A 57,671-nucleotide genomic window follows, 5' to 3' on the forward strand; every position below is an offset into this window, starting at 1 on the left:
GGCTCCGGCTGTTTCCATGGTCTTTCCAGTTCCAGTTTCGGGCATAAGCACTTCTAAACGTGCAGAATTGCTAATACCCTGCAAAGTCACAGGAAAGACCATGGAAACAGCCGGAGCCGGCACAGGCGTCGGAAGGCCGAACCGTTATGCTTTACGAGTTGATATCCCCCGTTGCTTTAATAGGAAATAATGATATAATGCTAAGATAACAGCAACATTAAGGAGTATTCTATATGAAAGAGATATTAGAGTTCATGATTTCTGACTGCATGCATCCATTGTTTTATCTTCCAAAAGCGGTTATCATTGCAGTTTTTGCAGCAGTGATGATCAGAATCGGTAAATCAATTTGGCATAAAAACCGTTTTTTTCAATGGCTGTTTGACAGGAGATGGGTATGCTTTTTCCTTTGCATCTATATTTATGTATTGTTAAACGAAGCCTTTTTTTCACGTCCGCCCGGCTCGAGAAATACCGTCAGCCTGACACTCTTTCAGACATGGGGAAAAACAGCACAATCTCATGCCTATGTGCTGGAAAATGTATTGATGTTTATTCCGTTTGGAATTCTTATACCAATGCTGGCTGGATGGAAGAGGGCAAAACAAGGATGGCTCTGTATACTATCCGCATTTTGCGCCAGCACGATGCTGGAATTTGCTCAATGGATAACCATGAGGGGCCATTGCCAATTAGATGATGTGGTGACTAATACAATTGGAGCCGGAATCGGCTGGATTCTTTTTTCTTTAATCAAACTATGAAATCCCCAGTTTAGAAATATACTCCTGGATTAATTCAACCGAACCGTCCATTCCAAGCCGTCCGCGGTCGATGCAGAGATGGTAATTGCCAACGTCCCTCCAATGAGTCCCCGTATAATAATAGAAGAAATTTTCCCTTCGTTTATCTTCTTTAGCGATCATCTTTTTCGCCTGTTCCGGGCGGACTTTATTGTCATGAGCGATTTTTTCAATTCTCTTATCCATCTCGGCATGGATAAAAATGCTTACAAGTTCTGGATCATCTTTTAAAATGTGATTGGCACATCTTCCGATTATGATGCAGGGTTCCCGGTGTGCAATCTCATGGATGTGGTGAAAGGGGATTCGCCCAATGCCGGCGGCGCAGTTGTTCTGAGCGATGGCATAGAGCAGGCTGTTGACCGGCTCCTCTTCATAAAAGAGCTGAACCTCTTCATAAATCCCGGCAAGTTTGGCTTCTTCCTTCAGGCGTTCTTTATCATAGAGTTTGATTCCAAGCTTGTTTGAAAGCATAACACCGATATCATGCCCTCCGCTTCCATATTCCCTTCCGATGGTAATAATCATAAAAATGCCTCCTTTTATATGAAATTGGCAAACACAGATGCCATCACTACAGTACATAATCCGGCCATGGCGATAGCAAGGCTGCTCATAGCTCCTTCGATTTCCCCCATCTCCATGGCCTTAGTGGTTCCGATGGCATGGGAGGCCGAACCGATCGCAATGCCTTTTGCCACCGGCTCAGTAATGTGAAAAAGTTTACAAGTGAGTTCCGCAGTCATATTGCCCAGTATTCCGGTAATGATGATAACCGCAACTGTGATGGTAACAAAACCTCCCATTTCTTCAGAAATCCCCATGCCGATGGCAGTGGTAATGGATTTGGGAAGAAGCGTCACATATTGCCGGTGGTTAAAGCCGAACAGGAGAGCGAGGAAAAATACTCCGCCCATGCTGGTAAGAACACCGGTTATGATACCGGTTATAATGGCTGTTATATGTTCTTTTAACAGGTTTAGCTGCTGATAAAGCGGAACTGCCAGACAGACGGTCGCCGGGGTGAGCAGGTAGCTTAAATACCGGGCGCTGTTGTTATATGTATCATAGTCAATTTTAAATAGTTTTAATACTGCCATAACAAAGATCACAGAGATGAGGAGCGGGTTGAAAACAGCCAGCTTAAAAGAAGCTTTTATCTTCATTCCCAGATAATATCCGAGGATACTGACTGCCATGCCAAAGAACATGAAATCTTTAACGGCTTCATTCATGGGTTTCACCAGCCTTTCTCCTCTTATCATAATGCTGGACAAATTGGGTGGCCCGGCCTGAAACCGCCATCACAAGAATGGTGGTAACTGAGGTGATGACAGCCACCGGGATCACGATAGGAGATAATTGTTCCCAGGATGTAAGAAGGCCGGCCGCGGCAGGAATAAACATGAGCGGCATAATATCAATTAAAAAGAAGCTGGCATCCCTTACTTCCGAAAGTTGTATGATACCGGTTTTCAAGCCGGCCAGCATGAGAATCAGGCCGTATATGCTGGCCGGAACGGGAAGCGGAACCAGAAATTTAATCACTTCTCCCAACAAGGAGATGAAAATGATGATACCAAATTGTCCTAAATATTTCATAAGTCAGATTCTCCTATAAAGATATAAATTGGTTGAACCAATTTGAACATTATGGTACGCTCATTTTTCTTAAATGTCAAATACTTTTTTCCAACAGCTTATCAATCAGGTCATAATGGGTGTGAATTGCGCCAATTCCCTTAAATGTGTTCTTATCCTTCAGGCTTTCAAACATCGTGCGGTGGGATTCGAGAAGAACGGTCCGTTCTTCTTCAGAGGCTGTCAGTAAAACAAAATTAATAAAATCCCTGCAGATATCGGATAAAGCCTGCATGATCTGAGCGATCAGCATATTGCCGGAGGCCTGGATAAAGATATCATGGAATTCTTTATCGGTTTTTGTTTGTTCCGACAAAGAGTAAAGATCCATCCGTTTCACCAAACTGTCCAGAGCATTGATCTGTTCGCCTGTAATCTTTGATACGGAAAGGGTAAATGCCTGAACTTCCAAAGCGCGGCGCAGCTGGCTTAACTGAATATAATCCGCCTGTTTGGTGAGCAGCAGCATGGAAAGAGATTCCGTAAAGCTTTTTCCAATATTTGCACAGAGATAATTTCCGGAACCCTGACGGCTTTCTATCATCCCCATATTTTCCATGATCTTTAACGCCTCACGAATGGAATTGCGGCTGGCAGACAACGCTTCTGCAAGGACGCGTTCCGTGGGAATTCTGTCACCGGATGAAAGTTTATTTTCTATTAAGAGCTGTTTTATATAGGTTAAGACACGGATATAGATCCGCTGGCCCGATGGGTCTTTGTCCGGTTCCTCCTGATTCATAAATACCTCCTTTTTATGCAGTTTCTCACATTATTTTGATCTATTCATAATATATCATATTATCCGCTTTTTGCAAATTTTTGGCCGGATCATCCGCGCTTATACGCTCATATATGATATGGAATATAAGAGACAAGAGAAATACATATGTCAAAATGACAGAAAAAAGGAAAAAATATTTCATGATAAGTAAGCCATTTTACAAGCGAGTTCACAAATGAAACACAAATAGCAAAAATAATATACAAATGAAACACAAAATTACAACATAAATTTATATAAAAACACGTAATTCAGGAAAATCTTAACAACTTTTTTATACAAAATGACGTATAACCCTAAGTATTGACAAGTAAATCCAACAGAAGTAATATATGTTCAATCCAAATGCCACAGAAATGGCTGATGGAAATCGAATAATAGAAGGGAAGTGAGCAATACGGAGAATTTGGCGGAAGAGTTAATGACAGAATTAAATTGCGACACAGCCTTTACTATTCCTTTGTTTGGCGGAATCGCTGTATCGGAATCTGTGGTCGTCACATGGATCATCATGTTGGGACTGACAGCTGCATCTGTTTTACTCGTCAGAAATCTTCAGGAAAAGCCGGTCAGCCGGCGGCAGATTATACTGGAAACAGCAGTGGGAGGATGTTATCATTTCTTCGAAGATCTGGTTGGTAAAGAAGGTAAACGTTACATACCATATTTGATAACCATAGCACTTTACATCGGAATTGCCAATCTTATCGGACTTCTGGGTTTCAAACCCCCTACGAAAGATCTCAATGTGACGGTGGCACTTGCAGTCATGAGCATTGTGCTGATCGAATATGCCGGGTTTCATCAAAAAGGCCTGAAAAAATGGATCAAAAGTTTTGCAGAACCAATCCCCCTTATCACCCCCATCAACATACTTGAATTATTTATTCGTCCTTTGTCCCTGTGCATGCGGCTTTTTGGCAATGTATTGGGTGCATTTGTTGTGATGGAATTGATTAAGATGATTTTGCCGGTGGCTGTGCCCGTGGCATTCAGCTGTTACTTTGACATTTTTGACGGACTGATTCAGGCATATGTATTAGTATTTTTGACATCCCTCTTTATCAAAGAGGCAATTGAGTAAGAAAAAATAAGTGAGAAAAAGGAGAACATTATTATGGCATCATTAATCGCAATCGGAGCAGGAGTAGCAGTATTAACAGGTATAGGAGCAGGAATCGGTATCGGCATCGCAACTTCTAAAGCAGTGGACGCAATCGCAAGACAGCCGGAAGCGGAAGGCAAGATCAGCAAAGCCCTTCTTCTTGGATGCGCGCTGGCAGAGGCAACCGCAATTTACGGTTTCGTCATCGCCCTTTTAATCATCCTTTTCCTGAAATAATCAGGCAGAAATGAGGAAATGTGAAATTGGACAGAAATAGAAACAGAAAAGGCGGGTGGGGAACATGCTACGATTAGATTGGAATCTGGTTCTGACAATCATCAATCTGATTATTTTATATCTGCTGATGAAGAAATTCCTGATCGGTCCGGTAACGGCCATCATGGAGAAAAGGCAGGCCGATATTGAACAGCAGTTTGCCAGTGCAAATAAGGCGCAGTCAGAGGCGATGAGGGCCAGGAATCAGTATGAAGACAAATTAAAATCATCTCAGGAAGAGAGTGTGAAGATGATAGAACAGGCCAAATTGGACGCACAGGCGGAATACGACAGAATTTTGCTAAAAGCCCAGGAAGCGGCTCAAAAAGAATTCGAAAAATCCCGTAAAAACCTTTTAGCGGAACAGGACAGGATGAAACGGGAGGCGCAGTCAGATCTGGCTTCTCTTGTTATGGCGGCAACAGCTAAGATTATTGGAGAACAGAATGAAGCGAATATCGACCGGTCACTCTATAATCAATTCTTGACAAAAGCAGGTGATTCCCATGACGCAACTCTCAATTAATTATGCAAAGGTATTGTATGAACTTCCAGTGCCGAAAGAGGATGTTCTTCAGTCGGAAACCATATTAAAACAGGTTCCCGAGCTGCTTGGTGTCTTTACCAGCCCGGTAATCCCGGAAAAGAAAAAGTTCGTATTGATTGACCGGATCTTTCCGGAATCAATCAAACGTTTCTTAAAGGTGATGTGCAGAAATCAGGCGATGGACGGCATTTTGGACACTTTCGCAGAGTATAAAAAATATTACTGTGAAGAGCATGGAATTTTGCCGGCTGTGATGACTTATACGCGCCGCCCGGACGAGGCGCAATTGGAAGCAGTCAAACAGTTCCTCTGCAGAAAATATAAAAAGAACCAGGTTGATTTAACGCTTTTACAGGATCCGGGACTGATCGGCGGATTCGTGATACGGGCGGGAGACCGGGAAATCGATTGGAGTTTAAGGGGACGCCTTAAACGGTTAGAGAAAAAATTGATGTGGAGGTGAACCGAGTGAGCTCAATTAGTTCAGAAGAAATTATATCAATCTTAAAAAGTGAAATAGAAAACTTCGATGTGAATACCAAAGATGAAGAGGTGGGCACTGTGATCTGGGTTGGCGATGGAATCGCCACAGTTTATGGAATCGACCACGCCATGTATGGCGAAATCGTCATTTTTGACACCGGAGTGAAAGGAATGGTTCAGGATATCAGGCGAAATGAAATCGGCTGTATTCTGTTCGGCCGGGATACCGGTTTGAAAGAGGGCAGCAAGGTGACCCGTACCAGAAAAAAAGCCGGAATTCCTGTTGGAGAAGGTTTTGTGGGACGAATCATCGATGCGCTTGGCGCGCCCATCGACGGCAAAGGTGAGATTAAAGAAGAAGACTACCGGCCGGTTGAAGAAGAAGCGCCCGGCATCATTGAAAGAAAATCCGTTTCAGTCCCAATGGAGACCGGAATCCTGGCAATTGACTCCATGTTCCCCATCGGACGGGGACAACGAGAGCTGATAATCGGCGACAGGCAGACAGGTAAAACGTCGATTGCTCTTGATACAATTATCAATCAAAAAGGAAAAGATGTGATCTGCATCTATGTAGCCATCGGACAGAAAGCATCCACGGTTGCGAAGATCGTCTCCACCCTGACAAAATATGATGCCATGGATTATTCCATCATCCTGTCGGCTACGGCCAGCGATTCTGCGCCGTTACAGTATATTGCCCCATATTCAGGAACTGCAATGGCGGAGTATTTTATGCATAAAGGAAAGGATGTTTTAATTATCTATGATGATCTTTCAAAACATGCGGTTGCCTATCGTGCGATTTCCCTGCTTCTGGAACGGTCACCAGGGCGTGAAGCCTATCCCGGTGATGTATTTTACCTGCATTCCAGACTGCTGGAACGGTCAAGCCGTTTAAATGATGACCTGGGCGGGGGTTCGATTACCGCGCTTCCGATCATTGAAACCCAGGCGGGAGACGTATCCGCATATATTCCAACAAACGTAATTTCCATTACAGACGGACAGATCTTTTTGGAAAGCGGCTTGTTCTTCTCCGGAATCCGGCCGGCCGTCAACGTTGGCCTTTCCGTTTCCCGAGTCGGAGGAGCCGCCCAGACAAAAGCCATGAAAAAGGCGTCCGGAAGCGTCAGAATCGATTTGGCCCAATTCCGTGAAATGGAAGTATTTACCCAGTTCAGCTCTGATCTGGACGATACCACAAAAGAGCAGCTGCAGTATGGAAAAGGCCTGATGGAACTGTTAAAACAGCCGTTATGCCATCCCCTCAGCCTTCATGCCCAGGTGATTTCTCTCTGTGCGGCAACCAATAAAGTGCTTCTGCCTTTAAAGATCGAAAAGATCAAGGAATTCCAGATGGGAATGCTTTCTTACTTCGATGCCAAATATCCGGAAGTGGGAAAAGAGATTGAAGAAAAGAAAGCGCTGTCCGATGAATTGATCGAACGCATTGTAAAAATTGCGGTGGAATACAGGGACAGTTTACAAATCTAAATCAGGAGGTGCTTTATGGCGAATACGCGGGAAATACAGACAAGAATGAAAAGCATACAGGATACCATGAAAATTACCAACGCCATGTACATGATATCCTCCTCTAAGATGAAAAAAGCCAGAAAAAATCTTTCGGATGCGGAACCTTATTTTTACACGCTTCAGATGGCCATTGAGCGGATTCTCCGCCATCTTCCTGATGTGATGAACCAATATTTTGAACCGGATGAGGCAGATTGTAAAAAAGAGGAAAAAAGGATCGGTTATCTGGTTGTTACGGCAGATAAAGGCCTTGCCGGCGCTTATAATCATAATGTGATTAAACTGGCGCAGGAAGCTCTTGACCGTCCGGGAAACCATATGCTGTTTATACTGGGCGACATCGGCCGCCAGTATTTTGTAAAAAGAGGCGTTGAAATTGAGCAGGATTTTCAGTATACGGTTCAAAATCCGACCATGAGCCGCGCCAGAAACATTGCAGAAAGCCTTTTAGAGTACTATAACAGTCATAAACTGGATGAGATACATATCGTCTATACAAAGATGGTAAATGCCATGCAGACAGAGGCGGAAACCCTTCAGCTACTGCCGCTTAAAAAGGCAAACTTCGGAAAGCAGTTTGTGGATGTACATATGGAAGAAATCGCTTTATGGCCGTCTGCGGATGCGGTTCTGCAAAACATAGTGCCCAATTATATTGCCGGTTTTATATATGGAGCTTTGGTCGAGTCCTACTGCAGTGAGCAAAATTCCCGTATGATGGCAATGGAAGCCGCAACAACGAGTGCCAAGGATATGCTGAAAGACTTGTCTGTCGCATATAACAGGGCCAGGCAGGCAGCTATTACTCAGGAACTCACGGAAGTAATCAGCGGAGCCAAGGCCCAAAAAAAGAAAAAGAAACATTAGAGCGGGAGGAATTTCCATGAAAAAAGGAAAGATAGTTCAGGTTCTCGGACCTGTAGTGGATGTGGAATTTGAAGATGATGATCTTCCGTTTATCAAAGATGCCCTGGAAGTGGATAATAACGGCAAAAAATGTGTGATGGAAGTCGCACAGCATGTAGGCAATCATACGGTTCGCTGCATTATGCTGGCATCCAGCGACGGGCTTTGTAAAGATATGGAAGTTACGGCAACCGGATCGGGCATTAAAGTTCCGGTTGGCAATAAAACCCTGGGACGTCTGTTCAATGTATTGGGAGAGACCATTGACGGCGGCGAAGGGCTGGATCAGGAGGAACGCTGGGTAATTCACAGAGAACCCCCGACATTTGAAGAGCAGAGCCCGGTTGTAGAAATCCTGGAAACGGGAATTAAGGTAATCGATCTGCTGGCCCCTTATGCAAAAGGCGGTAAGATCGGACTATTTGGAGGCGCCGGAGTTGGAAAAACCGTACTGATTCAGGAACTGATCCGGAATATTGCCACAGAGCATGGCGGCTATTCCATTTTTACCGGTGTTGGAGAGCGTTCCAGAGAGGGAAACGATCTTTGGTCTGAGATGAAGGAATCCGGCGTTTTGGAAAAAACCGCCCTGGTATTCGGCCAGATGAACGAACCGCCGGGCGCGCGTATGCGTGTTGCGGAAACAGGGCTTACTATGGCAGAGTATTTCAGGGATCAGGAGCATCAGAACGTGCTGTTGTTTATCGATAACATTTTCCGTTTCGTTCAGGCCGGTTCAGAAGTTTCCGCGCTGCTTGGGCGTATGCCTTCAGCCGTAGGCTATCAGCCGACTCTGGCTACCGAGGTAGGCGAACTGCAGGAGAGAATCACATCCACGAAAAACGGTTCCGTAACCTCTGTTCAGGCAGTTTATGTTCCTGCCGACGATTTAACCGATCCGGCCCCGGCTACCACATTTGCCCATCTGGATGCGACGACCGTGCTTTCCAGAAAAATTGTGGAGCAGGGAATTTATCCGGCCGTTGATCCATTGGAATCCAACTCCAGAATCCTGGAAGAGGACACCGTTGGAAAAGAACATTATGAAACGGCCAGACGGGTACAGGAAATGCTTCAAAAATACAAAGAATTACAGGATATCATCGCAATTCTCGGTATGGAAGAGCTGTCGGAAGAAGATAAAACGGTGGTATACCGTGCCAGAAAGATTCAGAAGTTCCTGTCACAGCCATTTCATGTTGCCGAAAACTTTACCGGAATTCCGGGAAAATATGTGCCGTTAAAAGAGACCATCAAAGGATTTAAGGCAATCGTGGACGGAGATATGGACCAGTATCCGGAAGCCGCATTTTTCAATGTGGGAACCATTGACGATGTGATTGAAAAAGCCAAAAGCTGTTAAAAGCAGAAGGATGTGAGGAAATCATGAATACATTTTATCTGAAGGTGCTGGCCAGCAACCGCTCCTTTTTCGAAGGCAGATGCAAAATGATCGTGCTGCCCGTTTTTGACGGCGAGAAAGCGGTTCAGGCCCATCATGAAAATATGGTAATTGCCGTCAGTGTAGGCGAAATAAGGATCACCACGGAAGACGGTTCCGTAGTAAAGGGATTAGTCGGAAACGGCTTTGCCCAGATCATCAATAACCGTGTCACCCTTTTGGTCGACACGGCCGAAAGCCCGGAAGAAATTGATATCCGCCGCGCCCAGGAAGCACTAGAAAGGGCCAAGGAACAACTGCGTCAAAAACAGAGCATACAGGAACATTCCCATTCAGAGGCGTCCTTGGCAAGAGCAATCGCCAGGCTGAGAATGAAGGATCAACATATATAAAGTATTAAAATTGTTATTTAACAGGGGTGACGGAAGGGTACGCCCGGAATGGGGAGGCGGAACCGGAAGCCAAAGGTCGGAGGGGCCGTCCGGGCCGGGGAAGGAAGATGCAGCCAGATCGGATTCGGGATTCGCCCCTAAGAACTACTAAGACCCGGAAGAACAGAACGAGGCAGGCCAGCGCCATTCGCAGTGAACTCTTTATGACTTCGCTGCTCAGCGGCGCTTTAAAAGCTGAGACGGAAATCAGTTTTTACCTGCCTCGTTCTGCCCTTACGGGACTAAGTAGTTCTAAAGGGGTTCCATACGATCCCAACTGGCTGCATCTTCCTTCCCCGGCCCGGACGGCCCCTCCGACCTTTGGCTTCCGGCTCCGCCTCCCCATTCCGGGCTGGTTTTCGCTAGCCTGGTTAAAAGCAATGTTATGCGTTAGTATTTACGTAAAGCCAAATTTATATAGATCATAAAGGAATTTTCAGAAATGCTTTCATGTTTTACTTTAAATGTCAAGGCATTTAGCGTAAAGACCTCACCCTTTACATTAAATCCTCAAGGCATTTCTGAAAATCCCTTCACGGTTGATGTAAAAAACTACTCTATCCACCAAATCTTTTTTTCCTTAGCTAGCCAAGCAACAGCCGGAAAGAAGGGGGAACCTGGGCGGGCGGCGGATATGATAAGAGATAGGGGATCGTTTGCAGACCCTTAGAGGTACTTGGTCGGCAGAAACGGAAAAAGGCAGACGAATACTGAATTCCGAATCAGTATTTGAGGCGCCCTTGAACGACGAAGTCATAAAGAGTTCATCGTGAATGGCGCCGCGCTGCCTTTTTCTGTTTCTGGCGGCCTTAGTACCTCTTAGGGTCGAAACTCGAATCCCCTATCTCTTATCATATCCGCCGCCCGCCCAGGTTCCCCCTTCTTTCCGGCGTTTCTTTCTCAGTTAAATAAAGATTTGCGGCAGCCCTTGGGTATGGTATAATGGAAAGAGAATGATGTTTTAGGAGGCCGGGGATGATAAGAGCAGGGGAAGCAGCAGGGGTAATACATAATTTTTTTAATGCTTATATGGTAGAACGGAATTGGCAAAAGACCGCCTCATATTTAACAGAGGAAGTTCAATGGGTTGGAACAGGGGCCAATGAAACAGCTGATAATATCGGTAAAGTCATTTCTTTGCTTCAGGAAGAGATAAGGCTTGATCCGGATCCATATGAGATCCGGCTGATTATAAATAAAGAACAGCTTCTTTCGGAAACTTGCGCGGCAGTCTTTGGAAGCCTTGAAGTTACCAGGCTTTTGGATGAGGATGCCGTGTCTTTGGAAGTGCGGGTGACCGCTTCCTGCATGGAAGTAAACGGAGAATGCAAAATCGCAGCCATCCATGCTTCTACGGGCATGATCCAGCAGGAGGAAGGCGAATATTTTCCGGTCCGGTTTGCCCATGAGGCCAGGGCGGAGTTTGAAAAAAGGGTAAGCGCACGGTCCTTTGATCTGTTGAATAAAAGCATTCCCGGGGGCATTATAGGAAGATATTTAGAAGAGAATTTTCCTTTGTACTGTGTAAATGACCGTATGCTGAACCATCTGGGCTATACTTATGAAGAATTTGTTCAGGCCATAGAGGGTAATGTAATTAACAGCATTCATCCGGACGACCGGGAATGGGTTGACCGTTTGGTAGGGGATGCGCTGGAACGGGAAAAGGAATACGAAGTCCAATACCGTATGCGGAAAAAGGACGGCAGCTATATATGGGTGAATGATGTAGGAAAAAAGGGGCTCGCAGATGACGGAAGGGCAGTCTGCCTGAGCGTAATCCGCGATGTTTCGGAAGAGCAGGAAGCTAAACGCCGTCTGACGGAAGAGATGGCCAATAAAGAGGATCAGGTTCAGCGGTATAATTCGCTGTTTCAGTCGGCTCTGTGCGGAATCGTCCAATACCGTTTTAGTGAAAATGGGGCGGTAGCCTTTAAAAATGCCAATGTGGAAGCGATTCGTATTTTCGGATACTCACCGGAAGAATTTTGGGATAAGGGCTCCTGGACTCTGGATGAAGTGACTGCCAATGAGGACAGGGACTATATAAGGCGTCTGATCAGCGGACTGGAACAGATCGGAGATATGTGCCAGTTTGAATACCGGATCATGAGAAAAGACGGAACGACCTGCTGGATTATCGGAAATTCCGAGGTTATACAGGATGAGGACGGAACTTTGCTGATACAAAGCGCCTTTTTGGATATAGACAGGAATAAGAGGGCGGAGATACAAAACCAGCTGCTCTCCGAACAGGTAGAAGCGGGCAATGTTCTTTTAAGAATGGCATTGGAACACACTTCGACTTGTGAATTTTATTATTATCCCAAAGAGCATTTGGCCGTCCTTCCGGAACGGACAGGAGAATATTATCATTGTAAAACGAGATATGATAAGATGCCGGGAGACCTGGCAGAGGAACTGGTTGCAGAAGAATGGCGCAAAGAGTATGACAGGATGATACAAAAGATTCTGGGCGGAGAGAAGACTGCCAGCGCCCAGTTCAAGGCTAAAAACGGTGAATTCTGGTGCTGTATTACGATGTCGTCCGTAAATGATGCATGTGATAAAAGTCCTTCCTTTGTGGTCGGTATAATCGAAGACATTACGAGGGAGAAGGAGATGGAATTCGCGCTGCTGGAAGCCCGGTCCAGAGATCCTTTAACAGGTTTATATACGAAGGAGGCCGGAATCCGTATGGTGCGGGATTACATGGAGCACCAGGATCCCAATGAAGTCTGCGCGCTCATGCTGCTTGATATGGATGATTTTAAGTCGTTTAATCAGGAGGAAGGCAGGGTATTTGCAGATGCGATCCTTCAGGATGTGGCCCGCGTATTAAAATCGGAAACCGGAAAAGAGGATATTCAGATCCGCTTGGGAGGAGACGAATTTCTGCTGTTTATAAAGGGATGTAATAAGGCTCAAGCCACAGTGTTGGGCCCCAGAATTGCATCTAAGATCCAGGAATTATTTGTAAAGGAAGGTTATGAGCGGAAGGTCTCCGCCAGTATCGGAATGTGCGTAACAACCGTGGTGGATGAGTACACAGGACTTTACCGCTGTGCGGAGAGCACGCTTCATTATGTAAAAGAGCATGGAAAAGGAAAAGCGGCCTGCTATCTGGATACGTCCAATGAGATCGGCACCGTATTGACCCAGCTGTATACGGATGAGCATTTATTTAATGAAATTACCAGCCAGGGCGAATTTAAAGAGGATGATCTGGTTGCATTTGCTTTGGAGCTTTTGATGAAGGCGAAGAAACTGGACGATGCAATTTTTCTGCTTCTGGCCCGTATTGGAAAATATTATCATTTAGACCGGGTTTCCATTATAGAGGCGAATCCGGAATATCTGAGCCTGCGCTGTACGTATCAGTGGGCGAGGAACCGGACGGATTCTCAGATGAACCAAATCGTCTATATGAATACGGAACAGTTCAAAGAACTTATAAACCTCTATGATGAGGATGGAATATGCGAACATAATCCGTTAATCAGCACGCTGGCATCCGGCATCCAGATATCTATATGGGATCAGGGAAGCTATGCCGGCACCATGAACTATGAGAGCCGCCAAAAAGGCCGGATTTGGAATGAAGCAGAGCGCAGAACGATGAAAGAGCTTGCGAAACTGGTATCTTCCTTTATAATGAAAGCGCGTGCGGATACCGTAAGCCAGGCGAAGACGGACTTTCTGTCCAGAATGTCCCATGAGATCCGCACTCCGATGAATGCGATTACCGGAATGACAGCCATTGCCAAAACCGTATTGGATGACAGGGAAAAGGCCATGAAATGTCTGAATAAGATCGAATATGCCAATGAATATCTGCTGGACCTGATCAATGACATTTTGGATATGTCCCGGATTGAAAGCGGTAAACTGGAACTGAATCAGGAAGCGGCCGACATAGGACATCAGGCGGATAACCTGAAATCGTTACTGATGCCTCAGGCAGTTGAGAAGAATATCCGCTTAACCTTCCATAATAATTATACAAGCAACCGTCCGGTGAAAGCGGATATACTCCGTCTGAATCAAATTCTGATTAATATCATAGGAAATGCCATAAAATTTACAGATCCGGGCGGTTTTGTGGATTTCTTTATCGATCCTCTGTACGAGGATGAAACATCTGTCAGGCTGCGTTTTTCAGTGAAAGATACCGGAATCGGCATCAGCCCCAAATCCATCGGTCAGATTTTTAATGCATTTGAACAGGCGGATCGGAGTACAGCATCCAAATACGGCGGAACCGGTCTGGGATTGTCCATTTCCTCCCGTTTAGTTCAGATGATGGGCGGGGTTTTAGAAGTGGAAAGCGAGTTGGGAAAAGGTTCGGAATTTTATTTCGTCACGGAATTTAAGGTTTGTGAAAAGGAAGAGATTAAGGAAGAGGAGCCGGAGCCGGGAGAAGAAGCGGATTTTAGCGGAGAACGGATTTTGCTGGCGGAGGATAACGAACTGAACCGGGAAATTGCGAAAGCGTTATTGGAGATGAACGGATTTATTGTGGAGACAGCTTCAAACGGTCAGGAAGCGCTTGACTTATTTACAGGCCATGATCCCGGGTATTATGATGCAGTCTTAATGGATATCCGAATGCCTGTAATGGATGGTCTGGAGGCCACGAAAAACATCCGTCTGTCAGGAAAAGAAGATTCCAGAACCATACCCATTATTGCGATGACAGCCAATGCATTTGACGAAGACAGTAAAAAGTCCATGGAAAGCGGCATGAACGGGCATCTGACCAAGCCGGTCGTAATCGGGCAGTTATTGGATATGCTGAGAAAATGTATGAAGAAAAAAAGCTGAACCGGCACTTAAAAAGAGGAATAATTTTAAATCATCAGCAAGATGACATACAGCCGTAAAGAATGGAAGTTTCCTTTCTTTACGGCGTATCTTTTGCCGGCCGGATAGAAATTTACAGTAACTTCATTTTTCTTAAAATTTGATAAAAAGTGGTCAGCAGGCAGCCGCCTTTTCTTTTTTGGTGTTTGCAATCATTTTGATTTATGCTATAATATTTTGAAACTAAAATTTAAATGGAATTATGAGGGAAAGATAGATGAATCATATAGAGACGCTACAGGATGAAAACCAGGGGAGCATACCGGTAAATGAACCGGAGAGACAACAGTATTTCATGAATAAAGTCCGCTCCCAAGTGGAGGAAATGAGTAAACAGGCGGGCCGGCCTTTGACCTGCTGTATCAACACCTTCGGCTGTCAGATGAACGCCAGGGATTCGGAAAAGCTTCTGGGGATTCTCGAACAGATCGGTTTTGTTGAAACGGATACGGATGAAGCCGATTTTGTCCTGTACAACACCTGTACGGTGCGTGAAAACGCCAACCAGAGAGTGTACGGCCGCCTTGGATATCTGAACAGCTTGAAAAAGAAAAACCCCAATATGCTGATCGCCCTCTGCGGATGTATGATGCAGGAACCGGAAGTTGTTGCGAAGATTAAGAAAAGCTACCGGTTCGTTGACGTAATATTTGGAACCCATAATATCTTTAAGCTGGCAGAATTGCTGTCTGAACGCTTAGACCGGAAAAAGATGGTGGTGGATATATGGGAAAAGACGGATAAAATCGTTGAAGATCTGCCGGTTGAGAGAAAGTATTCATTCAAATCAGGCGTGAATATTATGTTTGGCTGCAATAATTTCTGCAGCTATTGCATCGTTCCCTACGTGCGTGGAAGAGAGAGAAGCCGAAATCCGGAGGATATTATAGCGGAGATCAAGTCGCTTGTGGCCGACGGAGTCATTGAAGTGATGCTTCTGGGACAGAATGTTAATTCATATGGAAAGAACCTGGAACATCCGATTACATTTGCCGAACTGCTGAGAAGGGTCGATGAGATCGAAGGGCTGGAAAGAATCCGTTTTATGACATCCCATCCAAAAGATCTGTCGGATGAACTGATTGAGGTGATGAAGAACTCCAAAAAGGTATGCCGTCATCTCCACCTTCCCCTTCAATCCGGCAGCAGCCGGGTTTTAAAGGTGATGAACCGGAAGTATACAAAAGAACAGTATCTGGAACTGGCAAAGAAGATTAAGGACGCGGTTCCGGACATCTCGCTGACCACAGATATCATCGTCGGATTCCCGGGTGAGACAGAAGAGGATTTTGAGGAAACCCTGGATGTGGTGCGCCAGGTCCGTTATGACAGCGCATTTACCTTTATCTATTCCAAGCGGACCGGAACGCCTGCAGCCGCCATGGAGGACCAGGTTCCGGAAGATGTGGTAAAAGAACGGTTTGACCGCCTTTTAGAAGAGGTTCAGAGGATTTCAGCCGAAGTTTCCGGCCGCGATGCCCATACGGTTCAAAAGGTTCTGGTGGAGAATATGGACGACCACCAGGATGGATTTGTGACCGGACGGATGGATAACAATACCATTGTTCATTTCCCAGGAGATGAATCCCTGATCGGAAAAATCGTGGATGTATACCTGGATGAATCCAAGGGATTTTACTATATGGGGACACAAGTAAAACACTAAAGAAAATTAACGAGATTAGAAAAGAGGAAATTTATGGGACTGTCACCTATGATGGTTCATTATACTGAAACCAAAAAAGAATATCCGGACTGTATTCTCTTTTACAGGCTGGGAGATTTTTATGAGATGTTTTTTGAAGATGCGATTACCGTATCAAGAGAGCTGGAGATTACCTTAACAGGAAAGGAATGTGGCTTAGAGGAACGCGCGCCTATGTGCGGCGTTCCTTTTCATGCCCTTGATACTTACTTAAACCGTCTGGTTCAAAAAGGATATAAGGTAGCCATCGCGGAGCAGATGGAAGATCCCAAGCTGGCCAAAGGACTGGTAAAAAGAGAGGTCATCCGAATTGTAACGCCCGGTACCATCACCAGCGCTCAGGCACTGGATGAAACGAAGAATAACTACCTGATGGGAATCGTATATTTAGACGAATCCTTCGGAATTGCGACCGCGGATATTACAACCGGAGAATTTCTCGTAACAGAAGTATCCAATGAAAGAAATTTATTCGACGAAATTAATAAATTTGCTCCTTCCGAGATCATCTGCAATGAAGCCTTTAACATGTCCGGGGTGGATTTGACCGATCTGAAAGAGCGGTATCATGTGGCGGTATCTTCAATGGATAATCGCTTTTTTGCCGAAGAAGCCTGCCATAAAATTATCAGAGAACATTATCATGTCAACTCTCTGGAAGGTCTTGGACTAAATGATTATGAGATCGGTTCCATCGCCGCGGGAGCAGTGATGCAGTATCTCTATGAAACCCAGAAGAGCACATTGAGCCATATCACCACGCTGACCCCATATACGACGGGCCAGTTCATGATGTTAGACACCTCCACCAGGCGGAACTTAGAGCTGGTGGAAACGATGCGTGAAAAACAGAAGCGTGGAACGCTTTTATGGGTGCTGGATAAAACAAAGACGGCCATGGGCGCCAGGCTGCTGCGCAATTTCCTGGAACAGCCTCTGATCGACCGGGATGAAATCTTAAAGAGACAGAATGCCATTGAAGAACTCAATATGAATTTTATCTCCCGAGAGGAAATCTGCGAGTATTTAAATCCGATCTATGACCTGGAACGTCTCATTGGACGGATCAGCTATAAAACAGCCAATCCCAGGGATTTAATCGCATTTAAAAATTCCCTGGAGATGCTTCCTCACATCAAAAACATTTTAAAAGAATTCAGCTCCCAGCTGTTTCGGGAATTGGACGAGGATTTAGATCCTCTGGAAGATTTATATCAGCTGATCGACCGGGCGATAGAGGACGATCCACCCATATCGGTCAGGGACGGAGGAATGATCAAAGACGGGTTCCACGAGGAAACGGACAAGCTTCGCCATGCAAAAACCGAGGGAAAAACATGGCTTGCTGAATTAGAACAGCGGGAAAAAGAAAAAACAGGCATAAAAAACCTGAAAATAAAATATAATAAAGTATTTGGATATTATTTTGAAGTTACAAATTCGTTCAAGGATCTGGTGCCGGATTATTTTATCAGAAAGCAGACCCTGGCCAATGCGGAACGGTATACAACAGATGAGCTGAAAAATCTGGAAGATATCATATTAGGCGCTGAGGACAAGCTGTTTTCACTGGAATATGATCTGTTCTGCCAGGTTCGGGACCAGATTGCCCTGGAGGTTTTAAGAATCCAGAAGTCTGCAAAAGCGATAGCCGGAATGGATGTGTTCGCATCCCTTTCCGTAGTTGCCACCAGGAATAATTACATAAAGCCTTCGATCAATGAAAAGGGCATCATCCAGATCAAAAACGGACGCCATCCGGTTGTGGAAAAGATGATGCGCGACGATCTTTTCGTATCCAACGATACTTATCTGGATAATGGAAAAAACAGGATTTCCATTATAACAGGGCCCAATATGGCCGGAAAATCCACTTATATGAGACAGACGGCCCTGATCGTTTTAATGGCCCAGGTGGGCAGCTTTGTGCCTGCGGAATCTGCCAATGTGGGAATCTGCGACCGGATTTTCACCCGTGTGGGAGCTTCCGATGATTTAGCAAGCGGTCAAAGCACCTTTATGGTGGAGATGACCGAGGTTGCCAATATTCTCAGAAATGCGACGAAAAACAGCCTTCTGATCCTGGACGAGATCGGCCGGGGCACCAGCACCTTCGACGGGCTCAGCATTGCATGGGCGGTTGTGGAACATATCAGCAACACGAAGGTGTTAGGGGCGAAAACATTGTTTGCAACCCATTATCATGAGCTGACCGAACTGGAAGGCACCATGAGCGGGGTCAATAACTACTGTATCGCGGTAAAAGAACAGGGGGATGACATTGTCTTCCTGAGAAAGATCGTAAAAGGCGGGGCGGATAAGAGCTACGGAATCCAGGTGGCAAAGCTGGCCGGCGTGCCGGAGCCTGTAATTGAACGGGCAAAAGAACTGGTGGAAGAGTTAAGCAGCGCCGATATTACAGCGAAAGCCAAGGAGATCGCCCAGTCCTCAACCAATTTGAGCCAGAGAAAATCAGTGCCCAAGCCGGACGAAGTGGATCTTCTTCAGATGTCCATCTTTGAGACGGTAAAAGATGATGATATTATTAAAGAACTGTCGGATATGGATCTTGGTAAGATGACGCCGATCGATGCATTGAATACATTGTACCAGCTTCAGACAAAGATTAAGAACCGCTGGTAGAAAGAAAGGAATTTATGCCGAATATTACAGTACTGGATCAAAATACAATTAATAAAATTGCTGCCGGTGAAGTGATTGAACGCCCTGCGTCGGTTGTCAAAGAGCTTTTGGAAAATGCCATCGATGCCGGAGCGACGGCAGTGACAATTGAGATCAAGGACGGCGGAATCTCTTTTATCCGGGTTACTGATAATGGATGCGGAATTCCAAAGGAAGAGATTGCTCTGGCTTTTCTGCGGCATTCCACCAGCAAAATCAAGACAATCGAAGACCTGTTCACCATCTCGTCTTTGGGTTTTAGAGGTGAGGCCCTGTCCAGTATTGCGGCGGTGGCCCAGGTGGAACTGATTACAAAGATCAGCTCCAGCATAACCGGTTCCAGATATCAGATTGAAGGCGGGCAGGAAAAGGCGCTGGATGAGATCGGCGCTCCGGAAGGCACGACTTTTATTGTACGAAATTTGTTTTTTAATACTCCGGTAAGGAAGAAGTTTTTAAAAACACCGCAGACGGAAGGGGCTCATGTGGCTGATCTGGTGGAAAAGATCGCCCTTTCCCATCCGGAAGTATCCATCCGGTTCATTCAGAATAATCAAAACCGTCTTCATACGTCGGGAAACCATAATGTAAGAGATATCATTTATACGGTATTCGGCAGAGAAATTGCAGCCAACCTTTTAGAAGTGCAGACCGGCGATGAAGAGGTGAAAGTCCGCGGTTTTATCGGGAAACCCGTGATTGCAAGAAGCAACCGGAATTTTGAAAATTATTATATTAATGGAAGATATATAAAGAGCAATGTGATTGCAAAGGCTATTGAGGATGCTTATAAACCTTTTATGATGCAGCATAAGTATCCGTTCACCTTGCTTCATTTTTCCATCGATCCGGAATCTCTGGATATTAATGTCCATCCAACCAAGATGGAACTGCGTTTTTCAAAGCCGGAAAAGATCTACCAGCTGGTATTTCAGGCTTTGACGGCAGCGCTAGAACAAAAGGAACTGATACCGGAAGTATCCCTGAAGGCGGATGAGGATGAAGAAAAAGAAAAGCCGGTATTTAAGAGGGAGCGGATTCCGGAACCGTTTGAGAAAAAGAGAAGAGAGCTTTCCCCCGCTTTTATCCGCGAGTCTTCACCCGGTTGGAAATCAGACCGGGAAGCAGCAGTTACTGCTCCGGATTTAAAAGAACTGCCGATCCGGGAGGCACTCAGAATTCCCGGAAGAACTCAGAACCAGACTCCTTTTCCTGATAAAAGGGAGAACAGGGTAATAATCCCGGGGGAATACCGGACAGAACGGCCTGAGACTGTGCAGACCCGGCCTGAAACCGTCGCAGAAATTGAGGAAAAGCCCTTGGAACCGGCCGAAAAACCGGTGGAGAAAACAGAAGCTAAAGCAGAGGAAAGCCGGCCGGCTGTGGTGCAGGAAAAACCGGAACAGCTGGATTTGTTTGAAGAGAAGCTTTTGGAGCCAAAGGCCAGAGAGCGCCACAAATTGATCGGACAATTGTTTGATACCTACTGGCTGGTGGAATTTAACCAGCAGCTTTATATCATTGACCAGCATGCGGCCCATGAAAAGGTTTTGTTTGAAAAAACCATGCAGTCCTTAAAACAAAGGGAGTATACGTCACAGATGGTAAACCCTCCGATTATTCTCACACTCAGCGGAAATGAAGAGATCCTGTTAAAAGAGTACCTTGAATATTTCACCAAAATGGGATTTGAAATCGAACATTTTGGCGGGAAGGAATATGCGGTCAGGGCGGTTCCGGACAATCTGTTTTCCATTGCCAAAAAAGAACTGCTGATGGAGATGATTGACGGTCTGACAGGTGAGATTGCAGGCCATAATCCGGATATTATCTATGAAAAGGTTGCGTCCATGTCGTGTAAAGCGGCGGTGAAAGGCAATCATCAGATGTCGGCATTGGAGGCGGACAAGCTGATCGACCAGCTTTTAGAACTGGAGAATCCATATGCCTGTCCCCATGGCAGGCCTACGATTATATCCATGAGCAAATACGAGCTGGAAAAGAAATTTAAGCGCATTGTTTAAAGGAAGGATATCATGAAACAACCGATTATCATTTTAACAGGCCCTACTGCGGTGGGAAAGACAGCCCTGTCCATCGAACTGGCACATGCGGTAGGAGGGGAGATAATAAGCGCTGACTCCATGCAGGTGTACCGCCATATGGATATCGGGTCGGCCAAGATCCGTCCGGAGGAAATGGACGGCGTTCCCCATCACCTGATCGATGTGCTGGAACCAACTGAGGAGTTCAATGTTGTGGTTTTTCAGTCCATGGCAAAAGAAGCTCTCAATAAGATTTACGGGGCGTCCCATATTCCTATTGTGACTGGCGGAACGGGATTTTATATCCAGGCGCTTTTATATGATATTGATTTTAAAGAAGACGACGGCAACAGCCAAATCAGACGAGAGCTGGAGCATCTGGCAGCAGAGCAGGGACCGCAGTTTATGCATGATATGCTGAATGAGGTGGACCCGGAATCGGCAAAGGCCATTCACCCGAACAATCAGAAACGGGTGATCCGGGCCATTGAGTATTACCGTCTGACCGGCGAACGGATATCCGCCCATAATGAAGAAGAGAGGCAGAAGGAATCCCCTTACCGCTTCCTCTATTATGTAATCAACACGGACCGGGATAAACTGTATTCCCAGATAGACCTTCGCGTGGATCAGATGATGGAAAACGGGCTGGTGGATGAGGTGAAAATGCTTTCGGCCATGGGATGTACCAGAGGAATGGTATCTATGCAGGGACTTGGATACAAAGAAATTCTGGATTATATTAATGGGGAATGCACCCTGGAAGAGGCCGTTTATATCTTAAAAAGAGACACCAGACATTTTGCAAAAAGACAGCTCACCTGGTTTAAAAGGGAACGTGATGTCAGATGGCTTAATCTGCCGGAGTTCGGTTATGACAGGAACCTGGTGCTTAAAAAAATTTTAGATGATGTGGAGAACGAAAGATGGAGTTAGAAAAGATGTATGAACAGCTGGGAATCAGCAAAGCCGTGCTGGATTTTGGCAGGAATATAGAAGATGACCTGAAAGAACGGTTTGAAGCGATTGATGAAACAGCTGAATATAATCAGTTAAAAGTATTAAAAGCCATGCAGGATAACCGTGTGAGCGATATCCATTTTGCGGCTACTACCGGTTATGGATATAACGATCTGGGCAGAGACACTCTGGAATCCGTTTATGCCAGCGCTTTTCATGGAGAAAGCGCCTTGGTAAGGCCTCAGCTGATCAGCGGAACACATGCCCTTCATATTGCGCTGTCCGGCAATCTGCGTCCGGGTGACGAGCTGCTTTCCCCTGTAGGAAAACCCTATGATACCCTAGAAGAGGTGATCGGAATCCGGGAATCCGCAGGTTCTTTAAAGGAATATGGGGTGGTTTACCGGCAGGTGGATCTTTTGGAAGACGGATCATTTGATTATGAAAATATCAGAAAAGCGGTTAATGAGAAAACAAAGCTGGTTACGATCCAGCGATCCAAAGGGTATGCCACCAGACCTACCTTATCGGTTAAACGAATCGGGGAACTGATTAAGTTTATAAAAGAGATAAAACCGGACACCATCTGCATGGTGGATAACTGTTACGGAGAATTTGTAGAGGAAATCGAACCTACCGATGTGGGAGCCGATATGATCGTGGGATCGTTAATTAAGAATCCTGGCGGCGGGCTGGCTCCGATCGGAGGTTATATTGTGGGCCGTCAGGACTGCATTGACCGGGCATCTTACCGTCTGAGCGCGCCGGGTCTCGGTAAAGAGGTAGGGGCAAGCCTGGGACTGAACCAATCCTTCTATCAGGGACTGTTCTTATCCCCGACTGTGGTTGCAGGCGCGCTCAAAGGCGCAATCTTTGCGGCTAATGTTTATGAAAAACTGGGATTTTCCGTTGTTCCTGACAGCAAAGAGTCCCGTCACGATATCATTCAGGCGGTGACCTTCGGAACTCCGGAAGGCGTTATTGCATTCTGCCAGGGAATTCAGGCAGCGGCCCCTGTGGACAGCTTTGTTACTCCTGAGCCGTGGGCTATGCCGGGCTATGATGCGGACGTCATCATGGCAGCAGGCGCTTTCGTGCAGGGTTCCTCCATAGAACTCAGTGCGGACGGACCGATTAAGCCGCCTTATACCGTGTTCTTCCAGGGAGGGCTCACCTGGTATCATGCCAAAATGGGAATTTTAAAATCCCTTCAGAAGCTGGTGGAAGCCGGAATCGTCACTTTAAAGTAGCCGGAAAAAATTGTATACATGAGAACAAACTTATGATACAATGATTCAATACGAAAAAGAGGAATGTCAGATGAGAAATAAGAATTTCTGGGTATTATTACTTCTGATGCTGGCCGGAATCGTATTAGGCGGCTTCATCGGTAATCTGGCAGAAGGAGTATCCTGGCTGTCCTGGCTGAATTTCGGACAGTCGTTTGGGCTGGACAGTCCTTTAATCCTGAATTTCGGGATTCTGGTTATCACCTTCGGCTTGAGTATAAAGATTACAATGGCGGGTATTATAGGCGTCGTTATCGCCTTAATCACATACCGCATACTATAATTCCTGACAAAGTTGCTTGGAGAGTTGCGTAGTTGGGAGAAATATGGAAACAATAACTATGAAAGACATCCCCGCCTGCGAACGCCCTTATGAAAAGTGCCTTCAATTCGGGCCGGATTCCTTAACGGATGCGGAATTGCTGTCCATCATCATCAGGACCGGCAGAAGGGGAGAAAACTCTTTAGACCTGGCGAATAATATTTTAGCCTTAAACTATCCGGGTGAGGGTATTTTAGGGCTATTGCATCTTTCCCTGCCCGAACTGATGAATGTAAAAGGGATCGGACAGGTAAAAGGAGCACAGCTGCTGTGCATTGGAGAGTTATCGAGAAGAATCTGGAAACGGGCTGCAGTGAACGACAACACCTGTTTCGATCATCCGCGTGCCATCGCCAATTACTATATGGAAGACATGAGGCACATGGAACAGGAACAGCTTAAAATCATGCTTTTGAACACAAAAAATATGCTGATAAAGGATGTTCTGATCTCAAAAGGCACGGTAAACGCCTCCATCGCCACACCACGGGAGATTTTGATTGAAGCCCTGCGGTATCATGCGGTGAAGATGATTATGGTGCACAATCATCCCAGCGGAGATCCGGCGCCCAGCAAAGATGACCTGCGCCTGACAAAACGGGTGGATGAGGCCAGCAAACTGGTGGGAATCGAACTTTTGGATCACATCGTTATAGGCGATAATGCCTATATCAGTTTTAAAGAAAAAGGAATGTTATAATGGATTCAAAGCGCAGTAAATACATTTTAATGGGGTTAACCGCATTTTGCGTGCTGTTAATCGGAATTACCTCAATTAATGATACATGGCTTTCTCCACTTCGAACAGGGGTGGGGTATTTTTTAATACCAGTCCAGTCCGGCGTTAATACCGTGGGGCGCGCTCTGTATGAGGATATTACAGACTTTTGGAAATTAAAGACCGCATTGGACGAGAATCAGAAATTAAAAGGCGATATTGCAGCTCTGACCGAAGAGAATAACCGCCTTCAGGCAGAGCAGTTTGAATTAAACCGCTTGAGAGAGCTTTATCAGCTGGACCAGGATTATATGCAGTATGAAAAGATCGGGGCCCGGGTAATCGCCAAGGATTCCGGCGACTGGTTTCAGGTCTTTCGAATTGACAAGGGGTCGGCCGATGGAATCGAGGTCGACAACAATGTGCTTGCCAACGGCGGTTTGGTGGGCATTGTGACGGATGTGGGGGCTAATTATGCCACCGTGCGTTCCATTATTGATGATTCCAGCCGGGTCAGCGCAATGGCAATGCAGTCAGGTGACACCTGTCTTGTGGGAGGGGATCTCACTTTATATAAAGAGGGAAGACTCAGGATTACCGATATAAAAAAGGGCGGAGATGTGAAGAACGGGGATAAGATCATTACATCCAATATCAGTTCCAAATTCCTTCCCGGAATTCTTCTCGGCTACGCCACCGATATTACGGTGGATGCCAATGAGCTTACCAGCTCCGGATATCTGATTCCGGTGGCGGAGTTCAGCAGCCTCCAGGAAGTCCTGATCATAACACAAGTAAAAGAAACCGAAGATCAGAAAGGTGAATAATGAAGCGGGTTTTGATTAATGTTGTTCTCATCATACTGGCATTTACCATACAGAACTGTGTGTTCCCCCTTCTGCCGTTTTTGTCGGCAGCGCCCAATCTTTTGCTGATTCTGACATTTTCCTTTGGATTTATCGAGGGCAAAGAGGCGGGAATGTATTACGGGCTGTTGTCAGGCCTTTTATTGGATCTGTTTTACAGCGGACCTTTTGGATTTTATATGCTGATTTATATCTTTATCGGCTATACCAACGGAATCTGTACAAAATATTATTATGAAGATTATATTACCCTCCCATTGATTTTATGTATTTTCAATGAGCTGGCATATAATGTATATATCTATGTGCTGCGTTTCCTCATCAGGGGACGTCTTGATTTTATGTTTTATTTCAGGGAAATTATTATTCCCGAGATTATTTTTACCGTTGTGACAACGCTTTTGGTTTACCGGTTGTTCCTGTTTACCAACAGGCGCTTGGAAGGACTTGGAAAGAGGAGAGACGGAAGGATTGTTTAACGACTTATGTGAAATACTGAAAGAATTCCTAAAAAAAGTGTTTACCTCACGATTGTTTGCCCTGGCAGTGATTTTTACCTGCCTGTTCAGCCTGCTGGTTTCCAAACTTTTTGACCTGCAGATTGTAAAAGGGCAGCAATTTTTAGATAACTATGTACAAAAGACGATGAGGACGGTGTATACGGCCGGAACCAGAGGCAATATCTATGACAGAAACGGAAATATACTGGCCTATAATCAGCTGGCCTATTCCGTTACGCTTCAGGATACCGGTGCTTATACAAAAAACCAGACGAGAAACACCATGTTGTTGGAACTTGTTCAGATACTGGACAAACATGGGGAGAGCGTACAAGGGAAATTTGAAGTTGCAATTGATAACAACGGTGATATGGTATATACCTCATCTTCAGAGGCGGCCAGAAAGCGTTTCCTGAGGGATCTCTATGGACGAACGTCCGTAGATGAGCTGACGGATTCCTCCGGTAAATATCCATCCACCGTTACTGCACGTGAATTATTTGAAAAGAAGAAAAAAGATTACGAAATCGACAAACTGAAGGATGAAAAAGGCAATCCGCTGCTGGTACCCGATGATGTAGCTCTTAAAATGATCAACATCCGCTATACCATGTCGCTGACTGCCTATCAGAAGTACGAAACGACCACAATCGCCTCTAATGTCAGCGATGAAACGGTGGCGGACGTGATGGAACACATGGCTGACCTTCAGGGTATCGGCATAGAGGAATCCACAATCCGCGTTTACAATGACAGCAAATATTTTGCGCCGATTATCGGTTACACCGGAAAAGTGCAGGAAGATCAGCTGGAAGAACTGAAGAAGATCGATGAAAACTATCAGTCCACAGATATCGTCGGACGAATCGGAATTGAAGAGACCATGGAGAAGGAACTTCAGGGCAAAAAAGGGGTCCGCAACATGTATGTGGATAATGTGGGACGAATCCTTCAGGTGGAAGATAATGAAACTCAGCCTGTGGCCGGAAAGAACATCTATCTGACCATAGACAGGGACCTGCAGATCGCCACCTACAACCTGATTGAACGTCAGCTGGCCGGAATCCTGGTAAAATGGCTGGTCAATAAGGACGTGGAACCTTCGATCTTAACCGACCCGTCCAAAAAAGAGATCCCGGTTAAAGATGCCTACTATCAGCTGATCAATAACAATGTGCTTTCGCTGAAAAAGATAGCATCAGAGGACGCTTCGGATATTGAAAAGCAGATTTATTCCAAGTTTCTGATTTCCAGGGAACAGATTCTGAATAACATACGCACGGAGCTTCAGAGCGAACAGGCGGCTGTTATGAACGATCTGCCTACGGATCTGTCGGCCTATATGCAGTATATTTACACCTATCTTTCCGATCCGACCGTGGGAATTATCATGAAGGACAAGATCGATACTTCAAGCCCGGAATATCTTGCATGGAAGGACGGAACCATCAGCCTGAGAAACTTTATTTACTCAGGAATTGCAAACAGCTGGATTGATACGACTAAACTTGAGATAAAGAGTAAATACTCTAATGCAGATGACAGTTTTAATACGCTGGTCGATTATGTGCTCGCTCATCTGGTAGATGATACGCAGTTTACAAAAAAGATATACCGGTATCTGGTCAACGATGAAGTGGTTACGGGAAGAGAACTCTGCCTTGCATTATATGCTCAGGAAGTGCTTCCCTATGACGAACAGCAGATCGCCATGCTGACCAATAACGGCGATAATTATGCGTTCACGTTTATTGTGGACAAGATTTCCAAGATTGAGATCACACCGGCTCAGCTGGCCCTAGATCCATGTACGGGCGGCTGTGTGGTAACGGACGTTAAAACCGGGGAAGTGCGGGCGCTGGTAACTTATCCAAGCTATGATAATAACCGTCTGTCCGGAACTGTGGATGCGGCTTATTATAACCAGCTGAATGAAGATATGTCCCTTCCGTTATGGAATAACGCCACACAGGTTAAAAAAGCTCCCGGTTCCACATTTAAACCCATTACGGCCATTGCCGGACTGGAAGAGCATGTGATTTCTCTTACGGATACCATCAACTGTACCGGTGAATATGAAGAGGTAGCCCCTCCGATTAAATGCTGGATTTACCCGGGACGCCATAATAATCTGACGGTAGAAGGCGGTATTATGAATTCCTGCAACTATTTCTTCGCAGAAGTTGCACACCGTCTCAGCACCGAACCAGATGGAACTTACTCTTCGGAAAAGGGAATTGCGGCCATCAGGAAATACGCAGCCATGTTCGGGCTGGATCAGCCTTCAGGCGTTGAGATCGCCGAGACCACTCCGGAAATTACAACAGAGGCGCCGGAACGATCCGCCATGGGGCAGGGAACCAATTCCTATTCAAACGTACAGCTTTCCAGATATGTAACGGCAATCGCCAACCGGGGAACGGTTTTCGACCTGACTCTGATTGACAAAATAACCGATTCCAAAGAAAATTTATTGGAAAAGCGCCAGCCAAAGATACATTCCAAGGTTGAAATCGCCGATTCCACGTGGGATGTGGTGCAGAACGGTATGCGCGGGGTGGTTGCCCAAGGATCGGCAAAAGACATCTTCAAGGATTTGGAAGTCAAGATAGCGGGTAAAACCGGTACGGCCCAGGAAAACAGAATGAAGCCGAACCATGCGTTTTTCATTTCCTATGCTCCGTATGACAACCCTGAAATCTGCGTTACAGTGAATATTCCGTTTGGATATTCTTCTTCCAATGCCGCTACAGTTGCCAAAAATGTATATCGTTTTTATTATAAATATACACAATTGGATCAGATATTAAATACTGGTGCGTTAGATGTATCCAATGTAACAGTTGGGGACTAAAAAGATAAGAGGTGTTACTATGCACAGTTCAGTGGTCATCAAGGGCAACAAATCCGGAATGTCTGTTTATCTCGATCCCGAGATTCCATTTGAACAGCTTCTGGAGGACATTGCCAGAAAATTTCACGAAAGTTCAAAATTCTGGGGTTCTGTGCAGATGGCGCTGACCCTGGAAGGCAGAGATCTTACGTCAGAGGAAGAATTTCAAATCGTGAATACGATTACAGCCAATTCAGAGGTTGAAATTTTATGCCTGATCGATACGGACGCGAAGAGAATTGAACGGTGCGAAAAAGCATTGAACGAGAAACTGATGGAGCTTTCATTTTGCACCGGCCAGTTTTATAAGGGAAGTATCAAAAGGGGCGACACGTTGGAATCCGAGGCAAGCATTATCATCATCGGTGATGTGAACCACGGCGGAAGAGTGATCGCCAAAGGCAATATTATCGTGCTGGGAGAACTGCGGGGAAGTGCCCACGCAGGAGCTGCCGGCAATAAAAACGCCGTTGTGGTTGCCATTGATATGGCGCCGGTTCATCTAAGAATCAGCGATTACACAGGCCCTGTCTCTGAAAAAGGCAAACGCCTGGGCAAAAATCCCATGATGGCATGTATCGAAAATGATACAATTTGTATTAAAAACCTTAAAAAGAGCTTTTTTAGCATATTAAATTCTATTTAATACTGGAAATATTTTGAATTTTAAGGTAAAATAGATACGTTAGGGTTATAAAGAAAACGGAGGAATCGACATATGAGTGAAGTCATTGTTATTACTTCCGGAAAAGGCGGAGTCGGTAAGACGACGACTTCAGCGAACATCGGTACCGGCCTGGCGATGCTGGGCAAAAAGGTGATCCTCATCGACACAGATATCGGGCTTAGAAACCTGGATGTGGTGATGGGACTGGAAAACCGGATTGTATATAATCTGGTGGATGTAGTTGAAGGCAACTGTCGTATGAAACAGGCTCTGATAAAAGACAAAAGATATCCTAATTTATATTTACTGCCGTCTGCACAGACGAGAGACAAAACTGCGGTTAATCCGGAACAGATGATAAAACTGGTGGACAACTTGAGAACCGACTTCGATTACATATTGCTGGACTGCCCGGCTGGAATCGAACAAGGTTTCCAGAATGCCATAGCAGGAGCCGACCGGGCTCTGGTAGTAACTACACCCGAAGTTTCAGCCATCCGCGATGCCGACCGCATTATCGGTCTTTTAGAGGCGGCCGAACTGGAACAAATTGACCTCATTGTAAACAGAATACGTATGGACATGGTAAAACGCGGGGACATGATGTCGATTGATGATGTTATGGACATACTCGGCATGGATATCATCGGCGCGGTGCCGGATGACGAAAGCATTGTGGTTTCCACCAATCAGGGAGAACCTCTGGTCGGATCGGAATCGATGGCAGGACAGGCTTACTTAAATATCTGTAAGAGGATATTGGGCGAAGATGTCCCTCTGCTGGATTTAAAAGTTCCCAAAGGTATTCTCTCCAGGCTGAGCTATTTTATTAAGACAGCCAGCTTCTGAGAAAAGGACAGGAGGGAATGGCATGAATCTTTTATCTGTTTTCCAAAAGAAAAATTCAGGAGAGATTGCCAGATCAAGGCTGAAAATCCTGCTTGCATCGGACAAGCTTAACTGTTCTCCTGATATCATGGAGATGATAAAGGATGATATGATTCATATGATCTCAAAATACATGGACATTGATCCGGGCGGTGTTGAGCTTGAGATAACGCATAATATAATCAATGGCTGCAGTGACACGCTCCCTTGTCTTTGCGCGAATATTCCAATTCAGGCCATACCATACAAAAGGACCTTTTAAATATGTTGTTTGACTATAGATTAAAAAATTATAATTTCCGTATTATCATCTATATGCTGGTACTGAGCGGTATTGGAATTGCGGCCATTTGGAGCGCAACAAACCAGAACCGGGCTATGGTTATGAAGCAGATTTTTGGTATTATGGTAGGGCTGACAATTGCGGTTGTTTTGTCGCTGATTAATTATCACCGGTTATTATCACTGAGTTTTATTATCTATCTCGTCTGCGTAATCAGTCTGGTTGCCGTATTATTATTCGGTAAGAGCAAGGGAATTGCGGTGAGATGGATCACATTGCCGGTGATCGGCCAGATTCAGCCGTCAGAATTCGTAAAGATAGGATTGATACTTTTTTTCTCCTGGTATTTTGATAAATATCAGGAGAAAATCAATCAGGCGTCAATCCTGGCAATCGCACTGGTTTTATTCTCAGTTCCGGTTGCCCTCATTCTGAAACAGCCGAATTTATCAACCAGTCTGGTGATTGTCGTAATTATCGCATCCATCGTGTTTACGGCAGGAATCAGTTACAAATGGATATTTGGTACTCTGGCGGTTATGATGCCGTTAGCAGGCTTATTCATCTATTTATTACAATATGAGATGATTCCATTTTTAAAGGGATACCAGGCAAGGCGTATTCTGGCCTGGATTGACCCGAAAAAGTATGCAGAAGCCTATTATCAGCAGGAGAATTCCATTATGGCCATCGGCTCAGGAATGCTCACTGGTAAGGGCGTTAATAATACATCAATTGCTTCGGTTAAGAACGGTAATTTCCTTTCGGAGGAGCAGACAGATTTTATCTTCGCCATCATAGGAGAAGAATTGGGATTCATTGGAGCCGTAGTGGTCATTGCACTGTTTTTACTGCTGGTATATGAATGCCTTTTAATGGCCGGGCGGGCCAAAGATATGGCCGGAAGACTGATTTGTACCGGCATGGCAACCCTGATCGCATTTCAGGGGTTTGCCAATATCGCGGTTGCCACCGGTATTTTTCCAAACACCGGTCTGCCGTTACCGTTTGTAAGCTATGGAGTTAGCTCCCTCCTGAGTATCTTCATTGGGATGGGCTTTGTATTAAATGTTGGACTGCAAAGAAAAATCAGCAACTAATTAAAGGAGGTATATGAGATGAATGTCGGATTTATTGCGCACGATTCAAAGAAAAAATTAATGCAGAATTTTTGCATTGCGTACAGAGGAATTTTAAGCAAAAATGAATTATTTGCTACAGGAACTACAGGAAGATTAATTGAAGAGGTGACCAATTTAAATGTCCATAAGTATCTGGCCGGACATTTAGGCGGAGAGCAGCAGATGGGCGCCCAGATCGAGCATAATGAGATGGACCTTGTTATCTTTCTCCGTGATCCGCTCAGCCCTAAGAGCCACGAACCGGATGTTAACAATGTAACACGACTTTGTGATATCCACAACATTCCAATCGCCACCAATCTTGCGACTGCAGAGCTTTTGGTAAAAGCCCTTGACCGCGGTGATCTGGAATGGAGAGAAATGTATAAATAGGAGCCGGTATTGAAACATTATATTCAGATAGTAAGCCTAACGGCAGCATTGTGCCTTGCGTCCGGCTGTGCTCCGGGCAAGGTGAAATTAGAGAACCAGTATGATTTTAATGAACGCAGTATTATAACATCCGGGCAGACAGATACGCAAAATCTTGCCGTCCCGTTTGCTTCCGATCTCTGCGTTGTATTTGATGAAAGCCAGTATGAGGATTCTTCTGTTAACTCAGAGGCCGCCGGGCTCTTTGATATTACGGATGCCCGGGCTATGTACAGCAAGAATGCATTTGAACGTCTGTATCCGGCCAGCACTACAAAGATCATGACAGCATTGCTGGCCATTAAATACGGCAGTCTTTCAGATGAAGTTACGGTCACAGAAGACGCTGTAATTACGGAAAAAGGGGCGACTCTGTGCGGGATTAAGCCTGGGGATGTTTTGACTTTGGAACAGCTTTTATACGGCCTCATGCTTCCGTCCGGCAACGATGCGGGCGCAGCCATTGCAGTTCACATGGCGGGCGGCATAGAAGAGTTCAGCGATATGATGAATGAAGAGGCAGAGCGTTTGGGCGCCACAGGCACTCATTTTGTCAATCCTCACGGACTGTCCGATGAGCAGCATTATACAACCGCATATGATTTGTATTTGATGTTTAATGAAGCTTTAAAATATCCTGAGTTTAGAAAAGTTACCGGAACGACTGCCTATACTGCGGATTATAAAAACAGCCAGGGCGAAGCGGTTTCAAAAACGTGGTCAGGCGGCAACTGGTATTTAACAGGGGAACGGAAAACACCGGATGGATTAACTGTTTTCGGAGGAAAAACCGGAACGACGAATGCGGCCGGTTATTGTCTGGTTATGGCTAGCCGTGACGAATCGGACAAGGAATATATATCGGTTGTATTGAAAGCCGGAAGCCGTCCCAACCTATATGAGAATATGACAAATATAATTTCTAAAATTGTCAATTAGTGATTGCGTTTTATATTAATTTATACTATAATTACTTTAATATTAAATGACTTTTTATACAAATTAAATAAACTCAAGGAGGACATTAATATGGTGCAGATTATAGCAGGGAATAAGGGGAAGGGCAAAACAAAGCATTTGCTGGACAAGGCAAATGCAGCTATAAAAGATTCCAAGGGCTCGATCGTTTATTTAGACAAAAGTTCCAAACATATGTATGAATTAAGCAATAAGATCCGGTTAATTAATGTGCATGAATATTCGATTACTTGTAGTGAAGGATTTTTAGGTTTTATCTGTGGAATTATTTCACAGGATCATGATTTAGAGATGATGTTCTTAGACAGTTTCCTGAAGCTTTCCTGTCTGGAAGGGAAAGATATTTCGGAAACAGTGGCTGAATTGGAAAGAATTAGTGAAAAGTATCACATAACATTCGTGCTGAGTGTTTCCATGGATGCGGATGAACTTCCTGAGAATGCAAAGAAAGATGTGGTTATTTCATTATAATATACATAGAGAAAAGGGGCTGAACTTCAGTCCCTTTTTCCATGTGGGGAAATGAACCTCTTTGTTGTGCTTGAACTTTTATAAGATTCCTCTTATAATACTAAAAGGAAGGAGGCTTCATTCATGGCGAAGAAAAAAAACAAGAAAATTGTGCGCTATCGTAAGCCTTTAAATATCAATGTGGGAATGATTATCTTTGCTTTGATTTTTGTCTATATGGCATTTAGCGTTTATACATATATGAGAAAAGAGAAGGTGCAGTTTTACGAAGTCGTGGAAGGCAGCATTGTAAACGACAAGAGCTATACGGGAATTGCGCTGAGAGAAGAACAAACCAAGTATACGGACCGGGCCGGATATATCAATTATTACGTCCGGGAAGGAAAGCGGGCATCCGTTGGGACAAGCATCTATTCCATCGACGAGACGGGGGCGCTGGCCGCTTTTTTAGAGGAGCATGCGGATGAAGGAACCGGAATGAGTTCTGAAGGCCTCTCCGATATAAAAAAGCAGCTGTCTGCATTCAGTCTCTCTTATTCGGATGATAAATTCAGTTCCGTATACGATGCAAAATATACATTGGAAGCAACCGTTTTGGAATATTCAAACTTCAGTTCCATGGAGAATATGGATACGTTAATGAAGGAAAAGGGCATCAGCTTCCAGCAGGTACGGGCGGATCAGGCAGGAGTGATTTCCTATGCCATCGATTCCTATGAAGACCTGACGGAAAGCGGCATTTCGGAAGCGGTATTTGACCGGACTAATTATTCCAAGGCGATCACAAAGACCGGGCTGATTGATAAAGAAGCGCCTGTCTATAAAGTGATCACATCGGATTCCTGGTCTCTTGTATTTCCTATGTCGGAGGAAGATATCACCGCATTTGCGGATAAGAAAACTCTTCAGGTTTCTTTTACCGGACATGATCTGGTAACTACAGGAGCATTTTCCAGGATCACGGGAACGGACGGTAAAGCATACGGAAAACTGGATTTCAACAAATATATGGTGGAGTTTGTATCGGACCGCTATATCGATTTTGAAATCCTGTCGGATAAAGTTTCAGGTCTGAAAATTCCTGTAAGCGCCATCACAAAGAAAGATTTTTATCTGGTTCCAATTGAATATCTGGCTCAGGGAGGCGATAGTTCGGAAACAGGATTTTTCAAGGAGACTTATGGTGAGACCGGAACATCTGCTGTTTTCATTCCGACCACCCTGTATTACGCTACGGACGAATTTTACTATATCGATTCAGCCGAAGACGGCACATTTACGGCCGGAGATTATATTGTAAAGCCCAACTCCACGGACCGGTACCAGATAGGGCAGACTGCGTCTTTAGAGGGCGTATACAACATCAACAAAGGCTACTCAGTATTTAAACAGATTGAAGTACTGGATTCCAATGATGAGTACTGTACGGTAAAGAAAAACATGAAATACGGCCTGTCTGTCTATGACCACATTGTATTGGATGCGAGCATTATTGAAAAGGAAGGCGTATTAATCTATCAATAGGAGAGTGAAATATATGGTTGCAGAGAATATTGTTCAGGTAAAAAAACGCATTGAAGACGCCTGCCGCCGCAGCAACAGAAATCCTGAGGAAGTCACATTAATAGCAGTCAGCAAGACAAAGCCTGCGTCATTAATTAAAGAAGCCGCAGATGTTGGAATACGGGATTTTGGAGAAAATAAAGTACAGGAAATTCTGGAAAAATCGGTACAGTTTCCGGAAGATTTCAGATGGCATATGATCGGCCATCTTCAGAGAAATAAAGTAAAACAAGTGATTGATAAAGCCTGCCTGATTCATTCGGTGGACTCCCTCAAACTGGCTTATCAGATTGAGGAGGAAGCCTGTAAAAAGAACAGAACGGTTCCCATACTCTTAGAGGTCAATGTAGCCCGTGAAGAAAGCAAATACGGCTTTTTTATGGAGGATACAGAAAGCGCAATCAGAGAAATTAAGGATTATCCACATGTGAAAATATGCGGTCTTATGACGATTGCTCCGTTTGTCGATGATCCGGAAGAAAATCGTGAAATTTTTAGAAAATTAAATCAATTTTATGTTGACATGAAAAGTAAAAACATTGATAATGTTACTATGAGTGTGCTTTCGATGGGAATGACCGGCGATTATGAAGTGGCGGTTGAAGAAGGCGCAACCATGGTAAGAGTTGGCACCGGAATTTTCGGTGCAAGATAAGAGTAGAGAGGTAAAGGTATATGAGTCTTTTAGGAAAGATTATGGACACAATGCGTTTAAACGATAGAGAAGATGATGACTATTTTTTAGATGATGAATACGATGATGATAAAACGGTCAAAAGAGGGATTTTTAGTAAAAGAGATGAAGATGATTATTACGACGGCGACGATCTCCCGGAGCCGGTAAAGCCCCGCTTCTTAGGCCGGTCCAATAAAGTAGTTCCGATGAAACGCGGGATGGAAGTATCCCTTATAAAACCAACTTCCATTGAAGATTCCAGAGAGATCTGCGATTATCTGCTGGCCGGAAAAGCGGTAGTTTTGAATATGGAAGGCCTGCATATGGAAATTGCTCAGAGAATCATTGACTTTACTTCAGGCGCAACCTATTCCATGAACGGAAATCTTCAGAAGATCTCCAATTACATATTTATTGCAACACCGGAATCCGTGGAATTATCAGGTGATTTTACCGATTTACTGAATAATGGCACGCTGGATGTTTCCGGCCTTAATTTTCGCTTATAACATATGAGTTAGTGTAAGAGCAGACAATTTTCCGTATCCTGCTGGTTCCTCTTTGGATGTCAGGTCCGTGAGAACAGCAGGAGATGAACCGGAATGATTGTTTGCTTTCTTATATCAGAGCCGTTAAACGGCAGAATGAGGTGTTTTATGTCTAAAATATTGACTGTACATATGAATGAGGAACCTGTTTATGATATTGTGTTGGAGCCTTCCTTTGAAAAGCTGAAAGAGCGGGTAACCGGCCTTGGAACCGCCGGAAAGAAATTGTGTATTGTTACGGATTCCAACGTGGCTGATCTCTATCTGGAAGAGGTTACACAGATATTAAAAGAATGCTGTAAGGAAGTGCATTCCTTCATCTTCCCAGCCGGGGAAGAGAATAAAAATCTGGATACGGTAAGGGATTTATATACCCGCCTGATCGAATTTCACTACGACCGCAACGATATGCTGGTAGCTCTTGGCGGCGGCGTGGTAGGCGATCTGTGCGGCTTTTGTGCTGCAACCTATCTGCGCGGTGTGGACTTTATTCAGATTCCAACCACCCTGCTGTCCCAGGTAGACAGCAGCATCGGCGGAAAAACAGGCGTGGATTTCGACTCCTACAAGAATATGGTAGGAGCATTTCATATGCCTAAATTAGTTTATACGAATATTCAAACATTGCTCACCCTGTCAAAGGCGCAGTTTGCATCGGGTATGGGGGAAATTATTAAACATGGTTTGATTAAAGACCGGGAATACTATCTATGGCTGTCTGAGCATTCAGAAGAGATTAAAAGGCGGGATCTGGCCATATGCGAAGAGATGATTTATATCAGCGACCAGATCAAAAAACAGGTTGTGGAAGGCGATCCGAAAGAAAAAGGGGAACGCGCGCTCTTGAATTTCGGCCATACCCTCGGCCATGCCATTGAAAAACTGATGAATTTCCGGATGCTGCATGGACATTGTGTGGCGGTTGGCTGTCTGGCGGCTGCCCATATCTCTTCGGTCCGCGGGCTGATTTCCGCTGAGGAAGTGGAACAGCTTCAGAATGTGATGCAGTATTTTGATCTTCCGGTTTCCGTTGCCGGTCCGGACCCAAATGAGGTGATAAAAGCCACGAAAAACGATAAGAAGATGGAAGCGGGCGTCATCAAATTTATCCTGCTAAACAGCATTGGAGCCGCTTATGTGGACCGGTCTGTTACAGAAGAAGAGATGAAAAGCGGGCTGGAATATATTACGGAATAAGGAGTTTTTAACATGCATAAAACAAAACATATAATATGGTTTTTGCTCGGAACGGTCCTGGCAGTTGCATTTGACCAATGGACGAAATGGATGGCAGTGCTGCACCTGTCTGATAATCCGCCTTTTGTATTGTGGGACGGAGTGTTTGAGCTGCATTATTCTACCAATGACGGCGCGGCATGGGGAATGCTTTCCGGAAGACAGGGGTTCTTTTTCCTGGTGGCTGTTGTGGTGGCCGCATTGGTGGCCTACACCCTTTATAAAATGCCCACAGATAAGAAATACCTTCCGCTGGAAATCTGCATGATGCTGATCTTATCAGGAGCATTGGGCAACATGGTGGACCGGGTCAGCCAGGGATATGTGGTGGATTTTCTCTATTTCAAATTGATTAACTTTCCCATATTTAATGTGGCGGACTGCTATGTGACCATTGCAACCGCTCTGCTTCTGATTCTCCTATTCTTCCGGTATTCAGAAGAGGACCTGGCGTTCTTTTCCTGGAAGAAGAAAGGAGCCTGAACTTGAAACAACAGCTGACCGTTGCAGAAGATATGGCCGGAACCCGCATTGACCGTTATCTTACTCAGGCCTGCGGGGATATATCGCGTTCCTATTTACAGAAGCTTTTAAAATCAGAGACCGTTTTAGTCAACCAGAAAGCGGTTAAGAGCAATTATAAAGTGGTTCCCGGAGATATAATCGATCTGGAGATTCCTGAAGCGGTGGAGCCGGAGATCGAGCCGGAACAGATGGATCTGGACATTATATATGAAGATTCCGATATTATTCTGATCAATAAGCCCAAGGGTATGGTGGTTCATCCGGCCGCCGGCCACTACAGCGGCACGTTGGTAAACGGGCTGATGGATCACTGCCGAGATAATTTATCCGGCATTAACGGAGTAATGCGCCCCGGAATCGTGCACCGGATCGATATGGACACCACCGGAGTTCTGATCGTGTGTAAAAATGATATGGCCCACAATTCGCTGGCGGACCAGCTGAAAGAGCATTCCATTACCAGAAAATATTATGCGATTGTACATGGCGTGATAAAAGAAGAGGAAGGGACGATAAACGCTCCAATTGGACGCCATCCGACGGAACGGAAGAAAATGAGCATTAATTATAAGAACGGGCGCGATGCGGTAACCCATTACCGCGTGCTGAAACGCTTCCGACAGTACACCTATGTGGAGTGCCAGCTGGAAACAGGCAGAACCCATCAGATCAGGGTTCATATGGCAAGCATTCACCACCCGCTCTTAGGAGACCAGGTTTACGGCCCCGCCAAATGCCCGTTCCAGCTTCAGGGGCAGACCCTTCATGCCGGTGTTTTGGGCATCATACATCCAAGGACCGGTGAATATATGGAGTTTAAGGCAGACCTTCCGGAATACTTTCAAAACCTGTTGCTAAAGCTGGAAAATCAATGATTTGTTTTAAAAATAGAAAAATAGACGGATTTCTCACTTATGTTTATATACTTTTCTGATACTTTGATGTATAATATATTATATAAGATCAGTTATGAGACAACTTGTATTACTGAAAGGAGCGGTATTTATGAATGAGAAACTCGTTATTACAATAGGACGTCAGTGTGGAAGCGGTGGACGTGCGATTGGTCAGAAGCTGGCCGAAGAATTAGGCATTAAATGCTATGACAAGGAGTTGTTAGCCATGGCATCTAAGAACAGCGGTTTGTGTGAGGAATTATTTGAAACTCACGATGAGAAACCGACCAGCAGCTTTTTGTATTCGCTTGTTATGGATACCTATTCTCTCGGTTATACAACATCAGGCTATATGGATATGCCAATCAACCACAAAGTATTTTTAGCACAGTTTGACACCATCAAGAAACTGGCAGAGGAAGAGTCCTGTGTTATCGTCGGACGGTGCGGAGATTATGCACTGGCAGAGAGGCCCAATACGGTTACCGTTTTCATCTGCGGCAATGAGGCGGAGAAGATGAAACGAATGGAAGAAGTTTATAATATGACGGAATCCAATGCAAAAGACGCCATGGTAAAGACCGATAAGAAGCGTTCCAGCTATTATAATTACTATTCCAGCAAGAAGTGGGGAGATGCTAAGAGCTATGATCTGTGCATTAACAGCAGCGCAGTCGGCATCGATGGAGCCGTTAAGATGATTATCGACTTTGCAAAGACCAAACAGGAATACGAAAAACAACATCAGAAATAATTAATAATATCAATGAAAAAGCTCCTGTGAGGATTCTTCCTCAGGGAGCTTTTTCATGTTTTGCTATTCCACAGTCACCGATTTAGCCAGGTTTCTGGGCTGGTCCACATCCAGATTTTTGCCAATGGAGGCATAATAAGCGATCAACTGGAGGGCAACCGCAATTGGAAATACGGTAAATTTATCATCGATATCAGGAATTCTGATATGAAGGTCTGCAACACCCTCATCTACGATCGCACTGTCTTTTGTCAGAAGAATTACAAAAGCTCCTCTTGCTTTTACTTCACGGATATTGGAAATCGTTTTAGCAAATACCTTATCCTGGGTAGCAATAGCTATGACAGGAATCCCTTCTGAGATCAAAGCTATGGTACCGTGTTTTAATTCACCGGCCGCATAGGCCTCTGCATGAATATAAGAGATTTCCTTCAGTTTTAATGCACCCTCTAAGGAAAAAGCGTAATCAAGGCCTCTGCCAATGAAAAATGCATCCTGATGATGGATCAGGTGGGTGGTTACATGGCGTTTAATGGTTTCTTTCTGGCTGATCATCACATCCATAGCCGGTATGGCATCCATAAGGCCGGAAAGGAAATCGGAAGCTTCCTGCTTGGTGCATGTACCGCGTGTGTACGCCATCTTACAGCAAATCATATACAGGGCGGCTAACTGGACAGAGTAGGCTTTGGTACTGGCAACCGCAATCTCCGGGCCGGCATGGGTGTAAAGTACATAATCGCTTTCTCTGGCAATGGTAGAGCCCTTTACGTTGACTATGGCAAGGGTAGTGGAGCCGCATTCATGCGCCAGCCGTAACGCGGCCAAAGTGTCAATGGTTTCACCTGACTGTGAGATGATAATGACCAATGTTTTTTCATCAATTAACGGCTCTTCATAACGGAATTCCGAGGCGATAGAAACCGTAACGGGCAGACGCAGCTGGGGTTCCATCAAGGCTCTGGCAACCATGCCGGCATGCATGGCCGTACCACAGGCAATTATGTGGATTTTACTGCATTTCAGAAAAATATCATCCGGAATATGGTCTTCCGTAAAATCGGCAAGCCCTTTGTTCAGTCTGGGAAGGATGGTATTTTTCATCGCTTCCGGCTGTTCGTGTATCTCCTTCAGCATAAAATGAGGGAAGCCGTTTTTCATCGCTGCGTCCATATTCCAGTTCACCTTCAGAAGCTCCGGCTCCACTTTATTAAAGCCCATATCATAAACCCGCACTTTATAAGGGGTCATGCGGACAATGCAGTCTTCCGGAACCACAAAGTATTCTTTGGTATATGGAATCAGTGCGGTGAGGTCGGAAGCGATCATTGCGCCTGAGTGCGTATATGCGGCCACCAGAGGGCTTACGCTGCGAAGCGCATAGATTTCACCGGGACGGTCTTTAAACATGATACAGAAGCCATAGGAGCCCTCAAGCAAACCGGTCAGCTTCTTGATGGCCTCCAGCGGATCGCCGGTATACAGGGCATTGAGAACCCAAGCCGCAACCTCACTGTCTGTCTGTGACTGAAGTTTATCTTCCAATTGAAACTCCTGGGTTAACTGGTGATAATTTTCAATGATTCCGTTGTGAATCAATGTAACGGCTCCGGCCTGATGGGGATGAGCATTCGCATCCGTAACGCCTCCATGGGTGGCCCAACGTGTATGTCCGATTCCACAGTGAAACGTTCCCTTTTTCATTTCCAAAGATTCTCTCAGCACGGATACCTTTCCGACGTGTTTGATTAATTCAATTCGGGAATCCATATTAAACATGGCGATTCCTGCGCTGTCATAGCCTCTGTATTCAAGACCTGATAAACCGTCCAGCAATATCTTTTTTGCATCCAAAGGGCCTGTATATCCTATAATTCCACACATAATTTTTATTCTCCAATCTCTGATTTCGTTGTTGTCACCGGCTGCAGCTGCCATATCTGCAGCTGTACGGTAAAAATAGTAAAAATAGGCAAATTAAAATAAGCTGTCACAAGTTCAAACAACTAAAAATGGCAGCATATATATCTGAATCGTTTCGGTTATGCCGAGTTTATTTTGCAGTCACCCACATATTTCACAGCATATAACACGCCCGAAACCGGCATGGAAGAGCATCCGCCGAATTTTCGATAAACTCTTCACCTCGTTAACCTGGCAATGGCAATAACGGCTGTTATTGTTCACGATCCCTTACCTGGTGCATGGCGCTTAGCTTTGCTATTAGGAATCTATTCCTCCCTGACATAGATTTAGACCATTATAGCGCCTGAATTTCGATCCGTCAATTAAAATATTTCTCTGTATTTTCTCTTATAAATATGATATATTCATAGAGTTAAGAACAAAGTACTTATTATTCTACATAATAAATAAATTCGGGAAAGTAAAAAACATGACAAATGACAGCAGAAAAACACAAATAATAAGCGCACTTTTTATGCTGGCTGCAGGGGTTGGCGCAGCGGCTTTTGCGGATCATATAGGAATACCGGCCAGTCCGTCCGGCTTTACACAGGATATGGCAATTGCAACACCATCCTCTGCAACTCCATCAGATGCAGAGGATGAGGCGACTTCTTCCAATGCGGTACCGGAGATTGAGGAAACGCAGATTCACAGGGATTCTGTTGCCTCTCTCAACATGGCATTTCTTATGCAGCCGGGAGACAGCGGCAGTGAAATAAGCGCTGCAGAGATGATTTTGTCGGAATTGTCTGAAGGCGATTCCCTGTGGTTTCATAATTTATATCAGATAATTGACAAACCCCCGAAGCAGCTGGCAGCGGAAACAGGGCTGACGCCTGAAACGGTTATGGGAAACTATAATCCGGAAGATCCGGAACACAAAAAGGAAGATCCTTCCACCTGGACAGTAAATTCCTGGGAGAATATCAATGTAACCGTCTGCGACGGAGATGGAAATCCTATCGATGTCTATTCCAATGTAAAGGAGATTTTGGCTCTGTCCAGCGTTTACGGCTACTACAACGGGATTGATAACGTGGATTTATTCCGTGAATATTCCAGGCTTCTATGGGAACAGTCCCACAGTTATACGCTGAGCATGAGCGGTGTTTACTACTGTGACGGATGCCAGGAGAAAGCAGAAGAGAGCAGAGCGGTTTTTTCAGAGGAAGAGTATGGAAAAATACCGGAAGAGATATTATCGATTGAAGGACCTGGAAGAGATGCTTTAATCGCCCAGTATAAAGAGAGCCTGGCGGAAAACTCCTTGGAAAATTCTGTTGAAAAGGAGACTTCTGCAGTAGAGGGAGCTTTGAAAGGCGGGGACATGACAGATGAAACAGCCGGAGAACAGACGGAAACAATGCTTTCAGAGGCGGAGCAATTAGAGAGTTCATCGGAACAATCAATGAGTTCATCGGAATCATCAGAATCTGCGGCCACTTCTGACGAAGGTTTGGCATCTGAAGAGGAAGAAAATCAGGCAGCAAAAGCGCTGGACTGTCCAGGACATATCGATCTCAATCTCAACCTGATAATCAAAGGAATAGAGGAGGAAAACGGTTTATTCACGCTTAATCCCAATGTGGCCGGATTCCTTCCAAAAGATGAAGATGGCGCGGTACAGGAGTCTTCTTCCTGGAAGGGATGGGATCTTTATAACCGGGTTTATGCCCAATATATCAGCCGTCAGGATTGGGAAACTGCCTACGGCCTGAATGTAAGCCGTGAAGCCGCTATCGGAATGCCGTTGTCAGGTGCAGAAATCAGAATCTATATGAATATGATGCCCAAAGACACCACAGAAGAACGCAGACGCGTCATTAAGACCGCTCTCCAATCAGTAGGTAAGATTCCTTACTACTGGGGTGGAAAGCCCTCAAAAGAGGGATATGAGGGTAATTCCTTTGGTTTGAATGTAGCTCCCGACGACCAGGGACGGGTATTAAAAGGACTGGACTGTTCCGGCTGGATTAACTGGGTTTATTGGACAGCTACCGGCCAGCCGTTACCATATCAGGGAACGGAGGGGCTATCAAAAATCGGGCGGGGAATTTCGCCGGAAGAATTAAAGCCTGGTGATATTATGGTGCGGTTAGGAGAAAATGCCCATGTGGTCATGTTTTTAGCCTGGTCCGAAACCGGGGAAATGATCGTAATTCATGAGAGCAGCGATCAAAATGGCGGAAATGTTATGATAAGCGCAAAACATCCGGACTGGCCCTATTTCAGAGCCCTTTTAGATTGATTTCTTATACCATAGGTAATGTAATATTAAGAGAAAAGCAAGAAATGAGAAGACAATTTCTGTTAGAATATACTGTGGCTTTGCAGAAACAAGAAAGTGAAGAAAGAGGTCATGTAACATGGAATATAAAGATGAACTGGACCGTATGAGGGACAGGCAGAAAAATCCGGAGCGTTATAGAAAAAAGGCGGTTAAAAAACAGGTGTTTGAAGACCTGGATGAAGATGATTACGACATTGATCCAAGAAGAAGGACTTCCCGCAGCCGTAAAGATGACATGCACAGAGAGATCCGTTCGTCCCGTAAGAAAAGACGCCGTAAAAAGAGGATTATCCTGGCTGTTGAATTAGTAGTTCTGGCTGTTTTACTGGTTTCTGTTTACCGTTTCTTTAAAAAGGATACCGGTTATTGGAATATAGCGGTATTCGGAGTGGATTCCCGGGACGGTAATCTTGGAAAAGGTGCGTTAGCAGACGTAGATCTGATCTGCAGCATTAACAAAGAAACAGGAGAGATCAAACTGGTATCGGTGTTCAGGGATACATATTTAAGAATAGATGACGACGGCACATATTTTAAAATGAACGAGGCGTATTTTAAAGGAGGGCCTAAGCAGGCATTAAAAACTTTAAATACGAATCTGGATTTAGATATCGATGATTATGTAACTTTTAACTGGAAAGCAGTAGCGGACACAATCAATATTTTAGGCGGCATCAATCTGGAAATATCGGACAGCGAATTTAAATACATAAATTCCTTTATTACCGAAACAGTAGAATCGACAGGCGTTGCCTCCGTTCACTTAGCCAGTGCGGGAATGAACCATCTGGATGGAGTTCAGGCAGTTGCCTATGCCAGATTAAGACTTATGGATACTGACTTTAACCGTACGGCCAGACAGAGGAAAGTTATTTCGCTCGCCATGGAAAAGGCTAAAAATGCGGACTTTGCGGTGTTAAACAATATTTTAGTTACCGTATTTCCACAGGTATCCACAAACTTTGGTGTTGATGATATAATTCCTATGGCAAAGAATGTTAAAAAGTATCATATTGGAGAAACCAGCGGCTTCCCATTCGCACATGCGGAAATGAAAATCAATAAACGTGATTCAGTCATACCGCTGACCTTGGAAAGCAATGTGATACAGCTCCATGAATTCTTATTTGGAGAACAGGACTTTAAACCGTCCTCCGAGGTCAAATCCATCAGTGCTCACATTGCCAAAGAAACCGGAATGGGAGAAGCGGGAAAGGATACGGAAACGGGAAGAAAAGATCCATCCTCAGGAGGCGGAAAAAAAGAAAATAATGCGCAGCCTGCGCCTCAGGAAACTGCCCCTCCGGAAACAGAACCAATGATAGAAGAAACTGTGACGGAAGAGGAAAGCAGTACAGAAGAAACGACAGAAGCACCGGAGACAACGGAACCGGAGTCTGAAAGCGAAGTCGGCCCGGGAATCGGTTTGGATGACAAGAATGAGAAAGAAACCGGTGAGAGCAAGGCCGAAACAAAACCAAGTGAAACAAAGGAGTCCAAACCTCAGGAAAGTCCTAAAGAAACAGAAACAGAAAAGACCACTGCAGCCCCCGATAAAACTGGTCCAGGCTCAGATTCTCCAAAGCCTGAAAATAACGGTCCTGGAAATGGTCCTGGTGAGAATGCAAATAATTCTCCTGGAGACAACCCTTCTAAGGGGCCGGGATTTTAACCAAATCAGCGTATTAAAAATAGAGTTATTATAGAAAGACATCAGACATGTCCATCTGAGATTGATTGGATTGTTCGATGTCTTTCTTTGTACAGTTTTATGGACTGCGATTATATATAGGGATATTTCATCGATAAGCTAATGCTGACGGAATAATTTGAATCGAAATATCTAAAATAAAAGAATAAAAAATTCGTTTGATTTACTGTTAGTAATTTGATAGAATAAGAGTGTTATATAACCAACTATTCGCGAAAGTCTACTTTAACGAATAGATAGTGGTAAAAAAGGAGGATTTTGGTTTTCAGAACCATTATTACAATTCAATGAAATTACAACGACTATTCAGTTTAACCAGGCAGGCAATTGATGAATATCAGATGATTGAGGACGGCGATCATATTGCTGTCGGATTATCCGGCGGCAAGGACAGCCTGACTTTGTTATACGCTTTACACGGCCTGATGCGCTTTTATCCTAAAAGGTTTACCATTACAGCAATTACTGTCGATTTAGGCTTTGAGGATTTTGATTTAACGCCTGTTAAAATGCTCTGTGAGCGATTATCAGTTCCATATACCATCATTTCTACTGATATAGGAAAAATATTGTTTGATATCCGTAAGGAATCCAATCCCTGCGCCCTTTGTGCGAAATTACGTAAAGGAACCTTCAACCAAGCTGCTAAGGAATTAGGCTGTAATAAAATTGCCTATGCCCATCACAAGGATGATTTAATAGAAACCATGTTATTGTCTTTAATCTATGAAGGACGCTTTTATGCATTTTCTCCATATACCTATTTAGATCGAACAGATTTGACGGTTATCAGGCCATTAATATATGTTTCAGAATCTGAAGTTATCAGTTTTAAAAACAAATATCAATTACCAGTATGTAAAAATCCATGCCCTGTGGATGGACATACGAAACGAGAATATGTTAAAAAATTAACTAATAGGATAGAGGATGAAAACAACGGTTCAAAAGACCGTATGTTTCGTGCCATCTTAAATGGAAAAATTGATGGCTGGCCTTTAAAAATATCGGAAACAGATTCTCTTGGAGGTGAAAAGAATGAGTAATTTACCCTATCATGAACAAAAAGACCGGGAAAACACCTTAAAACTCCGATCTCAAATCAAGGAGCTTCCACCCTTCTGCTCCGATTTTTTTCGAGGAATCGAACCAAGAACCTCATCCAGAACAAGAATTGCATATGCATATGATTTAAAGGTTTTTTTCGATTTTTTAAAAAAGGAAAATCCACTTATCAGTAAAGTTGATATTATGGATATCTCACTTTCCCATTTAGACCGGATAACTGTGTCCGATTTAGAAGAATATATGGAGTATTTAAAATACCGGTTCAATGAACAGAATCACGAAATCGTTAATAAAGAGCGGGGAATTATGAGAAAGATCTCTTCTCTGAAAAGCTTTTACAATTATTATTACCGGAAGGAAATGATAAAAAACAACCCGGCCGCCTTAGTGGAACTCCCTAAACTCCATGAAAAAGAAATTATCCGCCTTGATATTGATGAAGTGGCCCTTCTCTTAGATGAAGTAGAGGTTGGCGATAATCTTACGGAAAAGCAGAAAAAGTTTCATGATAAAACAAAAATACGTGATCTGGCATTACTCACCCTGCTTCTGGGAACCGGCATTCGTGTTTCTGAATGTGTTGGGCTGAATATTCAGGATATTGACTTTAAAAATGGCGGTATCCGAATCCACCGGAAAGGCGGTAAAGAGGTTACTGTTTATTTTGGAAGTGAGGTTGAGCAGGCACTCTATGATTATTTAGAAGAAAGAGAACATATAACACCTGAAAACGGGCATGAAGATGCTCTCTTCCTCTCCCTTCAGAAAAAAAGGATTAATGTCCGAAGCGTCGAAAACCTGGTAAAAAAATATGCCAGAATAGTAACCCCTTTAAAGAAGATTACGCCTCATAAATTAAGAAGCACCTATGGTACAAACCTTTATAGAGAAACCGGTGATATCTATCTGGTTGCAGATGTATTGGGACATTCAGATGTCAATACAACCAAACGGCATTATGCGGCTCTTGAAGACGAACGCCGCCGCAGTGCCAGAAATGCGGTAAAATTAAGGGAAGATTCCGATCGGTAAGAACACAATAGTTGATTTATTTTTAACTAATAAATTGGGGACGGATGGAAAAGTCTGTGCTATAATAAGAGAAATTGTAAGAGCGTTTAAAAGATTAGGAGGGATTAATTATGGAAGAAAATAAAGATGCAATCATATGGAAAGACAGAAAACATCATCTTTGGTTTCCATGGAGTTTTACTAAATATTATATTCAGAATGACCGTTTGATGATTCAAAGCGGTTTACTCAATACTACTTTAGATGAAACTCTCTTATACCGGATTGTGGATATTACATTAAAACAGTCCTTGGGCGGAAAATTGTTTGGCACCGGCTCTATAATCATAAAGGCCAAAGTGGATCATACTCCGGAAATTGTTCTGCAAAATATATCAAAACCTGTCAAAGTACGCAGTATGATATCTGAATTGGTTGAGGACAGCCGCCAGAAACGGAATGTTGTGGGAAAAGAGTTTTATGGACAGAACGGTCACGTGTGTATGGAACATGGAGATTCGGACGATTTTGAAGATGATGATTTGGATCTAAGATAAAAATTGTATGGGATATGGGATGCTGACAAAGACTGCTTTCTTCAGCATCCCATTTATTATATATGGAATATGAAGTTAATTTGTAATGGGCTCTGTGGAAAAGTAAACCACGGTCAGATAATGTCCGGCATGAATGGTATCATCTTTTAACCGGTTAATATTTTTTAATTCGTTGACATATTGGACAGTGCTCATTCCGCTCTGATTTTTATACTTCTGGGCAATCTTCCAAAGAGAATCACCCTCTTCTATCTGGATACTTTTATAATATGGATGAATATCTGCACCGGATGCTTCTTCTGCCATAACGTTCAAAATAGAATTACCAAAAAAATTGGACCCTAGTATTACAATAAGTGCTAAAAATAATAAAGTCTTTTTCATATGAATGCCCTCCTGTCGAACATATTATCGGGAACGTATGTTCTTTGCTCATGACTCTATTATAGTATTCGAACGTGTGTTTGTCAACATATTTTGCCATTTTTTTCGAACAAAGGTTTGCATTTTGATCGAACATATGTTAGTATATTAAATATAAATCTGATTTTAGGAGGTCTCCATATGGCACAAGGCAAGATTACTGCGAAACAACAGGAAATCCTTGAATATATTAAAGAAACTATTTTGAAGAAGGGATATCCGCCTGCCGTGCGTGAGATCTGTGAAGCGGTTCAACTGAAATCCACCTCTTCTGTTCATTCTCATTTAGAAACTTTGGAGAAAAACGGCTACATAAGACGAGATCCAACAAAGCCAAGAACCATAGAGATTATAGACGAATGCTTCAATCTCACAAGACGGGAAATTGTGAATGTTCCTTTGGTTGGAACGGTAGCCGCCGGTCAGCCAATCCTGGCGGAGGAGAATGTACAGAACTATTTTCCTATTCCGGTAGACATGCTTCCCAATACGGAATTGTTTATGCTGAAGGTAAAAGGTGAAAGTATGATCAATGCCGGCATATATGATGGCGATCAGGTCATTGTTTCCATGCAGCCCACTGCGAATAACGGTGATATTGTAGTTGCCCTTTTAGATGATTCAGCGACGGTCAAACGGTTTTATAAGGAAGACGGTCATTACCGTCTCCAGCCTGAGAATGATTCCATGGAACCCATTATAGCGGATGATGTGAAGATACAGGGAAAAGTAATCGGTTTAGTCCGTTTAGGAATGTAATTGACAATTAAAAAATGCGAGTTAACATAAATATATTATGTTAACTCGCACTCTAAAAAGTGTTCTGTCTGCTGTTTTCTTAATTCAAGTCTGAGATCGATTCTACGATGGATCCGTCTCTCCAAATTCGCTCCAGATCATAGAATAGACGGTCTTCTTTATTAAATGCATGAACGATGATATCACCGTAATCCATAAGAATCCAGTTGCCGCTTCCATAGCCTTCTGTCTGTTTGCTGATATATCCCGCTTTTCCCAAAGACTCTTCAACATTATCGGCCATAGCCTGTACCTGATTCACATTGTTGCCATGGGAGATAATAAAATAATCTGCCAGAACGGAAACTTTGCGGATGTCGATAATTCTGATATCTTCACCCTTTTTCTCTTCTAAAGCCTTTACAGCTAATTTTGCCATATCTTTTGAGTCATTCATATGCTATTCTCCTTCCTGAGTGCTCCTTAATGCCTGATAATAGCTATAGGCCTTTAAGGTCATGGAATCTATATAACTGCCCTTACCTTTAAGATAAGTTAAAGTAGAGCTTAATATTTCATAAGCAGTATCTTCCAGATTTACATAAGCTAATTTTCTCATTTCCGCCAGATTAGCCGCTTTGTACCTTCTGGGTTCAATATAGTCTGCAATATATAAAATCAGATCCAGCCACTTCATATCCGGCTTTCCCGTCGTATGACAGGCAATTGCATTCAGAATCTCAGGATCAGAGATTCCAAACTTATTGCAGGCCATCCAGGCTCCATATTTGGCATGCAGAACGGCCGGGGCCTGACGCTCATCTTCGGTTAATTCAAGTTTATGTTTTGCACATTTTTGGATAATAATCTGATCGGTGTAACGCTTTGCACAGTCATGCAGAAGACCGGCCAATTCAGCCTTATCCATATCATACCCATAGCGCATCGCAAGATTCATACAGGTGTAAGATACACTGATCGAATGTTCATAGCGCATTGGGTCCAATTTATCCTTTAGTTTTTCGCGGATTGCCAATATTTGACTGTCCATTTATTTTGCCTCCTCTATTCAGAATGGCTGGAGTACAGGCGGTATGCGCTGATATACTCATTTACAGAGGGGGGAACATAGTTGGATATGGATTTCCCCATCCGTATCATCTCCCGCAGCTGAGCCGATGATACATCCATCTCAGGGCAATGCAGCCGGTAAATCTTTGCCTCATAGATCTGCATCAGATATTTAATCTGTTCATCAATGGTTAAGTGGCTGTGTTCATATTCCCTGCCGGCAACGAGCAAAGTAGTCTGATTCATTACCAGTTCCGGATGATACCATGTTTCAATCTGATATAACGAATCCGCACCTATGATAAAATAAAAGGTGTTTTCCTGATATTCTTTTTTCAAAAGTTCCAGCGTCCGGGCTGTGTAACTTTTCCCGCCCAGCCTTACTTCAAAATCAGAAAAGACAAAATAAGGATATTGTTTAATCGCTAATTTTGTCATTTCACAACGGTCTTTTATATCGGTAACTTTATGGTCTGTTTTATGCGGTGGCCGCCCGGATGGCATATACCAGATTTGATCCAATCCATATTCTTCATACGCCTGCCGGCCCAGCAGCAGATGTCCGTTATGGATTGGATCAAAGGTTCCGCCCATGATTCCAATATTCGACATAGGTATACAATCCCCTTTATTTAGGTAATGTAATTTTCCTCTTTTTGGCATCTTTTGCTTCTCTGTAGAGTACGATCTTTTTACCGATCACCTGTACTACTTCAGAATGTGTTCTCTCTGCCAGCACTTCTGCAATCGATCTGCCGTCGTCCAGGCAGTTCTTTAAAACTGTCAGCTTTATCAGCTCGCGGGCTTCCAGAGCTTCATCAACTGCCGTTGTGATCTCCGGTGTTACGCTGGACTTGCCGATCTGAAAAATCGGCTCCATTGTCATAGCAAGCCCTTTTAAATAAGCTCTTTGTTTACTAGTCATAATATCTCCTATTTGTAATAATCAAATTCCAGGCCATACATGCGAACCGTATCGCCTTCCTGAATACCAGCTTCTTCCAGTTCAGCCAGAATACCTGTCTCTCTCAGGAATTTCTGGAAGAATAAAAATCCTTTTTCCGTTTCAAGGTTGGTGTAACCGAGCATCTTATCAATTTTAGGACCCTCCACAACATAGACACCGGAATCATCTTTTTCGATTGTGTAGGGAAGATTGAGATCAGAGCCAAGCTCAGAAACATCAAATTCTTTTTCAAAAATAACCGGAGTGCGGTCAACGGACTGCAGGAGTTCATAAACTGCATAGAGCAGTTCCTTGATTCCTTTTCCGCTTACTGCGGATATCGGATAAACTTTGATTCCCTTCGGTTCAAATTCAGCCCTTAGTTTTTCAACCGGATCTTCATCCTCCGCATAGATTGCATCGGTTTTATTCGCAGCAATTACCATGGGACGCTCTAAAAGCTCGGGATTATACGCCTCTAACTCCGCATTAATCGCATTGATATCGGCGATCGGGTCACGGCCTTCCGTAGATGCAGCGTCTACAACATGAATCAGAACTTTCGTGCGCTCGATATGACGCAGAAAATCGTGGCCTAAACCGATTCCCTGAGATGCTCCCTCAATTAATCCGGGAATATCCGCCATCACGAACCCTGCACCGCCGTCTAAATCCACCACGCCGAGGTGAGGATCTAAAGTTGTGAAATGATAATTGGCAATCTTAGGTTTTGCATTGCTGACTCTGGAAAGCAGCGTTGATTTCCCCACATTGGGGAATCCAACTAATCCCACGTCAGCGATCACTTTTAATTCTAACTGAACCCATACCTCCTGCCCGGATTGTCCCGGCTGAGCGTATTTGGGGGCCTGCATGGTCGGTGTAGCAAAGTTCATATTGCCAAGACCGCCCTTTCCGCCCTTTAATATGACTTCTCTGCGGTTTTCACCTGACATATCGGCTATTACCTTGCCTGTTTCAAAATCTTTGATAACAGTGCCTTCCGGCACTTTAATCAGCAAATCGGATGCATTGGCACCATGACACCGTTTCTTACCACCCTGTTCGCCGTCTTTGGCAACGTACTTGCGAACCTGACGAAAATCGGTAAGAGTATTAAGGCCATCGTCAATTTCAAATATGATATCGCCGCCTTTTCCACCATTTCCGCCGTCGGGGCCGCCATTGGGGACAAATAATTCTCTCCGGAAACTGACATGGCCATCGCCGCCTTTTCCGGACTTAATAAATATTTTTGCGCTGTCGGCAAACATAAACTCACCACCTTATTCGAAAAATGGCTTCATACTAGTCATAAGTATGAAGCCACTCAAATTATTCGTTGATTGTTCTTGGATAAACAGAAACCTGTTTTTTGTCTCTGCCTTTTCTTTCAAATCTTACAACACCGTCAACAGTAGCGAACAATGTATCGTCTCCACCGCGACCTACGTTGATACCTGGATGAATCTTAGTACCACGCTGTCTGTAAAGAATATTACCAGCCAATACGAACTGACCATCTGCTCTCTTAGCGCCTAATCTCTTAGACTCGGAATCTCTACCGTTCTTGGTAGAACCAACACCTTTTTTATGAGCGAATAATTGAAGGTTCATTTTTAACATAACTTACACCTCCTCATAACGGATTATAATATATTGTTTTCCATATTCACTCTGAATATTCTCTAAACCGAGAACTAATGAGTTCATAAGGAGTTTTGATTCTAAACTGATATCCTCTGTAAATTGGAATAGAAAGCGTCCCGTCTCTTCTTCCACCGAACCTTCAAACGCATCCTCTGTAAAAGCTTCTACAGAATTATACATGTTTAAAGCCAGTGCTGAAACAGCGGAACATATGATATCCTGTCCGGACTCCGCATAACCGGCATGTCCTGCAATATCAATTCCTCTATATACCTGATCAGAATCCCGAAATACAGTTGCTTTAATCATAGTCTTATTAAGCGTTGATCTTTTCGATCTTTACCTGAGTATAAAGCTGTCTGTGACCATTTTTCTTATGGTATCCAGATTTTCTCTTATACTTGTAAACGATAACTTTTTTAGCTTTGCCTTCTTTAACGACAGAAGCAGTTACGCTCGCTCCGTCTACAGTTGGGCAACCTACAGCTAATTCGCCGTTGTTTACTGCAAGTACCTGGTCGAATGTTACTGTTTCACCAGCAGCAACACCAAGTTTTTCTACTTTAATGATATCGCCTTCAGCTACTTTGTACTGCTTACCACCTGTTGCAATAATCGCGTACATATGGCACCTCCTATTATCATTACTCGCCAACTTCGGTGCTTTGACAACCGTCAAATCTTTTAAACCTCATTGTGCGGCATACTTGTATATGATAACATTTCAGTATAATAATGTCAATGAAAATATTGAGTTTTTTTCGAAGTTTTTTCGTAAAACATCCTCCGTAAAAAAGGAGATAATGGTTTCCGTACCATTATAGGATCACTGTTTTCGCCATGTTGACGGAGAAAACAAGAGAAGCATTGGGAAAATCTCCAGTCTTCCGGCCAGCATATCGAACATGAGGACATATTTGGAAAGCGGAGACAGAGTGCTGAAATTCGATGATGGTCCCACCTGTTCCAAACCTGGCCCGATATTATTGAAAGTGGCGGCAACCGCCGTAAAAGCGCTGGTAAAATCCAGATTATCCAAGCTTACCACCAGCATGGACAATACAAAAATCATAATATAAGCCAGAATAAAAGCATTAACGGAGCGGACTACCGTATGTTCCAGCCCCTTCCCTTCTAATTTAAGGACTCTCACGCTTCTTGGATGAATTAAAGATGACAATTCCTTTTTTACTGCTTTGGAAGCGATAATAATACGCGATACTTTAATTCCTCCTCCTGTACTTCCCGCACAAGCTCCTATGAACATAAGGGAAACCAATATTGTTTTTGAAAATGTAGGCCATGCGTTAAAGTCCACTGTGGAATAGCCGGTTGTTGTTATAATCGATCCCACCTGGAATGCCGCATGATGAAATGCCATCAGAATATTGGAAAAACTTCCATGGATATTCCAGGTAATAAACAACACGCTGACCAGGATAATTCCTAAATAGGTCCTGGCCTCTTCAGAATGGAATGCTTCCTTTGGCTTATGAATCAGAAACAGATAATATACGTTAAAGTTAATTCCAAACAGAATCATAAAAAGCGTAATAACACCCTGATTAAATGTGGAATAGGAAGCAATGCTGTCGTTTAAAACACCAAATCCACCGGTTCCGGCAGTACCAAAACTGAGGGCAATGGAATCAAACCATGGCATCCCTCCTATTAAAAGCAGGCCGATCTGAATCAAAGTCATCAGAAGATAAATACCATATAGAATTTTAGCGGTCATTTTAACCCTTGGAACCAGCTTTCCGACTGCAGGCCCCGGGCTTTCCGCACGCATGATATGCATGTTGTATCCTCCGGCCAAAGGAAGTACGGCAAGAATAAACACAAGTACTCCCATCCCACCGATCCAGTGCGTAAAACTGCGCCACATCAGCATGCAGTGAGGAAGCGCTTCAACATCTGTAAGGATACTGGCTCCCGTGGTAGTGAATCCCGATATCGTTTCAAATAAAGCATCCTCAAAAACAGGTATTGAGCGGCTCAGATAAAAGGGCAAAGAACCAAAAAAGCTTAGAACAATCCAGCTCAAAGCAACGGAAACGAATCCTTCCTTTGCGTAAAATACCGCATTGGGCGGTTTTCTATGAGTTGCGCACCAGCCCAAAAGGCCGCAGACAGCAGCTACAGCTAAAATATAGAATCCGCTTGTTTCACGAAAAATAACGGCGATGATACAAGGAAGAAGCATGAGAAGGGCTTCGATATTCATAACCCAGCCTAAAAAATATATGATAACTTTGGTATTCATAGTGAATTCACCTTTACTTTAATATGTCTTTAATATCCTTCAGTCCTGTAACCGTCGTTACAATGATTACGGTATCTCCCACCTGAATGGAATCCTTTCCGCGCGGAGTAATAATATGGCCGCCACGGTTGATGCACGCAACAAGCAGATTGTCTTTTAAGTTCAGTTTTTCTATGGGAATTCCGATCATCGGTGCATCTTTGCCGATTCTGAACTCCAATGCCTCCGCACGGTTTGCTACGATCTTATAGAGGGTTTCCACATTGCTGCCAAGGGAATTCTGCATCGCCCGCACGTACTGGACAATTGTATCGGCTGTTATCAATTTGGGATAGATGATGCTTCCTAAATTCATGCTGTTAATTACATTTTCAAATGCAATTCGATTCACCTTTGTTATCAGTTTCGCATTCGACTGGCTGGCTGCATAGAGGGAGAGCATAATATTCTCCTCATCAAATCCGGTAAGGGATGCAAATGCTTCCGTCTGCCGAATCCCTTCTTCCAATAAAAGCTGCTGGTCTGAGCCGTCTCCATGGATAATCATTGCTTTTGGAAGCAGAGTGCTCAATTCATTGCAGCGTTCGAAATTCTGTTCAATAATCTTGATTTTAATGTTTGTATCTTCCAGCATCTTTGCAAGATAATATGTAATCTTTCCGCCGCCTACAAACATAGCCGTTTTCACGCTGTTATTTTCAACGCCAACCTGGCGGAAAAACTCCATGGAATCTGTCGGAGACGCGATAAAGGAGATCTTGTCTCTGGCAAGTATCTCGGAATTGCCATCGGGGATGATGACTTCATCCCCCCGCTCGATGGCACAAATTAATACATTGCACCGTAAGCGCTGAGAAACTTCAAAAACCTTTAATTTGTTTAAAACAGATTTCTCAGGAACCATGAATTTCAGAATTTCAACCCGGCCTTTTGCAAAGGCATCGATTTTTATGGCGGACGGGAATTTTAAAAGTCTGGAAATCTCCCTCGCCGCGGCAAGTTCAGGATTAATTGCCAAAGACAGGTTCAATTCTTCTCTTATAAAGTTAATCTCCGTGGCATATTCCGGGTTACGGATTCTGGCTATTGTATGGCAGTTACCAGCTTTTTTAGCGATCAGACAGCATAACATATTCAGCTCATCCGAATTGGTTGTTGCAATCAGAAGATCCGCATCTGCAATGCCTGCATCCATCTGAACCTGGTAAATGGCGCCGTTGCCCACAACCCCCATAACATCAATCGTATCTGTCACAGAACGCAGTTTTGTATTATCACAATCAATCAGCGTGATATCGTGTCCCTCGCTGTTTAACTGATCTGCAAGAGACAGACCAACCTTTCCGCACCCCACAATAATTATCTTCATACGCTACTCTTCTCCTCTGTCAAAAGAGGCCTGTTCATAGAGAGGCCTTCTCACTTTTTTTCTGGTTATTTCAACCAAGTTCAGCCGGGTCATATCTACTACTGTAGTTTTAACCGGATCTTTGGCTGTAAGCGCTTCCAGGCGAGTGAGCAGTTCCCTTTTATCTTCGTCTCTCTCCATATCGATGAAATCCACAATAATGATTCCGGAAAGATTACGAAGACGCAGTTGTCTGGAAATTTCCGCTGCAGCTTCTAAATTTGTTTTCAAAATAGTGGCTCTGATCTCCTTTTTTTCGGAGAACTTCCCAGTATTAACATCGATTACAACAAGGGCTTCTGTCGGTTCAATGACCAGATATCCGCCCGATTTCAGCCATACCCGCTTATTCATGGCCCGTTCCATTACGGATTCTAAACTGTATAATTTGCCAAGAGGAAGCAACTTATCCTCATAGTAAGTTAATTTCTGATGATCCTCCGGTTGGAAACAGGCAAGATACTCCTGCAGCTGCTGACAGATGCTGGAATCATCTGTTATAATCTCCTGCAGCAGGCCGGAATTCAGATCACGGATATCCGATATATAAGAAGGCACAGAACGGTAAAGCTGAGAAAAACAAGTGCGGTAGGCTGCTTCAGACAACATACGGCTGCTTGTTTCACGTAGTGATACCAGTTCATTTATTATTATATCCGGATCCGCGTCCTGGGCGTTGGTGCGTATGATAACGCCATATTCCGTCCCGGCTTCTTTGGGAAGCATCTGTTTTACCGCAGCTTTCCATTCTTGATTTTTTATCTTG

General features: G+C 44.1%; 58 protein-coding genes (1 of these 58 running past the window's edge). 41 read left to right on the forward strand and 17 right to left on the reverse strand.

The window, feature by feature from the left end:
* Window positions 1–233 precede the first annotated feature (233 nt).
* The gene (locus C0033_RS00005; protein WP_103225823.1) at window positions 234–764 is read left to right on the forward strand and encodes a VanZ family protein; all 531 of its coding nucleotides are present in this window, start codon (window positions 234–236) and stop codon (window positions 762–764) included.
* Here the strand turns inward: C0033_RS00005 and C0033_RS00010 are convergent.
* From C0033_RS00010 to C0033_RS00025, 4 genes are all read right to left on the reverse strand, one after another.
* Complete coding sequence (locus C0033_RS00010; RefSeq protein WP_180994497.1) at window positions 759–1,331, reverse strand: cytidylate kinase-like family protein; 573 nt, start codon at window positions 1,329–1,331, stop codon at window positions 759–761. The genes C0033_RS00005 and C0033_RS00010 overlap by 6 nt on opposite strands.
* A 14-nt stretch (window positions 1,332–1,345) precedes the next feature.
* Window positions 1,346–2,038 (reverse strand): LrgB family protein, encoded by a 693-nt coding sequence (locus C0033_RS00015; RefSeq protein ID WP_103225825.1) that lies wholly within the window; start codon window positions 2,036–2,038, stop codon window positions 1,346–1,348.
* A complete protein-coding gene (locus C0033_RS00020; RefSeq protein ID WP_103225826.1) occupies window positions 2,031–2,405 on the reverse strand; it encodes a CidA/LrgA family protein in 375 nt (124 codons plus the stop codon). The genes C0033_RS00015 and C0033_RS00020 overlap by 8 nt, the downstream gene beginning before the upstream one ends.
* Before the next feature lie 76 nt (window positions 2,406–2,481).
* Window positions 2,482–3,186, reverse strand: coding sequence for an FCD domain-containing protein (locus C0033_RS00025; RefSeq protein ID WP_103225827.1), 705 nt, complete (start codon window positions 3,184–3,186; stop codon window positions 2,482–2,484).
* 463 nt (window positions 3,187–3,649) lie between these two features.
* Here C0033_RS00025 and C0033_RS00030 point away from each other — a divergent pair, with 463 nt between their 5' ends.
* From C0033_RS00030 to C0033_RS00195, 34 genes are all read left to right on the forward strand, one after another.
* Window positions 3,650–4,312, forward strand: coding sequence for a F0F1 ATP synthase subunit A (locus C0033_RS00030; protein ID WP_180994499.1), 663 nt, complete (start codon window positions 3,650–3,652; stop codon window positions 4,310–4,312).
* 33 nt (window positions 4,313–4,345) lie between these two features.
* The gene (gene atpE / locus C0033_RS00035; protein WP_103225829.1) at window positions 4,346–4,570 is read left to right on the forward strand and encodes an ATP synthase F0 subunit C; all 225 of its coding nucleotides are present in this window, start codon (window positions 4,346–4,348) and stop codon (window positions 4,568–4,570) included.
* 64 nt (window positions 4,571–4,634) lie between these two features.
* Window positions 4,635–5,135, forward strand: coding sequence for a F0F1 ATP synthase subunit B (gene atpF / locus C0033_RS00040; RefSeq protein WP_103225830.1), 501 nt, complete (start codon window positions 4,635–4,637; stop codon window positions 5,133–5,135).
* Window positions 5,116–5,619, forward strand: coding sequence for an ATP synthase F1 subunit delta (gene atpH, locus C0033_RS00045; RefSeq protein WP_103225831.1), 504 nt, complete (start codon window positions 5,116–5,118; stop codon window positions 5,617–5,619). Before atpF ends, atpH begins: the two co-directional genes overlap by 20 nt.
* A complete protein-coding gene (atpA, locus tag C0033_RS00050; protein WP_103226163.1) occupies window positions 5,616–7,136 on the forward strand; it encodes a F0F1 ATP synthase subunit alpha in 1,521 nt (506 codons plus the stop codon). The genes atpH and atpA overlap by 4 nt, the downstream gene beginning before the upstream one ends.
* 15 nt (window positions 7,137–7,151) lie before the next feature.
* Window positions 7,152–8,045, forward strand: a complete 894-nt coding sequence (atpG, locus tag C0033_RS00055) for an ATP synthase F1 subunit gamma (RefSeq protein ID WP_103225832.1) — start codon at window positions 7,152–7,154, stop codon at window positions 8,043–8,045.
* 16 nt (window positions 8,046–8,061) lie between these two features.
* A complete protein-coding gene (gene atpD, locus C0033_RS00060) occupies window positions 8,062–9,447 on the forward strand; it encodes a F0F1 ATP synthase subunit beta (protein ID WP_103225833.1) in 1,386 nt (461 codons plus the stop codon).
* Between the two features lie 23 nt (window positions 9,448–9,470).
* A complete protein-coding gene (gene atpC, locus C0033_RS00065; RefSeq protein ID WP_103225834.1) occupies window positions 9,471–9,878 on the forward strand; it encodes an ATP synthase F1 subunit epsilon in 408 nt (135 codons plus the stop codon).
* A 10-nt stretch (window positions 9,879–9,888) separates the two neighbouring features.
* Window positions 9,889–10,029 (forward strand): hypothetical protein, encoded by a 141-nt coding sequence (locus C0033_RS26775; protein WP_180994501.1) that lies wholly within the window; start codon window positions 9,889–9,891, stop codon window positions 10,027–10,029.
* 863 nt (window positions 10,030–10,892) lie between these two features.
* Window positions 10,893–14,741, forward strand: a complete 3,849-nt coding sequence (locus tag C0033_RS00075; protein WP_103225836.1) for a PAS domain S-box protein — start codon at window positions 10,893–10,895, stop codon at window positions 14,739–14,741.
* A 256-nt stretch (window positions 14,742–14,997) separates the two neighbouring features.
* The gene (miaB, locus tag C0033_RS00080; RefSeq protein WP_103225837.1) at window positions 14,998–16,446 is read left to right on the forward strand and encodes a tRNA (N6-isopentenyl adenosine(37)-C2)-methylthiotransferase MiaB; all 1,449 of its coding nucleotides are present in this window, start codon (window positions 14,998–15,000) and stop codon (window positions 16,444–16,446) included.
* Window positions 16,447–16,479: 33 nt separating this feature from the next.
* Window positions 16,480–19,128, forward strand: coding sequence for a DNA mismatch repair protein MutS (gene mutS / locus C0033_RS00085; protein ID WP_103225838.1), 2,649 nt, complete (start codon window positions 16,480–16,482; stop codon window positions 19,126–19,128).
* Between the two features lie 14 nt (window positions 19,129–19,142).
* Window positions 19,143–21,191 carry a DNA mismatch repair endonuclease MutL gene (gene mutL, locus C0033_RS00090; protein ID WP_103225839.1) on the forward strand — a complete coding sequence of 683 codons (2,049 nt, stop codon included), beginning with the start codon at window positions 19,143–19,145 and terminating at the stop codon, window positions 21,189–21,191.
* Window positions 21,192–21,203: 12 nt separating this feature from the next.
* Complete coding sequence (gene miaA / locus C0033_RS00095) at window positions 21,204–22,148, forward strand: tRNA (adenosine(37)-N6)-dimethylallyltransferase MiaA (protein WP_103225840.1); 945 nt, start codon at window positions 21,204–21,206, stop codon at window positions 22,146–22,148.
* Window positions 22,139–23,422 carry a methionine gamma-lyase family protein gene (locus tag C0033_RS00100; protein WP_103225841.1) on the forward strand — a complete coding sequence of 428 codons (1,284 nt, stop codon included), beginning with the start codon at window positions 22,139–22,141 and terminating at the stop codon, window positions 23,420–23,422. Before miaA ends, C0033_RS00100 begins: the two co-directional genes overlap by 10 nt.
* 70 nt (window positions 23,423–23,492) lie before the next feature.
* Window positions 23,493–23,744, forward strand: coding sequence for a DUF4321 domain-containing protein (locus tag C0033_RS00105; RefSeq protein WP_103225842.1), 252 nt, complete (start codon window positions 23,493–23,495; stop codon window positions 23,742–23,744).
* A 43-nt stretch (window positions 23,745–23,787) separates the two neighbouring features.
* Entirely contained in the window at window positions 23,788–24,483 is a 696-nt protein-coding gene (gene radC, locus C0033_RS00110) for a DNA repair protein RadC (RefSeq protein ID WP_103225843.1), read from the forward strand.
* Window positions 24,483–25,328 (forward strand): rod shape-determining protein MreC, encoded by an 846-nt coding sequence (mreC, locus tag C0033_RS00115; RefSeq protein WP_103225844.1) that lies wholly within the window; start codon window positions 24,483–24,485, stop codon window positions 25,326–25,328. The genes radC and mreC overlap by 1 nt, the downstream gene beginning before the upstream one ends.
* Complete coding sequence (gene mreD / locus C0033_RS00120; RefSeq protein WP_103225845.1) at window positions 25,328–25,846, forward strand: rod shape-determining protein MreD; 519 nt, start codon at window positions 25,328–25,330, stop codon at window positions 25,844–25,846. Before mreC ends, mreD begins: the two co-directional genes overlap by 1 nt.
* Window positions 25,839–28,721, forward strand: a complete 2,883-nt coding sequence (locus C0033_RS00125) for a penicillin-binding transpeptidase domain-containing protein (RefSeq protein WP_103225846.1) — start codon at window positions 25,839–25,841, stop codon at window positions 28,719–28,721. Before mreD ends, C0033_RS00125 begins: the two co-directional genes overlap by 8 nt.
* Window positions 28,722–28,740: 19 nt before the next feature.
* On the forward strand, window positions 28,741–29,406 hold the full coding sequence (locus tag C0033_RS00130) for a septum site-determining protein MinC (RefSeq protein WP_103225847.1): 666 nt from the start codon (window positions 28,741–28,743) through the stop codon (window positions 29,404–29,406).
* A gap of 72 nt (window positions 29,407–29,478) precedes the next feature.
* Window positions 29,479–30,276, forward strand: a complete 798-nt coding sequence (minD, locus tag C0033_RS00135; RefSeq protein ID WP_103225848.1) for a septum site-determining protein MinD — start codon at window positions 29,479–29,481, stop codon at window positions 30,274–30,276.
* Between the two features lie 22 nt (window positions 30,277–30,298).
* Window positions 30,299–30,577, forward strand: coding sequence for a cell division topological specificity factor MinE (gene minE, locus C0033_RS00140; RefSeq protein ID WP_103225849.1), 279 nt, complete (start codon window positions 30,299–30,301; stop codon window positions 30,575–30,577).
* A 2-nt stretch (window positions 30,578–30,579) separates the two neighbouring features.
* Window positions 30,580–31,698, forward strand: a complete 1,119-nt coding sequence (locus tag C0033_RS00145; RefSeq protein WP_103225850.1) for an FtsW/RodA/SpoVE family cell cycle protein — start codon at window positions 30,580–30,582, stop codon at window positions 31,696–31,698.
* Window positions 31,699–31,716: 18 nt separating this feature from the next.
* Complete coding sequence (locus tag C0033_RS00150) at window positions 31,717–32,112, forward strand: methylglyoxal synthase (RefSeq protein ID WP_103225851.1); 396 nt, start codon at window positions 31,717–31,719, stop codon at window positions 32,110–32,112.
* A 9-nt stretch (window positions 32,113–32,121) separates the two neighbouring features.
* Window positions 32,122–33,090 (forward strand): serine hydrolase, encoded by a 969-nt coding sequence (locus C0033_RS00155; RefSeq protein WP_103225852.1) that lies wholly within the window; start codon window positions 32,122–32,124, stop codon window positions 33,088–33,090.
* Window positions 33,091–33,180: 90 nt separating this feature from the next.
* Window positions 33,181–33,600 carry a twitching motility protein PilT gene (locus C0033_RS00160; protein WP_103225853.1) on the forward strand — a complete coding sequence of 140 codons (420 nt, stop codon included), beginning with the start codon at window positions 33,181–33,183 and terminating at the stop codon, window positions 33,598–33,600.
* A 123-nt stretch (window positions 33,601–33,723) separates the two neighbouring features.
* Window positions 33,724–35,124 (forward strand): HlyD family efflux transporter periplasmic adaptor subunit, encoded by a 1,401-nt coding sequence (locus C0033_RS00165; RefSeq protein WP_103225854.1) that lies wholly within the window; start codon window positions 33,724–33,726, stop codon window positions 35,122–35,124.
* A 13-nt stretch (window positions 35,125–35,137) separates the two neighbouring features.
* Window positions 35,138–35,818 (forward strand): YggS family pyridoxal phosphate-dependent enzyme, encoded by a 681-nt coding sequence (locus C0033_RS00170; protein ID WP_103225855.1) that lies wholly within the window; start codon window positions 35,138–35,140, stop codon window positions 35,816–35,818.
* 20 nt (window positions 35,819–35,838) lie between these two features.
* Window positions 35,839–36,348, forward strand: coding sequence for a cell division protein SepF (locus tag C0033_RS00175; RefSeq protein WP_103225856.1), 510 nt, complete (start codon window positions 35,839–35,841; stop codon window positions 36,346–36,348).
* A 147-nt stretch (window positions 36,349–36,495) separates the two neighbouring features.
* A complete protein-coding gene (gene aroB / locus C0033_RS00180; RefSeq protein ID WP_103226164.1) occupies window positions 36,496–37,584 on the forward strand; it encodes a 3-dehydroquinate synthase in 1,089 nt (362 codons plus the stop codon).
* Window positions 37,585–37,596: 12 nt separating this feature from the next.
* Complete coding sequence (gene lspA / locus C0033_RS00185; RefSeq protein WP_103225857.1) at window positions 37,597–38,106, forward strand: signal peptidase II; 510 nt, start codon at window positions 37,597–37,599, stop codon at window positions 38,104–38,106.
* Between the two features lie 32 nt (window positions 38,107–38,138).
* Window positions 38,139–39,023 (forward strand): RluA family pseudouridine synthase, encoded by an 885-nt coding sequence (locus C0033_RS00190; RefSeq protein WP_180994519.1) that lies wholly within the window; start codon window positions 38,139–38,141, stop codon window positions 39,021–39,023.
* Between the two features lie 130 nt (window positions 39,024–39,153).
* Window positions 39,154–39,798: a cytidylate kinase-like family protein gene (locus tag C0033_RS00195; protein ID WP_103225859.1), complete on the forward strand. Its 645-nt coding sequence runs from the start codon at window positions 39,154–39,156 to the stop codon at window positions 39,796–39,798.
* Between the two features lie 63 nt (window positions 39,799–39,861).
* On the opposite strand, the gene glmS is transcribed toward C0033_RS00195, so the two are convergent.
* Window positions 39,862–41,682: a glutamine--fructose-6-phosphate transaminase (isomerizing) gene (gene glmS, locus C0033_RS00200; RefSeq protein ID WP_103225860.1), complete on the reverse strand. Its 1,821-nt coding sequence runs from the start codon at window positions 41,680–41,682 to the stop codon at window positions 39,862–39,864.
* Window positions 41,683–42,193: 511 nt separating this feature from the next.
* Between glmS and C0033_RS00205 the strand changes: the two genes are divergently transcribed.
* From C0033_RS00205 to C0033_RS00225, 5 genes are all read left to right on the forward strand, one after another.
* Window positions 42,194–44,014: an NlpC/P60 family protein gene (locus C0033_RS00205; protein WP_103225861.1), complete on the forward strand. Its 1,821-nt coding sequence runs from the start codon at window positions 42,194–42,196 to the stop codon at window positions 44,012–44,014.
* A 118-nt stretch (window positions 44,015–44,132) separates the two neighbouring features.
* The gene (locus C0033_RS00210) at window positions 44,133–45,728 is read left to right on the forward strand and encodes an LCP family protein (protein ID WP_103225862.1); all 1,596 of its coding nucleotides are present in this window, start codon (window positions 44,133–44,135) and stop codon (window positions 45,726–45,728) included.
* Window positions 45,729–46,054: 326 nt separating this feature from the next.
* Complete coding sequence (locus tag C0033_RS00215) at window positions 46,055–46,813, forward strand: ATP-binding protein (RefSeq protein WP_103225863.1); 759 nt, start codon at window positions 46,055–46,057, stop codon at window positions 46,811–46,813.
* A complete protein-coding gene (locus C0033_RS00220) occupies window positions 46,806–47,867 on the forward strand; it encodes a tyrosine-type recombinase/integrase (RefSeq protein ID WP_103225864.1) in 1,062 nt (353 codons plus the stop codon). The genes C0033_RS00215 and C0033_RS00220 overlap by 8 nt, the downstream gene beginning before the upstream one ends.
* 110 nt (window positions 47,868–47,977) lie before the next feature.
* Window positions 47,978–48,403: a PH domain-containing protein gene (locus tag C0033_RS00225; RefSeq protein WP_103225865.1), complete on the forward strand. Its 426-nt coding sequence runs from the start codon at window positions 47,978–47,980 to the stop codon at window positions 48,401–48,403.
* Window positions 48,404–48,478: 75 nt separating this feature from the next.
* Here C0033_RS00225 and C0033_RS00230 read toward each other — a convergent pair whose 3' ends face one another.
* Window positions 48,479–48,787 carry a LysM peptidoglycan-binding domain-containing protein gene (locus C0033_RS00230; protein ID WP_103225866.1) on the reverse strand — a complete coding sequence of 103 codons (309 nt, stop codon included), beginning with the start codon at window positions 48,785–48,787 and terminating at the stop codon, window positions 48,479–48,481.
* Between the two features lie 180 nt (window positions 48,788–48,967).
* Here C0033_RS00230 and lexA point away from each other — a divergent pair, with 180 nt between their 5' ends.
* Window positions 48,968–49,585: a transcriptional repressor LexA gene (lexA, locus tag C0033_RS00235; RefSeq protein WP_103225867.1), complete on the forward strand. Its 618-nt coding sequence runs from the start codon at window positions 48,968–48,970 to the stop codon at window positions 49,583–49,585.
* Between the two features lie 79 nt (window positions 49,586–49,664).
* On the opposite strand, the gene rsfS is transcribed toward lexA, so the two are convergent.
* The 11 genes from rsfS to C0033_RS00290 all read right to left on the reverse strand — a co-directional run.
* A complete protein-coding gene (gene rsfS, locus C0033_RS00240; protein ID WP_103225868.1) occupies window positions 49,665–50,021 on the reverse strand; it encodes a ribosome silencing factor in 357 nt (118 codons plus the stop codon).
* Between the two features lie 3 nt (window positions 50,022–50,024).
* Window positions 50,025–50,615, reverse strand: a complete 591-nt coding sequence (gene yqeK, locus C0033_RS00245; protein WP_103225869.1) for a bis(5'-nucleosyl)-tetraphosphatase (symmetrical) YqeK — start codon at window positions 50,613–50,615, stop codon at window positions 50,025–50,027.
* 14 nt (window positions 50,616–50,629) lie between these two features.
* Window positions 50,630–51,247 carry a nicotinate-nucleotide adenylyltransferase gene (nadD, locus tag C0033_RS00250; protein WP_103225870.1) on the reverse strand — a complete coding sequence of 206 codons (618 nt, stop codon included), beginning with the start codon at window positions 51,245–51,247 and terminating at the stop codon, window positions 50,630–50,632.
* Window positions 51,248–51,263: 16 nt separating this feature from the next.
* Window positions 51,264–51,560, reverse strand: coding sequence for a ribosome assembly RNA-binding protein YhbY (gene yhbY, locus C0033_RS00255; RefSeq protein WP_103225871.1), 297 nt, complete (start codon window positions 51,558–51,560; stop codon window positions 51,264–51,266).
* A gap of 8 nt (window positions 51,561–51,568) precedes the next feature.
* Window positions 51,569–52,855, reverse strand: coding sequence for a GTPase ObgE (gene obgE / locus C0033_RS00260; RefSeq protein WP_103225872.1), 1,287 nt, complete (start codon window positions 52,853–52,855; stop codon window positions 51,569–51,571).
* 61 nt (window positions 52,856–52,916) lie between these two features.
* Window positions 52,917–53,207, reverse strand: coding sequence for a 50S ribosomal protein L27 (gene rpmA / locus C0033_RS00265; protein WP_103225873.1), 291 nt, complete (start codon window positions 53,205–53,207; stop codon window positions 52,917–52,919).
* A gap of 3 nt (window positions 53,208–53,210) precedes the next feature.
* Window positions 53,211–53,540: a ribosomal-processing cysteine protease Prp gene (locus tag C0033_RS00270; protein WP_103225874.1), complete on the reverse strand. Its 330-nt coding sequence runs from the start codon at window positions 53,538–53,540 to the stop codon at window positions 53,211–53,213.
* 7 nt (window positions 53,541–53,547) lie between these two features.
* Window positions 53,548–53,856 (reverse strand): 50S ribosomal protein L21, encoded by a 309-nt coding sequence (gene rplU, locus C0033_RS00275; protein ID WP_103225875.1) that lies wholly within the window; start codon window positions 53,854–53,856, stop codon window positions 53,548–53,550.
* Between the two features lie 201 nt (window positions 53,857–54,057).
* Window positions 54,058–55,497: a TrkH family potassium uptake protein gene (locus C0033_RS00280; RefSeq protein WP_103225876.1), complete on the reverse strand. Its 1,440-nt coding sequence runs from the start codon at window positions 55,495–55,497 to the stop codon at window positions 54,058–54,060.
* A 13-nt stretch (window positions 55,498–55,510) separates the two neighbouring features.
* The gene (gene trkA / locus C0033_RS00285) at window positions 55,511–56,866 is read right to left on the reverse strand and encodes a Trk system potassium transporter TrkA (protein WP_103225877.1); all 1,356 of its coding nucleotides are present in this window, start codon (window positions 56,864–56,866) and stop codon (window positions 55,511–55,513) included.
* Window positions 56,867–56,869: 3 nt separating this feature from the next.
* Window positions 56,870–57,671 carry the 3' portion of a ribonuclease E/G gene (locus C0033_RS00290; RefSeq protein WP_103225878.1) on the reverse strand. 395 nt of this gene lie beyond the right edge of the window, so only the last 802 of its 1,197 coding nucleotides appear in the window; its start codon lies beyond the right edge, outside the window; it ends in the stop codon at window positions 56,870–56,872.

The sequence above is a fragment of the Clostridium sp. chh4-2 genome (assembly GCF_002899675.1).
Classification (GTDB): domain Bacteria; phylum Bacillota; class Clostridia; order Lachnospirales; family Lachnospiraceae; genus CHH4-2.

Coding starts and splice junctions, on each gene's coding strand:
- C0033_RS00005 (WP_103225823.1), top strand. CDS start 234: ATGAAAGAGATATTAGAGTTCATGATTTCTGACTGCATGCATCCATTG.
- C0033_RS00010 (WP_180994497.1), bottom strand. CDS start 1,331: ATGATTATTACCATCGGAAGGGAATATGGAAGCGGAGGGCATGATATC.
- C0033_RS00015 (WP_103225825.1), bottom strand. CDS start 2,038: ATGAATGAAGCCGTTAAAGATTTCATGTTCTTTGGCATGGCAGTCAGT.
- C0033_RS00020 (WP_103225826.1), bottom strand. CDS start 2,405: ATGAAATATTTAGGACAATTTGGTATCATCATTTTCATCTCCTTGTTG.
- C0033_RS00025 (WP_103225827.1), bottom strand. CDS start 3,186: ATGAATCAGGAGGAACCGGACAAAGACCCATCGGGCCAGCGGATCTAT.
- C0033_RS00030 (WP_180994499.1), top strand. CDS start 3,650: ATGACAGAATTAAATTGCGACACAGCCTTTACTATTCCTTTGTTTGGC.
- atpE (WP_103225829.1), top strand. CDS start 4,346: ATGGCATCATTAATCGCAATCGGAGCAGGAGTAGCAGTATTAACAGGT.
- atpF (WP_103225830.1), top strand. CDS start 4,635: ATGCTACGATTAGATTGGAATCTGGTTCTGACAATCATCAATCTGATT.
- atpH (WP_103225831.1), top strand. CDS start 5,116: ATGACGCAACTCTCAATTAATTATGCAAAGGTATTGTATGAACTTCCA.
- atpG (WP_103225832.1), top strand. CDS start 7,152: ATGGCGAATACGCGGGAAATACAGACAAGAATGAAAAGCATACAGGAT.
- atpD (WP_103225833.1), top strand. CDS start 8,062: ATGAAAAAAGGAAAGATAGTTCAGGTTCTCGGACCTGTAGTGGATGTG.
- atpC (WP_103225834.1), top strand. CDS start 9,471: ATGAATACATTTTATCTGAAGGTGCTGGCCAGCAACCGCTCCTTTTTC.
- C0033_RS00075 (WP_103225836.1), top strand. CDS start 10,893: ATGATAAGAGCAGGGGAAGCAGCAGGGGTAATACATAATTTTTTTAAT.
- miaB (WP_103225837.1), top strand. CDS start 14,998: ATGAATCATATAGAGACGCTACAGGATGAAAACCAGGGGAGCATACCG.
- mutS (WP_103225838.1), top strand. CDS start 16,480: ATGGGACTGTCACCTATGATGGTTCATTATACTGAAACCAAAAAAGAA.
- mutL (WP_103225839.1), top strand. CDS start 19,143: ATGCCGAATATTACAGTACTGGATCAAAATACAATTAATAAAATTGCT.
- miaA (WP_103225840.1), top strand. CDS start 21,204: ATGAAACAACCGATTATCATTTTAACAGGCCCTACTGCGGTGGGAAAG.
- C0033_RS00100 (WP_103225841.1), top strand. CDS start 22,139: ATGGAGTTAGAAAAGATGTATGAACAGCTGGGAATCAGCAAAGCCGTG.
- C0033_RS00105 (WP_103225842.1), top strand. CDS start 23,493: ATGAGAAATAAGAATTTCTGGGTATTATTACTTCTGATGCTGGCCGGA.
- radC (WP_103225843.1), top strand. CDS start 23,788: ATGGAAACAATAACTATGAAAGACATCCCCGCCTGCGAACGCCCTTAT.
- mreC (WP_103225844.1), top strand. CDS start 24,483: ATGGATTCAAAGCGCAGTAAATACATTTTAATGGGGTTAACCGCATTT.
- mreD (WP_103225845.1), top strand. CDS start 25,328: ATGAAGCGGGTTTTGATTAATGTTGTTCTCATCATACTGGCATTTACC.
- C0033_RS00130 (WP_103225847.1), top strand. CDS start 28,741: ATGCACAGTTCAGTGGTCATCAAGGGCAACAAATCCGGAATGTCTGTT.
- minD (WP_103225848.1), top strand. CDS start 29,479: ATGAGTGAAGTCATTGTTATTACTTCCGGAAAAGGCGGAGTCGGTAAG.
- minE (WP_103225849.1), top strand. CDS start 30,299: ATGAATCTTTTATCTGTTTTCCAAAAGAAAAATTCAGGAGAGATTGCC.
- C0033_RS00145 (WP_103225850.1), top strand. CDS start 30,580: ATGTTGTTTGACTATAGATTAAAAAATTATAATTTCCGTATTATCATC.
- C0033_RS00150 (WP_103225851.1), top strand. CDS start 31,717: ATGAATGTCGGATTTATTGCGCACGATTCAAAGAAAAAATTAATGCAG.
- C0033_RS00160 (WP_103225853.1), top strand. CDS start 33,181: ATGGTGCAGATTATAGCAGGGAATAAGGGGAAGGGCAAAACAAAGCAT.
- C0033_RS00165 (WP_103225854.1), top strand. CDS start 33,724: ATGGCGAAGAAAAAAAACAAGAAAATTGTGCGCTATCGTAAGCCTTTA.
- C0033_RS00170 (WP_103225855.1), top strand. CDS start 35,138: ATGGTTGCAGAGAATATTGTTCAGGTAAAAAAACGCATTGAAGACGCC.
- C0033_RS00175 (WP_103225856.1), top strand. CDS start 35,839: ATGAGTCTTTTAGGAAAGATTATGGACACAATGCGTTTAAACGATAGA.
- aroB (WP_103226164.1), top strand. CDS start 36,496: ATGTCTAAAATATTGACTGTACATATGAATGAGGAACCTGTTTATGAT.
- lspA (WP_103225857.1), top strand. CDS start 37,597: ATGCATAAAACAAAACATATAATATGGTTTTTGCTCGGAACGGTCCTG.
- C0033_RS00190 (WP_180994519.1), top strand. CDS start 38,139: ATGGCCGGAACCCGCATTGACCGTTATCTTACTCAGGCCTGCGGGGAT.
- C0033_RS00195 (WP_103225859.1), top strand. CDS start 39,154: ATGAATGAGAAACTCGTTATTACAATAGGACGTCAGTGTGGAAGCGGT.
- glmS (WP_103225860.1), bottom strand. CDS start 41,682: ATGTGTGGAATTATAGGATATACAGGCCCTTTGGATGCAAAAAAGATA.
- C0033_RS00205 (WP_103225861.1), top strand. CDS start 42,194: ATGACAAATGACAGCAGAAAAACACAAATAATAAGCGCACTTTTTATG.
- C0033_RS00210 (WP_103225862.1), top strand. CDS start 44,133: ATGGAATATAAAGATGAACTGGACCGTATGAGGGACAGGCAGAAAAAT.
- C0033_RS00215 (WP_103225863.1), top strand. CDS start 46,055: ATGAAATTACAACGACTATTCAGTTTAACCAGGCAGGCAATTGATGAA.
- C0033_RS00220 (WP_103225864.1), top strand. CDS start 46,806: ATGAGTAATTTACCCTATCATGAACAAAAAGACCGGGAAAACACCTTA.
- C0033_RS00225 (WP_103225865.1), top strand. CDS start 47,978: ATGGAAGAAAATAAAGATGCAATCATATGGAAAGACAGAAAACATCAT.
- C0033_RS00230 (WP_103225866.1), bottom strand. CDS start 48,787: ATGAAAAAGACTTTATTATTTTTAGCACTTATTGTAATACTAGGGTCC.
- lexA (WP_103225867.1), top strand. CDS start 48,968: ATGGCACAAGGCAAGATTACTGCGAAACAACAGGAAATCCTTGAATAT.
- rsfS (WP_103225868.1), bottom strand. CDS start 50,021: ATGAATGACTCAAAAGATATGGCAAAATTAGCTGTAAAGGCTTTAGAA.
- yqeK (WP_103225869.1), bottom strand. CDS start 50,615: ATGGACAGTCAAATATTGGCAATCCGCGAAAAACTAAAGGATAAATTG.
- nadD (WP_103225870.1), bottom strand. CDS start 51,247: ATGTCGAATATTGGAATCATGGGCGGAACCTTTGATCCAATCCATAAC.
- yhbY (WP_103225871.1), bottom strand. CDS start 51,560: ATGACTAGTAAACAAAGAGCTTATTTAAAAGGGCTTGCTATGACAATG.
- obgE (WP_103225872.1), bottom strand. CDS start 52,855: ATGTTTGCCGACAGCGCAAAAATATTTATTAAGTCCGGAAAAGGCGGC.
- rpmA (WP_103225873.1), bottom strand. CDS start 53,207: ATGTTAAAAATGAACCTTCAATTATTCGCTCATAAAAAAGGTGTTGGT.
- C0033_RS00270 (WP_103225874.1), bottom strand. CDS start 53,540: ATGATTAAAGCAACTGTATTTCGGGATTCTGATCAGGTATATAGAGGA.
- rplU (WP_103225875.1), bottom strand. CDS start 53,856: ATGTACGCGATTATTGCAACAGGTGGTAAGCAGTACAAAGTAGCTGAA.
- C0033_RS00280 (WP_103225876.1), bottom strand. CDS start 55,497: ATGAATACCAAAGTTATCATATATTTTTTAGGCTGGGTTATGAATATC.
- trkA (WP_103225877.1), bottom strand. CDS start 56,866: ATGAAGATAATTATTGTGGGGTGCGGAAAGGTTGGTCTGTCTCTTGCA.